The organism is Secundilactobacillus paracollinoides (assembly GCF_001702155.1).
GTDB classification, from domain to species: domain Bacteria; phylum Bacillota; class Bacilli; order Lactobacillales; family Lactobacillaceae; genus Secundilactobacillus; species Secundilactobacillus paracollinoides.
In genome coordinates, this window is sequence record NZ_CP014912.1 from 1 (window position 1) to 57,671 (window position 57,671).

Below are 57,671 nucleotides of genomic sequence, written 5' to 3' on the forward strand. Positions count from 1 at the left end.
CAAATACTTAAATAAATCATCAGTACTAGAATCATTCGCCAATTCATACCAAACATGATGCATCGGTATGACATGGGAATCAAACATGTTTATAAACTTACTATTTTATGTCGAATAATATGGCAAAACGGTTCTCTGAGCATAGATCTAATGAATGTATATTAAATAAACGCAATGTTTATTATAAGTTTCAATCCGACAACCATTGAAATGCAGATATTCAGTTAGACTTAATTTATACTAGTGAAGTATATCCTACGGTTCATTGTAAAATACTCGTTCTTATCCGACCAAAATCAACTGAAACAATGTACTAATTCGAGATTTTATCGTTTTCAAAATTCTTAACTTTGAACCTTTACCCAGAAAGGATAGTGTAGGATGATACATGGTAACTTTTTATTCCAATGGAGGTACCAGTGTAATACCACTGTATGACTCATTTAGACTTTAAATCCGGAACTTTAAATCATGGATAAAAGTGTGGCTACATAATCACCTTGCTTCAAGTGATGGTGAACCATTGTGATGAGATCTATCTGATTTGTCAATTATTAACTGAACATCATGTAATAAGTTTACACTTGTCAAAATGGCCTCCCCTTGGCCTAGCCTCTGAACACTTTCTCTGCCTTTCTCATCCAAAAAATTGTTTATTGCATATATTTCATTCGGCTGAGTTAGTCTATGAATCAGTAAAGTGCCCATTTGACCAAGTAAAACTGTTGAAACATCATTAGGACTTTGCGTTGTTAATAAAAGATAAATGCCTTTTTTTCTCCCCTCTCTTGCTAAAGTAATGAGGCCTTGGTAATTCTCATTCCCATCATCGGTTTCTTTTTCTGTATATCTATGAACTTCGTCAATAAATATTAAAAATGCTCTGTTTTCTTCTGATTTATTTTCAAAAAGATAATTACTGATTAAATCAACAACCATTCCACCAGTACTATCATTCGACCCAATTTCTGAAGTATCAATTCTAAGACTATGAATATTATCATTCAAAAATTGTTGTAACGAGTCAATCAAAGAATACGGCAGTGTGCCTAAAAACAATTCCTGTAATTTTGTTGTTTCTAATTTTTGATGTAATCTATCAGCCAACAGTCTAATATTTTTCAACCTAAAATCGTCAACTTTTAGAATTCCTCTGCCATTTTCCACAGCAGCTTCTTCCGGTAATTGCTTTTCTAATAGGCCCAAATCAAAACTTGTATCTTTTCTCGTTAGTGAAGCAATGTCTTTTTGAACCAAACTAATATTTTTATTTGTCTTTACATATTCATACGCATGACAATTTTTCTCTTGAAACCTTAATGCTTCAATAGCATTCATAAGAGCAGGCGCCTGAATTCCAGGGCTTGCGCTTAATAGTTCTACCCACTGTGTAATCGACAGACTACCCGAGGCAATATTTGTATCAACTCCGAGCATTCTATTTGTAACTTCAGAATCAAATGAATCAGCATATTCCCCAGTAGGGTCTATTATCAAAATTTTAATATGTGCCTTCAACATTTTATCTAAAATTGACAAAGCTGAAGTACTTTTGCCGCTACCTGTTGTTCCGATAATCATCATATGCCTACTAAAAAGTGTTACCGGTTTAAATGCAAGGCGGATACTTTTGTCTACTCCAAGAGAAGAAAATGCTTGTAGTGGAAATTCATCAATGTTTTTCGTAACCTCTAAAGATGCATAATACTTTTGAATGATTTTTTCGGGTGCAACATAAACTTTATCGTGAACACCGGCATTAATAAAATTAGTAGCATCAAAGTTCTCAGTATCAGGATTTAATAAAGCTAAAGTTTCCACAATGATTTCAGGGAATATTTTTGAATACATTCCTTGTTTCATTAATGTGTGGATACTATCCGTATCTCGAATAGCATTTTGTTTAACTCTTGCAATTAGAACACCTTTCACATTGTTAATGAGCACTAAGAAATTTATGGTCGAAGGAGTCAAATTTTCACCATTTAAAATCCGAGAATTTAATGTTGAAAGATTTTCAGCTTGAACTTTAACAATACTTTTTGAAACCTCAGAAACTGTCCCAAGATAATAATTTTCTTTACTAAGACTATGTTTTGATGAAGAAGTTCCCAAATCCCAAAACACTTGATCAATGTTCATTCAAATCACCACCTAAATAAAAGGGCAATTCGTTTATAGTTGCCTTTAAAAACGCAACAGAATAACCAGCATTCATAAGATTTTCTAGTTCTTTCCAACCATTACTTATTTGATTCGATATATTGAAATCTGTAACCAAAACTGACAGACCTTCATTATGACTAACAGCATGATGTACCATTTGGGAAATATGATTATCCCCAAAACTAAACCCATTAGTTATTAGTAGGGTATTGGGACGATTAATTAATTCTTGAAACTTAGAAAATAAATCAAAGAATGGTTCTGTATACGATTGCATATACTTATTTGAACTTGGAAATATAAGATTAGGTTGGTTGATTTTGTCCTGTTTGTTGCGACGATAAATTCTTCCATTAATTGGCTTGGTCCATGTTAGTGAGCCATGTAGCTTTATTAAATTTATTACTTGCTTTTTATAAACAAGCTCATCGGTTGTTAAGTTTGGAATATCACGCACTAAATTCCATTCAAAATCATCTGCATCAAAGAAAGGATTTAAATCATGAGAAAAACCATCGATTACTGAATATCCCAATTTTTCCGCGGCATCCTCAAAAAGAGTATCATAGTTTGTCGTTACTACGGTTAATTTATTTGGCGCTACGACTTTATTTGCCAACATATTAATAACTCTATTATGAAATAATAATCGTTCATCATATGAATAACTGGTCTCTTCCTCAATTACTTTATATATCTGGTCTAATGTTTTCAAATATTTATTTTTTGAGCGACCTATAAATGGTTGAGCAGACTCTGCTTTAGAAATAAAGTCCTCTAAATCAAATTGATTCTCATCAGGGTTCGTGTATTCATATTTACAAAGACTCGCCATTGTATCAAGACTCAAAAATTTCTTATTCTCAAGCCTATCTTTTATACTCGCTTTCAAGTCCTTCATCGATTTACCTACACTTCTATCATCTTGATAACCAGTAATAGAAGCACCCGCCCCAGCTAGAAAGACTATTTGAGTATAATTTCTAGCAAGATACAATTTAACAACATTTAATATCATATCCTTAAATGTGTTTATATCTGCCTCATCACCATGCTCATTCGTGATTTGTCTTCCATTTTTAAGAAAAGCGTCTTTTTCGTTTCCCGTTTTCTTCTCAAATAGCATGCCTGGATACTTAAAAAAGCTTTCAGAATTCAGATTAGTGGCAAACACAGAATCATTTTCGTTTTTATTCATATTTCGCCTCATCATTAAAAAGATAAATTAATTTGCTGTTAATTACGTTTATAATTATACTACTTTAAGATGTAAATACGTGTTCATTGTAAGCAGTAGATAACTGACCGTATTGAATACTGCGATTTCATCACAAATATAAAAAGAAGCCTGGTATGTCTCGTTCTTTGAGACATACCAGGCTTCTTACTATGATGCGTTCTTGTCTTCGTTCTTATCAGGAATTAGTACTCCAGCTTGCGCTCTTTTGACTGCCTCAAGATCGGATTCTTTGAAATTCCATGGTAAATAAGCTGCTAACTGTTCCTTTTTTGGGAAAGTTGGTAGTTGCGCAACTCCGAGTAGAATATATTCGATATATTTCGTCGGATCAATGTGATTGGCCTTGGCACTCTCGACAATTGTCATCCAAATTGCTGTTGATCTAGCACCTTCTGGGCTAGTACTGAACAGCCAGTTCTTTCGACCAATCACTAAACTCTTCATCGTTCGTTCAGCGGTGTTGTTGCTCCAGTCCATGGTTCCATCGTTCACGATTCGGCTCAGATACATGCGTTGATCAGCCGCGTAAGTCACGGCTTTACCTAGTCGGGACTTAGCTAGCCCGTCATAGTGATCGACCCACTGCCAGAACTGTTTTAAAAGCGGTCTTATTTTACTACGCCGACGTCGCTGGCGTACTCGTGGAGAAAAGTGTTGCCAGGTCTTTTCGAGTCGAAACATGCTGTTGATCAATCGCAAGGGTGTTTCAACGTACTGTTTATCGGCATCAAACGCATCTTTGAACTTTCGCCGGACGTGCGCCCAACAGCCGACGCGCTTGATTGCCTGATCACCAAGCAGATTATAGCCCGCATATCCGTCGCATTGTAACACGCCTTGATACGTGCTATAGAGTTGTTTCTGCGCGAATGAACCAGCTCTGGTCTGGCTATAAGCATAGTACACAATCCGATTGGTTAGCTTCAAAGGGATGGTCGCGACCCACATGTAAGATCTTGACTTTGCTGCCCGACCAGGCTCGTTAATAACTTGGATTGGTGTTTCATCACCTTGAAGGTGATGACGGGCAATTAATTCTCGGTGGATCAGACCATACAATGGTTCTATCAGTTGGCTAGTTTTGATGATCCAATTAGCTAAGGTCCCCTCTGAAACATTAAAGCCGCCCTGTTTAAGGGCTCTTTGTTGTCGATACAAGGGCAGATCTAACAGAAACTTGTCACTGATCACATGCGCTGCCAGCGATGCTGACAATGGACTATGGGCTAATAAACCATGCGGCGCCTGGCTCTGAAACATATAAGTAAGGCCAGTTTGTCTTTCACATTCACTGCAGGTGCCAGTTTCTATGTAGATTCTTTTAACGTACAGGCGTCCCGGTTCGTAACAGACTTCTTGGCGGACAAATTTTTTGCCGACGATGAGCCAGTCAGAGTGTCCGTGAGGACACTGACTGGCATCGAATGGAATTAAAACGTCCTGAACCGGCATGTCAGGACTGATTGTTTGTTTGCGTGTCTTCTTTTTCGACCTGATCTTGGTTATTACTTGGTAGGTCTCTTCGCTTTGGTTCCCAGTTTGCTCTGGTTCGGTAAAAACACCACTTTGTCCGAATAATGACAATTGATCAGAATTAATTCTTTCAGAGCTTTGGCCATAGATCTTTTTGGTTAAAAATGCCACCTGTTCTTCCAGAAGTAGAATCGTCTGTTTTAGTTCGTGCACTTCTTGTTTTAGCTCAGTGTTCTGTCGAATTAGTTCGGCTTCAATATTTTTTACGTGCTTAGCCATCGCATTCACTCCTTTCCGTATATAAGAGTTGTTGAAATGAGTTTACCACTCGCTAAACGGGTTTAAAAGCTATTTTTTGTGACCCGGTGGGGTCACTTGATGAATGGTCGACTCCAGCGACCACCCGCTCAGGAGACGAAGTAACTGTTTGGGATTTAGCTTACGAATTGCAGCTTGATCAACTGGCCATTGGAGTCGACCATTCTCAATTCGTTTGTATAATAACAGGAATCCGTCACCATCCCAGTACAGTGCTTTGAATCGGTCTTTACGACTCCCGCAGAACAAATATAACGCGCTGTTATATGGGTCCAAATCAAATTGATCTTGAACCACCCCAGCTAGACCATCAATTCCTTTTCTTAAATCTGTTTTTCCGCAGACCAGAAAGATCTGATGAAGCTTATTTTGGTCGATTATCATCGCTAAACACCGCCTTTAGGAATGCATCTAAAATATAACCATTAATGTGATTGTAGATAATGACAGATTTGTTGGTGCCGACTTTGATGTGCATTGCTTTCGTCGTAACCGTTGGTTGCGACTGTGGCGTTTGACCCATGCGAATTTGAACAATATCAGGTTTTTCAGTCATAAAAAATTACCTCACCAATTTTATTTGATGAGGTAATCGTAAATCATTTTAGAGTTGATTTGAATACGGTCGGTTATCTACTGCTTACTGTTCATTAGCCAAAACACATACAAATGTAAGAAAATAGCGGCTAACAATCAAATAAGATTCAAATTATTATTACTTCTTCTCCTCATCCTTCAACCGCTCAGCCAAGTCCAAAATATACTGTTTCAATTCATCCTTAATCTCTGGATGCGTCAGCCCATATTCCACGTTAGTGGTCACATAGCCCAACTTATTCCCAACGTCGAACCGGTCACCCTTAAACTCATGGGCAAACACCCGCTGCGTTTGGTTTAACGTATCAATGGCATCCGTTAACTGAATCTCGCCACCCTTACCCGGCTTCTGGTTTTCCAAAACGCCAAAGATCTCAGGGGTCAATAAGTAACGACCAATGATAGCCAAATCACTAGGTGCTTTATCCACCGCTGGCTTTTCAACGAACTTGCGAACGTTGTACAAACCATCAGAAACTTCACTCTCAGGATCAATCACACCGTAAGCGGACACATCTTCATGAGGCACCTTCTTAACGGCCAAAATGGACGCGTGAGTGTTCTCATACTGGTCAATCAACTGTTTAGTCAATGGTACCTGATCACTCATTAAATCGTCACCTAACATGACGACAAATGGTTCATCAGCAATAAACGACTTAGCCATGCGCACAGCATCGCCTAACCCATTAGGATATGGCTGCCGAACGAAGAATAAGTTAACGCCAATATCCGTGGTATCATTAACCAGCTTCAATAAGCCGTCCTTACCCTTCATCTTCAAGTTCTGTTCCAGTTCAGGTGCTGAATCAAAGTGATCTTCAATGGATCGCTTTTGTTTACCTTCAACAATTAAAATATCAGTGATACCACTTGCTTTGGCTTCCTCGACGATAAACTGAATTGTGGGTTTATCAACGATTGGGAGCATTTCTTTTGCTAGTGCCTTGGTTGCTGGTAGAAACCGTGTACCCAATCCAGCTGCAGGAATTACGGCTTTGCGTACTTTCATTTTTAAAAATCCCTTCTAAACGAATTATCACAACTACTAGTGATGATCTTTCAAAATTGCTTTTGCTTCATGTATTAATTTTACTCTAAAAACAACTAACAGCAACGCATAAAGCAATATTCCTAAGATAACTTCAACAATTAACATCAGCCATGTACTTGGCAAATGCTGGTCCAATTGCCAAACAACGACAAACATCAACACACCTGCAAGTAGATACTTAAAAGTATCTGTAAACAGTGCTTTAAAATCAACTTGTTTTTTAATCGCGACTAGTTGAGACAAAGTAACTGAAGCCTCTGATAACACTGTTGCCATTGAGGCCCCAATTGCTCCCCACAGTATGATTAATGGAATGTTCATAATTAAATTAACTATTGCGCCAACAATGACCGACGTCGTATAAGCCTTGGTTTGTTTCGTTGGAAGTAAATACTGTGTTCCAATAGCGTTACTCCAGGCTATTAACAAAATAACAATAGCTTCTATCGTCATTATCGGTGTTACACTAAGAAATCTTGCCGTAAAAAATAATGGTACGAATTTATGCGCAACTGCCATTAAACCAAAAGTCATTGGCACAGACATTGCAGTTACAAAAGAAAAGCTCTTAGATAAATAGCGCTTAGTCTTCTCGTGTTCCCCATTTGCGAACGCATTGGCTACATGAGGTAACATAACTGTCCCTGTAGCTGTCACGATAGCTAGTACCATCTTCACCATTTTATCAGACTGATCAAAATACCCTGCTGCCTGCACAGATGTCATTGACCCTAACATTGTTTTGTTCAATACGAGGTAGATTTGAGTAGCAATCTGAGGTACAAAGAGTACCAGAGAAGGCCAAAAATGTTTAAATATATGCATCCCTTTAATAACTGGACGACCAATATATCGTCTCAAACTAGGGAATAGTGTAATGTTTCCAATAAGCAACGATAACGAAAGAATCAATATATATGTTGTAAGATCACTATAGGATTTTACAAACGTAAAAATACTAATTAATGTGATGATTTTGACGATGAAGTTTCTTAACACTGTAACTGCAAAATTCTCGACGCCCATAAAGAACCAAGAAATGTCAAAAGCAGCCGCTACGAGAGAAACTGATTGTGCCAGGTAATATACATGGTATTGATGTGTAAACATCAAAAATATCAAAAAAGCAACATAGGCCAAAATAACTGTTAAGACACGCATAGAAAAAATTTCATAAAAAGTTCGCGTGAGCTTACACTTGTCATCCCTAACAAAGGCCACCTGTCGATTTCCATATAGATTGACGCCAACACTACCAAACAGAATGAAATATTGAATAATCGAGTTTGTATAGGAATTAATCCCTACACCAGTCGGTCCCAATACTCGAGACAGATAGGGTGTTGTTATCAATGGTACCAATAAAATAAATACCTGATAAAAAGCATTATAGAGATAATTCTTGATAACTCTCATAGAAAACTACTCTCCGAATTCTTTCTTAACTAGCTTCAAAGCTGCCATGATCGTCTGATCCATATTGTAGTAACGATACTGACCTAAACGACCACCAAAAATCACGTTAGGCACAGTCTTTGCAAGCTCATGGTATTGTTTATACATTGAATTATTTTGAGAATTATTTATTGGATAGTATGGTTCATCACCCCTATGCCAATCCATCGGGTACTCTCTGGTGATAACAGTTTTACCTTTATCACCCTTACCAAACTCAAAATGTTTGTGTTCGATAATCCGAGTATAAGGTGTTTCTGCATCTGTATAGTTAACAACAGCGTTACCTTGGAAATTATCAATATCCAACGTCTCAGTTTCAAATTTCAAGCTTCTATAAGCCAATTCACCAAGCTGATAGTCAAAAAATTGATCAATCATTCCCGTAAAAACAATTTTAGAAAACCTTTGAAGATACTCACCTTTTTTATCAAAAAAGTCAGTGTTGGTCTTAACTTCAATGTTTTTGTCATCAAGCATTTTTTCAATAATCTGAGTGTAGCCACCAATCGGAATACCCTGATAATCATCATCAAAGTAATTATTATCATACGTGAAACGGACCGGTAATCTTCGGATTATAAATGCTGGAAGCTCAGTCGCTTTTTGACCCCATTGCTTTTCGGTATAACCCTTAATGAGTTTCTCATATATATCTCTACCAACTAATGATATAGCTTGTTCTTCCAAATTCTCAGATTTTTTTCCATTCATTTCGAGTCGTTGTTCAGCGATTTTGTTTTTTGCCTCTGCAGGCGTTATCACATTCCACATTTGGTTAAAAGTATTCATGTTAAATGGCATATTGAATGTTTCATCGTAAAACTTTGCAATTGGACTATTTGTAAATCGATTAAAATTTGCAAAAGAATTAACATAGTCCCAAATATGCTTGTCACTTGTATGGAAAATATGAGCTCCATATTTATGAACTTGAACGCCACACTTTTTATAAGTATAAATATTTCCAGCAATTGCACTTCGGCGATCGATCACAATTACGTTATTTCCCCTTATTGCTGCCTCATGTGCAAAGGTGGCACCAAATAAACCAGCACCTACAACTAAGAAAGTCTTCATGTCATCATTCCTCAAATCATAAATTTTATTAATTAAACTAGCCGATTTATAAAAGATAAAGTATTAATTTCATTAACATGTAAAGATCTGGGTTCGCAAAGCTAACGGACGAAACTACTATCCCATTTTTGTCTTATTGTTTTTAAATTCTAATGTGGTTGAAATATAATTGAATCAATTAAGAAACGACAACCAATCTGTAATTCTCATCCCTACTTTATTGTTAATTAAATTGTTAACCAGTAATTAAAACCCTTGTTAAAACACTATTTTTTTTTGAGTGCTCTTCTTACATTCTCCATTGCCGTTTTTATATAATAGCCACTTCTCATTTGTAGACTTATTCTTTTGACATTCTTTTTCAACTCATGATAGTCTTGCTGGGTAATTTGATTCATCATACTATCAATGTCGTCCAGCTTAGAAATCACAAATCCTACTTTATTACTAACCACAAAATCGCTAAGAGCTGCGTCTTTCCATACAATTACGGGTAAGCCGGAACTTAAGTACAAAGAAGCCTTGTGAGGATTGTTGTACATCGTATACTCTGCTAGATTATTGTCGTTTAAGTCCCCATCCCAAACTAAACCAAACGCTGCTTTAAAGTGCATTGGCACCTCTTCAGGTGAATACTGCCCATCATAACGAATATTTTGGGGATAGTGAGAAAGAGGATTGGGACCAAGCAATTGTATTTTTGTTTTTATGTTGATTTGCTTTAAAAATGCAGATTTCCATAGATTACCAGCAAAAACAAGTCCATCTTCTACTGAATAATTTGGATTTTGATTATTTGAATTTTCATAGTCAAAAATCCCCAAAGATACCATAGGTACTCTAATCCCATTATCTTCCAACCATTTTTTCATATGATTATTGTGTACAACTAGGCAATCAAATTCGTTTAAATATTTTATTTCAGCCGAAACCTTTTTTTTATTATGCTTACCAAACCTCAGGCTATCTACATCATGGACGATTACGACAGTTTTAACATTCTCTTTTTTCTTGACAGACTTGAGCATTACTTTTTCACAAATTCTACTATACATAGGATATTGAAATACAATCATTGTATCTCTCAAGCCCTTAATTTTTTTTGCCAAGAAATCGCTAAGAATAAGAACCGTTTATATTTCTGTGGATAAAAATCATAGTCAATAGTTTTATAGCCTACTTCTTCTAAAAAATGAACAATATCTTTTTTAGGCTTCACAAGTGCGCTATTCTCGCTCTTCATTTGAAAATCTAGTATATATCCTTTCAAAGGAAACACTCCTGACTCTATTTGTATTTTGAATAATTGTGTCTTCTTTCTTCAGACAAACAAAGTAGTTTTTATTTGCTGTAATTTGAAAGTTCATAGTTTAGTCGACATTACACTTTTAAAATTTATTTTTGAAAATACTATAAACAAAAACTCAGAATAAAATACTAGCCACTTATTTATAAAGTGTCCATCCGTATTTACTGCAAATCCCTCAGCTTAAAATTTCTCCTCTCATTCTCAGATTAATTGGCCACTGATTCGTAAAAAAGCTCTACCAATTTATAAATAAATTTATGATTATACCTGTTTTCACCTTAATATGGCTTTTTGAATAGTCTGCCAATTCTATTGTTATCATGGGTTCAATTGCGCAAAGCATGATCATTTAAAACGAAGTCTACAATTCTTTATTTTTTCTCTTGGGAGAAATTTTCTCCACCCTAACTCGTAGAGCAAAGAAGATTTTTTTTATATTTAACGGGTACAATATCAGTGTACTAATTAACGCAATTGCCGCCTTAAAGGAATGATTATTTTTGAATGTTCGGGAACAATCTTCATATTTATTTGATCCAGTATTATAAGCATGTCTAAAAAGAGAACTTCTAAGGGGAAATTTATTATATTTCATCCCTATTTCTTTAGGATTCACCAACTTATCGTATTTTTCTAACGTATTACATTTTAAAATACCCTGCCTAACAATTGAAGCACTAACATCCATCAGAAGTTTATTCGAAGAAGTAACCCCGCTGTCCCGTATTCTATAATCCAAAAGAATTTTTTTGGTTACATATCCTGTAAAGCCGGACAATAGTAATCTTGACCATAAATCATAATCCTCACAAGATGGAATTTGTCTATAGCCGTCCAAAAAATCAAGACTTGATTTCCTTATTAAAGTTGAAGAGTGAATAATGAAATTATTAGTTCTTATTTGCTGGGCTGAACTTATATCCCCTTCAATAGGCATTATCCTTTTTCCAACAGTTATATTCTTAGTATCAATTTCTCTAGCCGAAGTTCCAACAAAGTCATATCCACGTCGTATGATATCCATTTCAACATCCAGTCTATGCAAGCAAGAAACGTCATCAGCATCCATTCTCGCAATGAATCTCCCTCTTGCAACCTTCAGACCATTATTGAGGCTTGAAACAAGACCACTATTTCTATTATTTTTAATTAATATCACTCGGTCATCTGTCAATGACAATTTTTTTAAATAGCGCTGCACATCAACCCTAGACGGACTATCATTTACAATGATAAATTCTAAATCAGTAAATTTTTGCATTAATATAGAATTTACCGCTTCGTTAATTGAGCTAATTGTCTCATTATACACTGACATTATTACGCTAATTGTAGGCTTATTCATCAACACTTGTACCTCTGTCCAAACTGTCTAATGCTTGGATCATTCGCAATAAGTAGTTTTGAGGACTAAATTTCATTGCGGTTTTTTGTAACTCATAAGGCTCATTAATTAATTCGATGTCACCTATTTTACTTATTTTTTTTACTAATTCATTCACACTGCCGAGTTTGTACAAATAACCATTATATTTATCAACAACAATATCCTCTGGTCCGGTTGAGCAATTCGAGCTAATTACGGGTATTCCATGCGCTAAAGCCTCAATCAATACAGTTGGTAATCCCTCATACTTTGATGTTAGTATTAGAGCGTCAGTTTTTTTGATTAGTTTCCAGATATCCGTTTGAAATCCCATCCACTTTATACAAGCACTTATGCCTATTGAATTAGCATATCTAGATAACTTGGCTTTATCTTCGCCTTCTCCAAAAATTTTTAGCTCAAAAGCTTCATTGATTTTTGAGAGTGCAGTAAATAATTCTGATAAATTTTTTTGCTTATCATAGTCAAATCTGCCAATATAAACCAACTCTAATTTGTTAGTTTTTTTGTGAGGCGTTGGAAAGCTTATATCACCATTAACTGGTATAGGATTAAATATCGTGAAAATTTTTATCTTATTATTCACTTTTTCTTTCATTTCAGCTGTAATTCCAGAACTAATAGAAAAAAAAGCATCCTGCGAATTTGCCTCAAACTTTGAAAAAGGTTTTTCAGAAATCGAAAAATGATACCATCCAACAACCTTATATCCTAAATTCAAAATTTTTTTCAACCAATAAAACATTGACCAAATAATCGGTGAGGTCGAAATAATTATTTTGGGATTTTTAATTGCAATTTGAAAAATCCAATATGGCAAACGAAAAAGATATTCAATTTTTTTGAATTTTTTTGGCAGCAAAAGATTTTTGATACAGAAGTCGCTTTCTTGTAACCAATCCTTAGTTTCAGTTCCCCCAAGAACAAAAAGTTTAAAACTATATTTGTTTTCAGGTCGAATAGACTTAAATATATTTTTAATTATTGTTTCCGTTCCGCCTTTTCCTGATAAAAAAGGCGTTATAATAAAAACTTCTGACATTATTTTCCTCACTTAGATAAATTACTATGAGTATTACTTTTTATAATCACTGCGGGATTTCCGGCTACTACAGAATTCTTTGGGATGTCTTTTGTAACAACTGAACCAGCAGCAACAACCACATTCTCCGCAATTTGCACTCCCTTTAACACTACACTGTTTGCACCAATCCAGACATTATTACCAATTGTAACGTTTCGAGTTATAAACCCCCTGTTACCTAAATAAAAATTATGGTCGTGATCTACAATAACTACGTTATTAGCAATCAAACATTTATTACCTATCACAATGCTTTTTAATGATGTTATACTTACATTGCGATTTATAAATGTATCATTGCCAATTACTATTTTCTCTCCATCTATACTTTCTAAATGAGTAAAGCCTCTTGAGCTACATCTCTTCCCAATACAAATTGTGCTTTCATGGTCACAAACTATATCCAATTTACCTCTCCATCTATTTTGAGGGGCTTTGATTTTAATACTTGCAGATAGTCTAATCCTAACTTTTAAAAATTTTATAAAAGTATACATACATCTAAGGAAAACTTTTACAGCCATAAATCCCACCTCACAAATCTCAGTCTCTAGATTAAAAATAGCTATACATTCAGTTAATTACTTCTATTTATAGTAATTGTTTATCCCGGTGAATAGTCTATGAAATTTAGCTACATTTATATCTAAATCACTAATTCGTGGATTACCTTTTTAATGATTTCATTGTCAATTTTTTCATCAAACTTTCTGGAAAAAAAGTGACCACTCTGCTTTGCAAGTTTTATCTCATCGAAATCGGAAATTCTCCAAGTTTTAGGTGATCCATCCCACCAATTTATATATCGAGGATTTCCTTGAAACTCATCTGATATGTTATGAACTGGCTTTTCGTAATAAATTGGAAATTTGCTTTTCCCACGTATATTAATTAATGTGGGAATAAACAGTTCATCCACTAAAAATCCCTTATTAAAAATTTTAAATATTAGATTCTCTGAACAAACGATTTCTCTCGCCAATTCGTGACTTATAGAGCACCAATTAGATCCATAGCCAATTAAATCAATTGGTAACTTATCTTTTTGAATCAAACCTAGTTCAACTTTTTCTAGTTGTCTATAAATTCGAAGAAAAATATTATAATCACGAAAATGTTTAGTAAAACCTGAATTATTCATAGTTCATAAAAATCCCGTCAGTTTTCGTATTTTTTCGAAAACTGACGGGTATGTCTTTATCTTTTGCTGAAATACGATGTTTATCAGTTCTAGCTAGTGAGATCTTTCAACTAACTCAGAATTGCTTTGAACTTTTGGATACACTTGTCCCTTGGTTGTACAGATTTTTTTAATTTTGCCGGTTATTCAATAGCCTGGATACGCTGTAGAGCCTGGTAGAACAGCCGATGGTAAACATGATACGAGCTCAGCCGCAACTGAATGCGTCGGCCAGTATGCACAACACGTGCCGCAACTTTGAATAAACGGATCCGCAATGTGCTAACGCACAAGCCGGAATCATGTTTTGTCAGTGCTAGCTGCTTTAAAAAGTTGACAATATTGTAAGCCAGTACACTAACCATCATCCGGGCAGCATTGGCATTAAACGTTGGACTATCAGTCTTATCGAAAAAGAAACCTGTTTTAGCTTCTTTGATGTAATTTTCCATTTGGCCGCGTTTGTGATACAGTTCGAAGGCAGTTTCAGCCGTTAAATTAGTCAGATTAGTGACGATAAATTCATGTGAAAAGATCAGTTCACCAGCTACTCGAGTTGATTTAATATAAATCTGCCGTGGCTTAGGCCACGATGCTGATTGATAGATTTCAGAGTAGTAATGAGTCTCTTCCTCTTGCCACTGGGTTTGATCACTGATCTTGACGAACTTTTCAGCTAGATTCTGTAATTTTCGATTGCATTTGAGTCGAATAATGTAAAACACATCGTTGGCTTCACAGACATCGTAAACTTCTGGCGTGGCGAAGCCACTATCACCACGAACCAGAATGTCAGTCGTGGGCAGCTGAGTTTGATAATGCTTTAATAGTGGTGTTAAAAAAGCTTTTACATCTTTGCTGGTGTAGGCATTTCCAGGACGCAAGACAGCTTTCAATAAGTTACCATCTTGATCAGTTGCCAGTAATGGATGATATCCTTCAGTACCATAATGTGCGTTGTAGTTAGTGGCTTCCTGTTTGCCATAAGTGTCTGAGTGAGTCGAATCGATATCAATAATCGTGGCTGTCTGGTTGGTTAATAGTCGAACACGGTCGATCAAAGCCTCATTTAAAGTCTGTAATGTGCTAACACTATCTTTATCAAAGCATTGCCAAAAACGTGATATTGTTGCTTGTGAAGCCAAAGACGGTTTATCCAATAATAATTTAAAAAGCGGTTCTTTTTCTAAAGAAGTTGCCGCAGAATCTGCGCTATAACCAGCAATAATCTGAAGAATTAACTGTTTTAAGATACTAGAATTACTGTGTTGACAATATCGTCGCTGGTCATTGAACCTCAATAGTTTGTCGGCCAAGATGGTGAACTGGAATTTTGCCATCAGCTCTACACACAATGTTAGCCCGCCATCGGAAGATAATTGACCACCCGTATGCGATACTAAAATGTTTTTGTTGAAATTTAATGCCATTTCCTGTAAAGTTTTCAATATAGAGTCCTCTTCTCTCATGTGGTTTTGTTTAGCAATTTAACTATACCAGAGCTGGGGCTCTTTTTGTGTACTTAAAAGGTGAAAATACAAAATACCCATCAAACGCGTGATGCATGTGTTTGATGGGTATTTTGCATATCTTTGTGAATAAATCAGGGATGTACTGTTAATAAAAGCTTTTATAGCGTGCTACATAATCGACACGTTACCTTCATTCAGATCCACATCATGCAAATACGCAGTCTGATTATACACATCCAGAAACGCGCCGTCTGGTCGCAACGCCACAATGGACGTCGACAGATTTTTCAGTCCCAGCAGATGCTCATTTCCAGTCAGTTCCTTGATGCCAAGCTGAGAAATGCCGCCATGGGAAAACACCAGCGCGGTGTCATCGGGGCCAAGCTGCTCCCCAATCTCGCGAATGGCTTGCGCAAACCGTGCCCGCGCGGCCGCAAAATTTTCCACACCGATGGCATCTAATTCAGGAGTATTAACTCGTTGTGACAACTTACGAAACAACGCGGGCTGTTCCGCGACCAATTCATCCTTGGACTTGCCTTCCCAGTCACCAAACGTCAATTCCGCCAGGCCAGCATTGGTCTGCAGGGTTGGTACCGGCTGCGTGAAGTTGTCCGTCACCAGTTGCGCGGTGTGAATCGCCCGCTTAATTGGACTCGCAAAGACCACCTGGTAGCGATACTGATCTAAATACGCCGCTGCCTGCTGATACGGGGTCAGGTCATCCGTCAACAAGTCACTATCCGCATACCGCCCCTGAAGTCGGTGTTCCAAATTCCACTGTGTTTTGCCGTGACGCACAATAAAGATCCGTTTCATGACACCCTCCGTTTGACTACTGTTTAAACTTTACCGACCGTATCAGCCCGCAGTCCGCGACGCAGCGTTGCCACCGAAGTTACTTCATCGTGCGCGATGTTACCAAGGTTTACTTGTGGGCCATATTTCAAAATTAGCGCTGTTTGCTGCCCTTTAAGCGGTGCTTCGAAAATGATGTGGTCAATGCCGTCTGGTGTTAACGCATCCAGCTCGTCGGCCACGATGTTACCGTTGGCGTCATAGATACCAATGTTCTTGCCGGCTTCACGCGCTTCGATGATGACGTAATTGGAACCGTTTTTCAGGTCTTCGTTCATCAAAGCCACCCGTTCAGCAGGTGTCAGGTCGTGGTCAAGTTCCGGATTCTTCTTCCCGACTTCGGAGATCACGTAGAACCCAGCTTGCTTGGCTTTGACGATCAGTTCGCCACGCGTTCTTGAATCAACCGTTGTCGACCCATCACTGACTTCGATACCCTTGAAGCCAAGGTCCTTCGCCTCATCCAAGAAGGCGTCGTACTTACCGGCAGCTACTGAAACTTCCAGCAACGTCCCACCAGGATAAGGAATGATTCCCGCAGCGTCGTACTTGGCAGTCTTGGCCTTGATCAACTCGCGGTCCATCGTGGCAGCCGTGCCCCAGCCAAACTTCGCAAAGGTCATGTAGTCACCCGCAGTGGCAATCAGGTCGTCCACTTCGTTTAAACCCAGCCCCTTGTCCAGAACCATCGTCTTGCCGAGTGTTTGGGATTTATTTTCCAGAAATTCAAATGCTTTCATGTCTGTAGCCTCCGTTAGTGTCGTTTTTGTGCATCGTCCAAGCTTAATGACGCTAGATTAACTGGGCCTTAAAACGCTCATTCGTATGTTCTAGTGTAAAACAGTATTGGAATTATGTTCAAGGTTATTATGGGTGAATTTTTTGTTGGGTGATAGAAAATGTAAATCACCTAATGCACCTGTGTTTTGTCTGAATCAGATCTATCAGTGATTGTTCTTATTATGCATAATTAATATGTACAAGCTCAGAGGTCTACCGCTCATACACCAAATACACCGTCGCCGCCGACGTATCGCTGCCATCCACAGCGGTCATCCGAACATGCGTCAACTTATACCCCGCATACCGATACCCGCCAGCAATACCCTTCACCGAAACAATATTAGCGCGTGTCGTCTGACCTAGCGATTCCTTCAATTGTAGCGTCTTACCATCCACTTGCCAGGTGCCCGAATCCGGATCACTCGAGTAATCTGCAGCCGTCTGTGTGAATTCTCCGTTCTTATTAAAAACCAGCTTACTAGCGCCACTATTGTGCTTTTCAATGGCGGACGGCAGCTCATTGGCGGGCGTCCCCACTAGAAAGTACCAGGGATTATGACGCACAGGTTGCCGCTTCGGCGTGCGATGGTAAAGGTGCACCCCAATACCTAGTATGACCACAACGATAATGACCCAAGTCAGGGCCTGAATGCGCCGATCACTGCGATACCGTTTTAAAAATAGTTGCCGTCCTGTTTCAAGTCGTTTCCCCACGTTCATCCTGCTACCTCCAGCCACCGATACGGTCACCCACTACCTGTTGTGGTCGTCTCTTTTTAAAAGCAGTATATCATAGAAGTGTTTTAACTGACCGATCAGGATCTGACCTCTGCTTAAAGACCATCAAACACAGTGTTAACCCTACCCCAAAATACGTATCATACTACTCGATAATCATCCTATATATACGTGTGGAATATCCATCTCACAAACCACCAAATTCAACTTATTTGCTGGTAATCCACGTGAACACTTGTGTTCAGCAAAGTCGCGACCCCCAACCCATAGATGTCAATCCCCAATATCAAGTAGCGACAGATTACCCCTGGTGTCCCAACTTCAAATTTTGGAATATCCTTAAATTCCCGTCCTATCGCCGTTTTGTGTGATTAGCCGGAGACCTGTCTAGCTACTATATATTGAAATTCCGTCTAAATGAAGATACTATATATAGTATTCACTACAGATTTTTGGAGGTACATATCGTATGCAAATGCTTAAACATGAAATCCTGGTTCAGTTGTCAGATGACTTCATTGAATCAGTAAAAAAAACTGTGACACCTCACTGGGGCCCCTTAGGCTGGGTCACCTACAAGCGGACATACGCCCGTTATCTCGACGATAAACAAAGGACTGAGAACTGGGACGAGACCGTTAAGCGCGTGGTTGAAGGAAACATCAACCTTGACCCGCGGTTACACCAGGACGACCTGGATCCTCAAGTCTACGAAGAACTGACTAACGAAGCGCAAGAATTGTTTAAACTCATTTACGGGCTTTCTGCGACACCATCTGGCCGGAACCTGTGGATCTCAGGGACCGACTACCAGAAGCGTAACGGTGACTCCCTCAACAACTGCTGGTTCATCGGCGTGCGCCCACAACCATACGGCGACAGCCACATTGTGCCCGACTACCTTGATCATGATCAGGACGCGGTTTCAATGCCATATTCCTTCATGTTTGACCAACTCATGAAGGGCGGCGGTGTCGGCTTCTCCGTTGTTCAGGACAACGTAAAGCAGATTCCAGCCGTTGATCAGGCCATCAACATGACCATTTTGGTGTCACGGGACAGCGCCTCACACGATGAGTCAATCAAACTTGGCGCCGTTGACAAGGAAGACTGGCTCGCAAGTCACAGCCTCACGGACGGCCGCTACTACAAGCTGCCTGACACTCGCGAAGGCTGGATCCTCGCCAACGCCAACATGATCGACCTGCACTTCTTTGGGACCAACGCTGACCACGAAAAGAACCTGATTCTAGACGTCAGCGACATCCGACCAAAGGGTGCGAAAATTCACGGTTTCGGCGGGACTGCTTCCGGCCCAATGCCACTGATTGAAATGTTAACGGACATCAATGCCATCTTGAACGACCACGCTGGCCGTAAGCTGTCCTCCGTTGATTGTACCGACCTTGGAAACTTGATTGGGAAAACGGTCGTGGCTGGGAACGTTCGTCGTTCAGCTGAATTAGCCTTGGGCTCTGCTGACGACGATGCGTTCATCACGATGAAGCAGGATCAAGATAAGCTTTACCACCACCGTTGGGCATCCAACAACAGTGTTGCCGTGGACAGTTCTAAGACTGATTACGACGCCATTGCTGATTCCATTACCCACAACGGTGAACCTGGTATCGTGAACCTGGAGCTCTCAAAGAACTTCGGTCGAGCTATCGATGGTCGTCAAGAAGCCATTGATGGCAACGTTGAAGGCACTAACCCCTGTGGTGAAATTTCACTCGCAAACGGTGAACCTTGCAACCTGTTTGAAGTCTTCCCACCAGTTGCTGTTGCACAAGGCTGGGATTTAAAAGAAGCCTTTGCGTTGGGAACACGTTTCTCAAAGCGGGTCACCTTCAGCCCATACGATTGGGAAGTTTCGCGTAACGTCATCGAAAAGAACCGTCGTATCGGGATCTCAATGTCCGGGATTCAAGACTGGATCTTAAAGGAATTCGGCCACCGTGTTGTGACTGGCTTCAAGGACGCTACTGACCCTGTGACTGGCGAAACGATCAAGCAACCCGTATACGACCAGGCCGCTATTGACCGCGTTGACGGGCTGTACAAGGCCGTTGTTGCTGCTGACAAGGACTACTCAGAAACCCTTGACTGTGCCCCATCGATCAAGCACACGACCGTAAAGCCATCAGGGACTGTTGCAAAGTTGGCTGGTGTGTCTGAAGGGATGCACTTCCACTACTCTAACTACCTGATTCAACGGATTCGGTTCCAAGACTCTGACCCGTTGTTGCCAGCGTTGAAAGCTTGCGGCTATTTCATGGAACCAGACGTTTACACCAAGAACACCGTTTGTGTGGAATTCCCAGTTCGGGCAGCCCACGCCGACAGTAGTGAATTCGCCTCAGCTGGTAACGTTTCGATGGCTGAACAGTTCGCAACTCAGGCCTTCTTGCAGACGTACTGGTCAGATAATGCGGTCAGTTGTACCGTGACGTTCCAACCAGAAGAAGCAACCCAAATCAGCCCATTGATGCGCCAATACCGCTTCGTAACGAAGTCAACGTCCCTCTTGCCATACGCGGGCGACGCCTTCCAGCAAGCACCTAAGGAACCCATCGCAAAGGATGTCTACGAAGAAAAGCTAACAGAGATCCACGGCGACGTGGCAACGGTCTTCGCAGAACAGAATGGCAACCATGATCAAAAAGATGTTGAATTGGTCGGCCAAACGGATTGTGAGGGTGGGGCTTGCCCAATTAGGTAGAGTGTGGAGCAAGGCGTTTTGAGGGCGGACCGTAAGCTAACTCTGGCAGAAATGCCCGAACTTGGCATTTGTGCCAGAGTTGGCTTACGCAGTAGCCCTCAGCCTTGCGGAACACGTTTCGGCTATGTAAAAGTCAACAGCCGTAGCCAACACTACTCATCACAAAAAGTACCATCCCAAAGTAACCAAACTGCAAACCAAAAAAGGTCTGAAATCCAGTATTTCAGACCTTTTCTACTAAACTAACCCAACAAAACAGGAGGCAACACCATGGTAAAAATCTACACCAAAGTCGGCGACCAAGGCTACACCAAGCAAGTATCCGGCAAAATGATTCCCAAATACGATCTACAAATTCAAGCACTAGGCGCCATTGACGAACTTGATTCATGGTTAGGCTACGTCATCGCTACCCTCTCCCCAAAGGCTGAGGAAATGAAGCCGGAACTGATGGACATCCAACGCAACTTGTATGAACTCCAAGCCGACATCATCGTCAAGCGTCACCATAACATTACGTTAGAGCTAGTCGCCCACTTTGAAGAAGAGATCGACAAACTCAACGACAAGCTGCCCGTCATCAAGGCTTTCATTTTACCTGGTGGGACGCAAACGGGTTCCAGCTTGCAGTACGCTCGTGCCCTAGCGCGAAAAGCAGAACGACAAACGGTCGAACTCAGCAATAAGCAACAGGAACTCGACGCCCCAATTTTGAAATACTTGAACCGGTTATCCGATTATCTGTTCATTTTGGCCCGGTATGCCAACTTCCTTGAAGGCTACGACGAAAACCGCAGTAAAGCTTAGATTCTAAGAGTGCTATCAATAGACAAAGAAACCCGCTGATCATGTGCAATGACCGCGGGTTTCTTTGTCTAAAACAGGAACAGCAGACACTATTTGAAAGATGTCCAAAATAGTGCTAACATTAATTTAAAAGATATACGTATAACCATAATGTTTTATAGTAGTATTCAGCCTATTTAACCCGTCAATTCTTAGAAAGAAGTCTTGATATGATGATTCGATTTTTCGGCCAACCCCAATTCACTGCTACTGATCACACGATCAAGGGTTATGAACTCTTTCTCCGGGAAAGTGTGGATCATAAGTGGGTCTTTCCGGATGACTTCAAAGCCTTCACAGCATACGAAACGGCAAACCTCTTGGTGCAGACCATCCGGCCAATGCCAAAAACGGTCACCTCAGTAGCATTTAACCTGGACCCTGACCAATTTGTCGACCCAGCCTATCAAACGTATCTGCCGAAGGTTCAGGAGCTGATTGCGCCGGTACGGCTGTTCGTTGAACTGACGGAACATCCGTGTGCGCCAAAGATTGCGAACGCTAAACTGGTCGAAGCAGCGGAAGGGTTTAAGGCCAATCACCTCTACGTTGTCTTGGATGACGTTGGCACCGGCAATAACACCCCACCGTTTGCAGAATTATTAGACAACAACCTTGCTGAATACAAGTTTGCGATGCAGAACTTTCGCGAATCGCACGACCCCCATGAGATCACCAAGAAGCTAGCTTACTGGCACAAGATGGCTGATGATGAGCATAAGTGGTTTGTGATCGAGGGCTTTGAGACGAAGGACGAATTAAAGCTGTTGAAGGACTATCCAGCTGATCTGATTCAGGGGTACTATCTGGACCGACCGGGGTTGTTGCCAGCGGATGATCAGGTTATTTTGCCGCATCATCGGGCGTCGTAATGAAAATTAAAAACACGTAAAAGCGCCGTGACAAGCTGTCATGGCGCTTTTGCGTACAGTAGAATATTTAATCGGTACTAGTTTTCTTCTTTAAAACAGTTTCCCACTTTGGAAAGGCTCGGCGATACCAACCGTGAATCATCGAAAAGGCCTGCTGACCGGTTAAGGTACCCAGCATCAAAAAGCTCGGCAGAAATTGAATTAAATATCGACTCCGACCACCCTCAAATAACAGTAAATATACCATGCCGCCAATGATGGCTAGCCGGCATATTTGGCTGAATTTACGTTTATCACGCCATCCAAACGCCACCATCGTCAACAATAAGACCCAGGTAACTTGCGCAAAAAACCGAAAATCGCCGAGACGTGACCCATACAGATACACAAACGAGCGCAACGTGCCAGCAAATCCCTTTTCGTTTGGCACCGGATCAGCATTAATAAAGTGCCCTTCTTTGATCCACGCAAAAGTCCCGTCAGCAGTATCGTTTCGCTGCTTTTTAACCAAAAACTTGGCGTACCCAAGAACGCCCTTTGCCTTCAATCGTTTGATCAGAACCTTTTTTGAATAGTCCGAGCGCGCTTTAACAGTTGGTAGTTCTGCCATTTTTAGCGCATCCTTTGGATTATAACCGCCGTCACCTGAAACACCCATGCCCATAAAATGAATCGCCGGAATTTCACGATTTTTCTGCAATACGATATATGACTGTTCATTATTTAGTTTATTAAACGTCCAATAGCTGCCACCGGTAACACCAAGAAACAAAATGAGCAAAGCAAATCCGCGCCAGACCTCGTTTGGCGTCAAGACGTGTTTTCGCGGATGAAACATGTACAGCAATTCGACGATTACAATAGCAATAACGCCCACGATAGCAGACGGTTTCATCATATAAGCCAACACTGCGTTAAGACCAAACAGGATGGCGCCTAAACTGCGATACGTCCAATCAAACGACGCTTTATTGAGCATCGCAAAACCCAAAAAATAACCAGAAACAAACGGGAGCACCCAAGCATCCGTATAGGGCACGATGATCATTGGAAACAGTAACAGCCACATCGCGTGAATATAGAGAGCCGTCGTGGTTTGTTTTTTGTCGATCACATAAATGGTCACAATATTCAAAAGAGCCGAAATATCTACTAAAATGAGCGTTACTAGATCAAAAAGAAGCCAGGATGTCGACCCTACCGCCTGGGCAATTGCGTGTTGCGCTAATAGTAGCGGCATGTTGTTATAGTTCAAACTAAAATAGGCGACGATATCAGGAGTTTTCGTATCCGTCAGAGCTTGGTGAACAGCCCCCACGTCAAACCCAATTACCGGATGAACGCTAAGCACAAAAACGACCTGCCAAATCACAACCGCAACAAAAAAGAGTGCTGCAGTCACTCGCGCATGCCGCACCAACACCGTCCATAACAGACGTTGAAAGTTTGGGTAGGTCTGATAGCAAATAACGATGCCGCCAAAAACAATTAAGACGCCCGTTGTAAACAAAGTTGTGCCAGCACCCGTTATTTTATTATCACCTAAGATAAGGTTCGGTGATGTCACCGCAAACAGCAGTGTCGCAAAGATAAAAATCAAAAATATACTCTGCAAACATCGGTTTCCAAATCGGAATAGTTTGGCCAATATGCCACTCCCTTACTCGTCGTCTCGAACGGATATACAGTATGCCCGGGTAGGTGATTCACTGACCTCAATTCGGATCAGTTTCGCCTGTTCCTCACGCAAGGCTGGCGATATCAAGTCAAATAACCATACCGTGACATTTTCAACTGTTGGATTAATGTCTTTAAAATACGGCAACGTGTTTAAAAACTTCCCAGCAAAACTATTGAGGATGTCCTTGATCGTGTTTTCCAAATCATTAAAGATGATCATGTGATCGTTCAAACTGTGGATTTCACAGACGATCTCCCACGTATGATTATGTTCTTTACCCTCGCCATCTTCCCACCGCATCGCGTGGCTGGCATTCACATATGACTTAATCTTGTAGGTATGATACTGTCGTTCTTCTCCCATAATTACTTCCCCCGTTTACGAGTAAAATCGCTCTTGATAACCGATTTTATCTGCCTCGTTTCCTGACTAAACCGTGTTGAATTCCAGGTTGATTTTGCGTCAACCATACTATTTAAAATCCCGATATAGCGGATCCACGAACAAATGAAGTTATAAATTGGCAACGTAAACGCCACCCACCACTGTCTGACATAGTAGTGGCGCTCTTCACTTGAGCCCCTTAACAATTGGACCACACAAACGTAATTTAACAGACTGACCAATGCATATAGCAGATAAATGATAACGTAGGACATCCCCATCATAATGGGTGAATACCGTAAAAATAACAGTGCGATACTAGCAAACATCCAGATCATTCTTGGAAAAAGGAAAGTGTGATCCATCATCATCCGCCGTACCAAAAAGTTTTTAAAGAAATCAGACATGGTTGTTTTATCCGCATACTCATGCGTGACTTCCATTTCACCCTTTTGCCACCGTTGCCGTTGAATATAGAGACTATCCAAACTATCAATTGGTTCAATATAGAAAATGGCTTCGGCACAAATCGCCACTTTTCGATGCAGCTTATCCCGAATTTGAAACGTCATATCTGTATCTTCGCCTATGGTGCCCGTGTTGTAGAGAAAGGTGTTCAACAGGGCTTCCTTGCGAAACGCAGAAAAGGCACCAGACATGGTAAACAACTGATTTTGTTGTGATTCAATACTGCGTCCTGATAAAAATGCCTGCGCATATTCAAAGTACTCGTTGTGTTGTAAAAAACTTTTACCCGGATGACGCCAATTGTCGATCATCCGGTGCTGCGGCAAAATAGTGCCCGTTAGTGCAGCCATCTCAAAATCATTTTCAAATCGCAGTACCATGTTCATTAAGGCATTCTTTTCGAGAATACCATCACTATCAATGTTGATCACATAGGTCCCAATCGCGTTATATATGGCCGAATTTAACGCTTTGGCCTTCCCCTGCTCAGTATGAAGCAACTGCATATTCATATCAGCAAACCGATTTTGAGCTCGGGTAAACACTTCAAAACTATCATCCGTGCTTTGGTTGTCAGCTAAAATGACCTGAACCAACTCGTGCGGATACGTTGACTCTCGAATGGATTGAATACAGGCAAACAAAGTATCTTCAGAATTGTATACAGGCACCACAACAGAAATAAACGGCATCTTATCAGGCATCGCTAATTTTTTCGGCCGAAACGTTTTGAAAAAGAGCCGAATTCCCTGGACAAACGCTGGTAAAATTTCAACCACAACAGGAATTAATGCCCAGGTCAGCCAAAAGCCCATTTTAAAAACCGTTTGCTGTAACCAATACATCATGGGCTAGTCTCCTTTCCGAAAACTAAGCCGCTTACGCCACCGATCGCGCCACTTAATAAAGTTGCGGTACAGACTGTGTGAAACTTGCGTGTAAGTAAACACGTTATAGTACATCGCAATGACCAGTGTGTAGAACACAAGCCGGCCAATGATGGTATGCGCTAAATAATATTGCCCGCCACCCATAAAATGAACGATCGTCACCACTACGGTCAATCTGATCACATTGGCACCGTAGATCCATAACGTCACAACGACACCAAAGAAGACACGTTCCACACTGTTGTACATTGGGGAAAAGGCAACCATCCCAATATACGCTGTCGTTTCAATAATGCCAGAACACTCATAATCAATACTCATCATGACCGGTTGTGTTGGGTTATTGATGGCCACCAACCCATAACGGTTCATGACGTCACACATCCCAGTCACGTCGCCGACCCATTTCACGCCATTGATCACTGCGTGGGTGAAAAACCATATCCAGTACGGATCACTCAACGATATAAGGATAAAAAAGAGCCCGGCACTCCCCACAATAAAATGAAATGCCGAGAGACCTGCTCTTTTTAATATCGATAAGGCATACAGCCAAACGACAATACCAATAATTAAATAGATGCTCATTTATTACCCCGCCGCTTTTTATTCTTTCCGCGTGCATTTTTGACAAGTGCCGCGCCAGCGATGACGAAGCCAGATGCGACTATTACGGCTGGGCCAGTGCTCCCACCAGTATCCTTGACAGTCCCCTGCCAACCATTCGAATTGGTTAACGTAATCGAACTTGCTGACGAATCAGATGTTCCGCCCAATGCTGAGAATGGAATGGCACATTCGAGCTGCCAAGTAGTGTTCGTGGTTGTCCCACTGCCCGAAGTTTCTTGAAGGTTCTTTAAACCGACGTAGGCTGTCCCGCTGGTTGTATTATCACTACCACCAGATGAAGGGTTCCAGATATCTACCGAAACTGCCTGCGAGTCGCCAGCTTTTGACAAGTTAGCCGAGCCAAAGGTAATATAATATGTTTGGTCGCCGACTTTTAACTCATAGCCATTACCCTGAAAATTATTACTTGATTGTGACAATTTGGGTGTTGATTCAACATAGAAGTAAACGTTCTTGTCATCCGACAGCAGGCTCACTTCAACACTATTATCATTATCGATATTGATATCGGTAGGGTTCTTATCAGCCCAGTCGGCATACTGGCCGTCGATCGTAATTCCTAAATTGCCACTGATGTTGTTGTTATTCGCCTGTGATGAACTTTGTGAAGTAGCACTATCAGAGCTCGACATGGCTTCTTGCGCGTCAGTCTGTGAGGAACTACTGTCACTTTCTGATGATGCTTCTTTCAGTGTTGTCGCCACCGGCGTTCCAGCCAAACTTGGACCCGTCAAACTCACGTCACCTAAAACGGACAAACTTTTGCCGACACCATTGGATAAGCCAGCGTCTTTCAAGTTAACGGTCGCATCTAAAACCGTTGCTGATTGACTAATTGTGGCAGTCCCGACCACCGTCCCTGTCGAATTATCTAAAACGTTGACTGTACCGTCCTTATAAGCACTTAATTTAAAGACCTTATTCACTTTTGAAAAGCCACTACCATATGAAGCTGAGAACGTCTTAAATATTTCTGTAGTTGATTTTTCTGTTTCAAGATAGACATACAGATTGGTCCCATCATTGCTTGCCCCAAGTCTTGCTGGTTTAGCTTGGAGCAATTCAGTGGTATTGGCATCTGTCCAAGAAGGTTCACTGGCGTTTGCCGCTTTTGTATACAGCGGACTTGCTAAAATAGATAACACTCCCATACACGTGAGCGCAGCTAACATTATTTTTTTCTTCATAGTCATTCCCCTAACTATTCAGCGCGACGTGACACCCGAAATCGTCGTTCATTATAAATTAAATGATGAACGCCATTACGCATTTACTCTACATATTATTATACGCTTATACACTAACGTTTGTTAAGTCTTAATCAACACATTACAGTTTATTTGTATTATATTTTGATAACATCGTGTGCATTTCAATTGCTACAATATGACTTATATTATCGGAAGATTCCAGCCATTGCAAAACAAAAATTGTTAAATTGTTGCTTTATTTGCATAGACTTGGTAAATGCGGGGTAGATGTGGTTGTTTTCAGCACAATTTTGAGATAGAGCAAGGTAGTACTAAATTTAGTGTTCTAGTTTATCTAGCCTAAACGTGTAAAAAAAGGCCGCTCCCGGCCATATAAGGCCCCCTAAACCAAAATCCAAAATCGGAATTTTAGTTTAGGGGGCCTTATATTCTGGGAGCAAGTTCGCCTTTTTTTACACTCTCACAAAAAACACCCACCAGGCCTTACTGGGGAATCCCTGGTGAGTGTTCCTTTTATCGATAGTAATCTCAGCCATGTCCAGCCGCAGTCAGCATACGCTGACACCAGCTGAAACCTGGCTCACATCGGCGGCCAGATGATGACTGAGTGAGACATGGACCCTCCGTGGTGGCCGGTCGACCGGCAAACATGCCAGTTAACCGGTTTTTAATATTGCGTCATCGTTACTCGGCACGGTGGAGAGTGCACAACCTACGATGACGGCAGTGCCCGTATCAAGCAGCGCGCTACAACAATGAAAAGCACCTGCTGCGGGTGATGACCGGCAGAAAAATCCTGTTCTGCACAGGCATTTTGAACCCGCAATAACGACGACACAAACCCAACGAACGATCCGTGATCACAGAAGACCAGGAAATGATTACCCATCTGCCTACTCCTAGACAGTAAGATGCTGAACGGAATACGATCGGAGTGGGCGTACCCCGCCCGGTAAGTCTCTTAGCCTTCCTAACCACCAATGTCAATTTCGTAATCGGTGATTAGTGATCATAGTAATCCCCCCTTATCATTTCAAAACAAGTGTCCTGAAAAAATAAGCTTACTATCTGTATTCATAAGTTTACCTAAATTAAAAACGGCCTTCAAAGATTATCACTTTCCGAATGCTAAAACGGGTATTGGCGGGGACAGGTTATCGCACTAGTGAAGTGGGTTATCCTCAATTGTTCTTATTATTTTGACACATCTGTTCAAAAAACAACTTAGGATTGATAATTGTTGCGCGTATGCCTGCTGCATCACTGTTATCGCGGTGTGTGCTACTATTAAAGGCCGAATTTGAGCACAAGGTTCAATGTCAGAAACAGACTGTCTTTTATCACTCAGAAGTGATAAAAACGTGAAGATCTATTCTTTGCCGGCTGGATGTCTACATTAAAAATCTAAGTTATTTTTCATGAAAGCGATTCTTTTAACACGCTAACGCTCTCATTTTCAGAAACTTTAACAAATTGATGCTAACCCCTTATCAAGCGGGCCGTTTTCTGATATAGTAGGGCCTATTGTCTTTTGAGGATCGGCTCAAAGCTGTGGCGAGTTCGCCCACGGCTTTTTTCTACGGTCTTTGTTGAAAACTTATTGCGTTTGTTTACATTTTTTACAGTGTTTTGATTACTTGTTCTATATTTACATTGCTGATGCGTGCGCTTGATGGGTGGATTGACCCTTCTTGGGCACCGCTGTTTTCGTTTATATTGTCGAAACGTGCTCCGGGAGGCAGAGGACTCCTGCGTAAGCAACTCTGGCAAAAATGCCAAGTTCAGGCATTTCTGCCAGAGTTACTTACGCTCCGCCCTCTAACCGCCTCCCTCCGCACTCTATGAAAGGAGCCCCACTTGCGCGATCTTACCCAAGGAAACCCACTTAAGCTTATTTTGATTTTTACCCTGCCATTATTCATTGGTAATCTTTTTCAACAACTCTATAATTTCTCAGATGTCCTCATTGTGGGTCAGACCCTTGGTGTTAAGCCACTCGCAGCGGTTGGCTCCACCAGCAGCCTTAACTTTTTGATTATTGGCTTTGCGAACGGCCTCACTGCTGGCTTTGCAATCGTCACCGCCCAACGCTGGGGTGCTCGGGATCTACCCGGGGTTCGCAAGAGTTTTGCGACCAGTATCGTGTTCAGCATCGTCGTCACGATCGTCTTAACAGCGCTAAGCCTGCTCTTTTTGGACCCCGTCATGCATACGATGAGCATTCCAGCCGACATTTATGGCAACGCAAAATTGTTTATCTCGATTATTTTTGCCGGCATCTTCTCTTTCGTGCTCTTCAACATGCTCTCTAACGAATTGCGGGCACTTGGGGATTCACGGACACCGCTGTTCTTCTTGATCATTGGGACCGTGTTAAACGTGATCCTGGAATTGTTGTTCATCCTTGTGTTCCACTGGGGCGTTGCCGGCTCCGGCCTCGCAACTGTGACGTCACAGCTTGTCTCAAGCCTGTTATGTATCGTCTACATCATCAAACGGGTTCCGATCCTGCACGTTGAATGGTCTGATTTCAAGGCTGTGCCTGCTGAGTTTGCCAACCATGCACGTTACGGGTTGCCCATGGCATTCCAGACATCGATCATCGCCGTTGGCTCCCTGTTCCTGCAATCCGCACTGAACAGTCTTGGCACCGACGCCGTGGCGGCCACAACTTCAGCGTCCAAGATCGACCAGCTCGCAACCTTACCCATGATGTCGTTTGGCATTACCATGGCCACTTACACGGCCCAAAACCTTGGTGCTGCCCAATTTGAACGGATCATCAAGGGCGTCAAGCAAGCCCTGATGGCCTCCGTCAGTTTCAGTATTCTTGTCGGCGTGCTCATCATTCTTTACGGGCAACGGATGGTGATGCTGTTCATTGGCAACCAGGACGCTCACGCACTGACACTGAGCCAGACCTACTTTAACATTGTTGGGGTCTCCTACTGGATTCTGGCGATTCTGTTCATCGTGCGTTACACCCTACAGGGACTCGGTCAAAGCCTCATGCCGACCCTCGCTGGGGTTGCAGAACTCTGCATGCGCTCGTTTGCGGCCTTCATTTTGGTCCACTACTTCCAGTACGCCGGCGCCTGTTTTGCCAGCCCGCTAGCATGGCTAGGGTCGACGCTGGTATTGATTACCTCCTACGTGACCGCGATGCACACGCTGCACAATATGCAACGGATGCAAGAGCAAGTTACCGGTAACAATGACCCGCAATTTACCGAATCGTTCATCCGTCGTGTTGAGCAAACCTTTAAAGTGACGGTCAATAAAGCAACGTTGGCACGGTTAAAACATACTGAACCAGCACCAAAACCGTTAGATAACGAAGCTTAACGATTAAGCCTCTCACCGCCCGTCCATGACGACGCGGTGAGAGGTTTTTTGTCTCCGATGTGTCTATACCAATCCGCTGGTCACAACCTTAATGATGACCCAAACCTTCTAAGAAAACCGCCACAACACAATTTTAAAAGACTGTTTCACATTGTTCATAATGTTGATAATATATACCATTAACTATTTACGCATGCAACAATAACTGCTAGAATACTCACATAGAGGTTACCCAAAAACCTCTAAGTACGTCTAGCGAGATCTTTCCATGAGGGATCTCTCCTTATTCCCATCAACGTTATTCCCCTAAATAACGCTGACCAAAGCAAATGGCCCGACAGTTTATGACGCTGTGTGGGTCATTTTTAGAGTGTGGAGGGAGGGCGCTCAAAGGGTGGAGCCTAAGTGACTTTGTCCGTAAAAGCCCGGGCTTGGCTTTTACGGACGAAGTCGCTTAGGTGCAACCCTTTGAGCGCCCTCCCGAAACACGTTTCGGCAATATAACTGAGACCCACATCGCAATTAAATCGTTGAAAATAAGAATCACTAACTTCTCACACAAAAACACCAGCGGAGGAATAATTTGCAGCCCTCACCACCACCAACCCCCACCAAACCTAAGGCTTAACATAAGCAAACCCCTCATCCTGCCGTTTCACCAACTCATAAACACCAACCGGCACCACCACGATACCGTGCTGAATCGTCGATGGATCGACCTGATGACCGGCCATCGCTTTTGCACAAGCCACAACCTTGACGCCCGCATTGATCATTGGTGCCAGATCAACGCCTGAAGCTGTTTCCACACTGATAATTGCCTTACCGTTGACCAAGATCTCAACGGCCCCGGTCTTACCCTGTTTGTCCATTTCCTGCAAGTAATTTGCAACGTTGCTCAAAACGGCCGACCATTTTTCTGGTTCATTAATATGAAAGATCACGTTCATGTCTATCTCACCTTCCGTGTTGCTGTTACCAGCACCTTATGACGCGCAGTTCTATCGCGCTATCCTCTTTAATAGTACCCGAAGTTACCCGGTTTGTGCAATCGCTTTCTTATTAGAATCTGAACATTCACTATGGTGATACGAAAGGAGAACCTGTTAATGGATCTCGGACAAAGACTGCTCCAAGAACGCCAAACAAAATTTTCTCATGGCTTATACCATCACACTCAAGTGTTACCAGCCTACCAAAATACACGAATAGATGGTAACCATTTATCCCTAGCACAAGTCAGCGCGCTTTTTGAGACCCGCGCTATTTTCAGTGACGACCGGCATCCCGTCTACGTTGATGATGTGTTTGAAGTCAGCAATCATTTCAAACTTTTCGATTACCTACTAGATACTTTCAACCAACCGCTGTCTAACACCACTTTTAAGGCCTGGCATCAGATACTCAAACGCGGCACCTGTCAGGCCGATGATTGGCGGTATAACGTTGGCGGCTTTAAACGATTTCCAAACAGAATTGGGCCAATAGTATTCGTCTCACCTGAACAAGCGCCAGCGCAATTAGCGACCTTGTTAAGCGCCTGGGAAAACGACCCAGATTTCTCACTTCAGGGTCTGGCAACGCTTCACGCCGAATTTGAAAACATCCACCCGTTCAGTGATGGCAATGGTATCATCGGGCGCTTGCTAGTCATTAAGGAGGCGCTTCGTTTTGACCAGTCCCCATTGAGTATTCAACCCACTCATCAAAGAAGGTACATCCAGGGGTTACGGCGGTTCACAACTGATCCGAAATATTTGATTGCCCTATTCAAAAGCGAACAGGCGGTTTACCAAAAACAAATCTCGTTTTTTTACCCATCTGGGCTGGATTAGGCCGCCTGCCTTTCAGCCGAATCGTCCACCGTTTTGAGCTTTATTGTTAATTAAGTCAGATTTCAAAGCACCGCGCACCATAAATAAACCGTTTTCAAGTACACTGTAAGAAAACCACAACGGGCGGTGATTCCTATGAGTCAAACACGAAAAATGGGCTTTGCCTCAGTCTTTCTTCTCGGCATCAATAGCATCATTGGATCGGGTATCTTTCTGTTGCCCGGCGAATTATACAAAGCCGTTGGGCGCTTCAGCCCCTATTTAATCTTGCTAGCAGCAGCCTCTTCCATCCCGATCATCCTGTGTTACGCCAAAATGGCGGCGACCTACACCGAAACAGGTGGCGCCTGGTTCTACGCCTATGAAGCCTTTGGGCGTTATCCCGGGTTTCAAATTGGCATCTTCAGCTGGTTGCTAGGCGTGATTACGTTAGCGGCCGAAATTGCCGCGTTTATCAACATTGCGTCGGTTCTGTGGCCCGTCCTTAAAACACCAAGCGCGTATATGATCACCAGTATTGTGCTGATTTTATTGCTGTTACTGATCAATCTCATTGGCGAAAAAGCGACTCAACTGGCGGACAATATCTCGTCTGCGATGAAGATCCTCATGCTGGCACTCTTCATTGGCGTGGGTCTCGTGGTCCTTCACTTTAGCGGCCAATCGGGCAGTGTTGCACCCAGTGGGACCGACGTCAACGGCGGATTTAGCACCGCCTTTTACATGTTTTCCGGGTTTGCCTTCTTACCAACTGTCGCGAGTGACATGCAAAACCCCGGGCGGGACATTCCACGGGCGCTCCTTGCCGTTATTTTAACGGTTGCCGGCATCTACTTTCTCGTGCAGTGGCTAACGATCTCACAGTTGGGTGCCGGGGTCATGAACCAGGCCTCACCCGTTGTCGCAGCGTTTGAACAACTAGTTGGCCCGCTTGGCAAGCAGATCATGACGCTGGGCGTGATGGTCTCCATCCTAGGTGTCACCATTTCAACCTCGTTTAACACGCCCTTCGTAGCCTCCTCACTCGCCTCAGAAGAACACCTGCTACCCGCCTTTTTCGGCAAACAAACTAAGAGCGGTACGCCTTGGGTTGCTGTTTTGATCACCCACATCGTTGCGGTCCTCCTCTTGCTGTCCCGTGACTACCTTTTTCTGGTATCCTGCGTGGTGATGGTGTCGCTGATTCAGTACGTGACAACCTCCGCCGCGGCGTTTAAATATCAAAAACCACAGTCAAAATACACGCTACCGGGTGGCAAAATGATTCCCGTCATTTCGCTGATTGTCTGTGTCTACTTATTCGCTGGCTTGAAACTGAACGCGATCCTGCTCGGCGTTGGGATCTTTATTCTAAGTATCCTACTGTATTGGGCCGACAAACGCTACGGGACGCCTCGTGAGTTAAACCACACCACTAAATAACCTACAAAAAATGTCACCGTAAAAGGGGCTTTTCATTGTTGGGTGAATCAAATATTGCTGACATGCCGCTTCGTTCCACCGTTCGGCCCTGCAGGCTGAAGTGGGGTCGTTCTGGGGAGTTATTGAATGTCTTGGCAGAAATTCAAGGATCTTCTACGTCTCCCTTGGTCGTAACCGGCTACAGGACAGCCGCTAACGACCACCAACACCACAGCTTGCAATGCCGAACGGTTCCACTACGCTAAAATTCTGGCGTAGTCGTCAAAGTTAATAAGTCTTCAAAAGTAGCATCACAAAACCTCTATATTAATCGTTACTAGTGACTAATACGTCATGAGAAGCATTGCTATTAATAGCCTTATAAGCAGTCGAGGGCGGATTCTCTGCGAACTAGTTTTAACGCAATTGTGATGCTTAACTAGTGGTAAAAAGTAAGTTCAACGTTAGTGGAATGCAGCAATTTGGCACGGAGCTGTGGTGTCGACATCAGTTGGCGACAGTACTTTGGTCGGTTACTGATGTGCGAGACGACTGAGATCCACTCGAGAGCTGCGCAGCAGAAATCGAGTTAGCTCAGTCGCGAGCCACCACAGCGGAGTGCCAAATTGCGGAATGCAACGGACTATCACCTAACATTTAAAAGGCCCCCGTAAAAACAATGCGGTGGCGTTTTTCGTAGTTTCTATCGTGGTCCTTAACCCTGATACCCAACAATTTTTTGCGGTGAAGCGTTTCCAACTCGCAGTACCGCCAATTTCAACTTTTGAATTCATGACAGAAGTTGTACCATTGAAAGTGGACTGCTAATCAGCACGACACTAAAAACGAAAGAAGCGAACCCCTTGTCTAGACGCAATATTCTCATCGTTACCTGCGCCCTGCTCCTGTCAAACGCCATGAGTGGGCTGGATAACACGATTATTAACACCGCACTTCCTGCTATTATATCTGACCTTCACGGGATCGAGCTCATGGGCTGGATCGTCGCGGTCTTCCTACTGGGAACGGCCGTCAGTACCCCGCTTTGGAGTAAACTCGGTGAACACGTGGGCAACAAAACGGCCTACCAGTTTGCCGCAATGTTCTTCGTGGTGGGCTCCCTGCTTGAAGGCCTTGCGCCAAACATCTGGTTTTTAATTATTGCGAGAACCATCGCCGGAATCGGAAACGGCGGTGTGGTGTCTCTGCCATATATCATTTACGCCCACATGTACGAGAACCCCCGCAAACGGATGCAGGTCCTCGGCTTCGTTTCAGCCAGTTACAGTATCGCCACCATCGTGGGGCCGCTGGTCGGCGGATACATCGTCGACGCCTTCAGCTGGCACTGGGTCTTCTATATCAACGTCCCAATCGGCATTATTTCCGCATTGTTGGTCCAGCTGTACTACAAGACCAATCCCAAATACATCCGCAAGTCGCCCGTCGACTACCTCGGCGCGGTACTGATGACCGTGGGCTTGATCAGCTTATTAGCCGGCATCGAACTGATCGGTGACGGCAGTCCGGTTGTGATTGCCGGATTGCTGATTGTTGCTGTCATCCTATTTGCTGCGCTGATGCATGTTGAAACGCACGTCAGCGAACCGATCATCCCCAGCAGCCTGTTTCGCAACCGGCCGCTGGTCATCGATTTTGTCCTGTTTGCGCTCATCTGGGGGGCCTTCATTGGATTTCTGATCTATAGTCCCATGTGGGCCCAGGGTCTGCTTGGTACCTCGGCACTGATTGGGGGCGCGACCCAGATTCCAGGATCGGTCACCGACCTCATCGGTTCAAACTCAGTTGCCCCGCTCCGGCGTCATTTAACACCCCAGCGCGTCGTGGCGTTAAGTATCGTGGCGTTAACCATGACCTTTGTCTTGATGTTGCTGTTTGGCATCCACACACCATACTGTGTCATCCTGCTGGCCGCAGCGTTTGAGGGCTTCGGAAACGGCGCCTGCTTCAACGAGTTGCAGGTAAAAGTCCAGCAAGATGCTGACCCGCACGACGTCCCGATTGCGACCTCCTTTAGTTTCCTCATCCGCATGCTCAGCCAGACGCTCACCGCAGCTGTTTTTGGCATCATCATGAACAACGCGCTCCGCAGAGGTGTAGCGCAATCCGGCGGGACCATCACCATGAAGATGATGAACAAACTCTCCGATGCCACTAATCTCAGTGCGTTGCCGGCAAAACTGCTGCCTCAAATGCGTCAGATTCTATACAACGGTCTGCATAACATTATGCTGGTCGCCTTGATTTTGATGCTGCTGTCATTGGCCTTAAACATCTGGGCACTTAAACTCGAACACGAAAAATACGCCCGTTTGCGCAAGGTCAATGCGCAACAGGTGCATTCTTAACAGAAAATTCAAAAGAACCGACAGCCCAATCCGAGTGATTGCGCTGCCGGTTCTTTTTTAAATTCAGTATTTATGCTGGTGTTTTCCAAATTATGGTGCAGAACGCCGTTAAATACTAATCGGATCCCACAACTACTTCAAATGGTTCTTCAACATATACGCCTCATACTCATGTTGAACGATCTGGTCAGTACTGCCTTCATCCGACGTCGTAAACACCCGTCTCAGGTGACTGACCTGGGTTTGAGACGCGGCATCAACGCCGCTCTCAAACGTTTGGACGACCATCACATCCTGGCGGCCGAACTGCGTGAACACACTCGCAATCGTTCCCAGGGCTGGCAACGTTGCCGTTTTCTTGCCCGTTGTGGCATTCTTCGTGTACATCCCCATCCGCCAATAAAAGATCTTTTCGGTATTGAGATGTTGCTGCCCGTTATCGTCAACGTTGATGTGCAACGCCCCGATAATTTGGGTTGGCATCACTTGTTTTGGTGTTGCTTTTTTCTTCTCTCTCATTTAACGCTCCATCATTTTAATCCTGACCACAACCAAAAAATGCCTGATTAAATTGGTTGCTTCCTCATACTGCGACAAATAACCAATGACATGCTCCATATTCCTAAAATGATGAACAGCCAGATATTATCTTACCATGACTTTGCGGTTTTTGTTATAAATTCCGCAACTCTTTAAGTAAATTGTCCTTAATTTTCAGTCAATTTTTTCTTATGATGACGTTGGTGTGGCGCCATGCTCGGCGTGAATCGTCGCCATTGCCGAAATAACAGTGTTTCTCAGAATTTCATCCGTAATGAACGGTTGCCGCTTCAAAATCTTAAAGCACTGGTCGTGAACCCGACCCAGCAAAAGGCGCATCGACCGGTGCTGCGTATGGCCGTTATGCATGAACCGGTAGTCAAACGTCAGCCAGCTTGGAAAGAATCGGCTGTCAAATGACGGTACCCGCGCGGAATGCATAATGTCCATAATACCGGCTTCGTTCAGTCGCAGTTCGATACGCGACACGCCCGTTCCTGTTTTCTCGTGCAGCAGCGCCATTTCCGTCGTGTTTAAAAATCCGTGGCCGCGCTGGTCATGCATGCGCTCGACGCTCTTCATATACAAGTAATAGGACGCGCGATTGCCCGATTCAACAATGATGGCGTCATTAGTCTGCCGCACTTTTTCCTCGTGGTCTTCGGTGCTCTTGGTAAAGAGCTTAAGCTGCTCAGCATCCGCTAAAAAATCGTAGTTAAAGTCAACCCGGTGCAACCGCACGTGGGTCAGTAAAGGAAGGACCATTTCGTTCACAAACATATACAGCGGCTCATATTTTCGTTGGTCGATATCGGCCACAAAATGGCAGGGGTTAAACGTCAACGAGACCAGAAAGTGCGTGTCGTCTTCCGGCTTCATCGCCACTTTAAGCGACTGCGACATATGAAACCACCGCGGCTTTTCTAGCTTATCCAGCATGATGGGTGACTGATAGAACCGCGGCGCATCATCCACATCAAACCCAGCATCTTTCATCAACCGAAAAACATTCTGTGGTTTAAACGTGCAGGACCACGCCTTACGCGCCATTTTGTCGCCGCCAGGCACCACGGCCGTTTCACAAAAATTAGAACCGAACGCCTGCATCAGCCCCATCAACTGGGTCACGTGGATCAATTCAAGATCCCCTTGCAAGATGATCTGGTCATTAAACACCGTTGGGACAAATGTTTTACTGATACCACGACGATACGTTGCCAGAAGTTCCTGCCAATAGACGGCGACCTGACGCGAGATCGTCATATCCAACTGTGGTGCCCCAACCTGTGTCAGTCGGTTAAGATCCTCTGTAACCCATCGCGAAGATGCGCTAACCCCTCGTCCATTCAGTTTGCCCCCTTTTCGATTTAGATTTGCTGGTACGCTGGTTGATCATGCCTATGTACGTAAACACTTCTTGTCACTCATTATACATGTAACCGTGGTCATTATACCGCTTATCGCTCATTAATTTAAAGACTCAGGTTATTTTTTCACAAATTTTCTTAATCATTACAGATTTTCAGTACTTTTGCAACAATTTTGCCTACTCTGTGTTCGAATTTTTAGGGAGTACCCCGCTGACCCGTTATATAATATCGACTATACATGTCGTTTTTAACCAAGCAATTCCACTTGTTTATTTAGGGGATACATTAAGGGGTCAATCGTTATATGGATATTCGAACCAAAAAGACGCGAGCGCTCATCGCAAATACTTTTCTGACGTTACTGAAAGAAAAGCCGATCGACCACATCTCCGTGGCTGAACTGACAACCCAGGCACATATCAATCGCAGTACGTTCTACCGCCACTACACCGATATCTATAACCTCAGGGACACCATCACCACAGCATTCAGCGACGAGATCGTCACGCATTTTGACGAGCATCTGCCTGAAATGGAACACGGTGAATATCGCGGCTGGATCACGGAGTTGCTGGACTACTTGGCTGTTCATAAGGACGCCATCATTTTAACCAACAAAAGTACGGATGACCCAACGATGATCAACCGGCTACGCACCATTTTCATCGATAAGATCTTCCACTACCAAAATATCAAAGTCACCAGATTTTCAAGAATCATCGCAACGGACTACTGTGTGTCAGGCACACTGAGTTTAGTGTACGACTGGATCACTGGGAAATTGGATGTGAGTGAGGATCAGTTAGTTGAGGATATTGATAAGTTTATTGGGGATGTGCAGAAATAGAGTGTGGAGGAAAACGGTAGGAAGCGGAGTGTAAGCCAACTCTGGCCAAAAAGTCCGGGCCTGACTTTTTGGCCAGAGTTGGCTTACATGCAGCTTTCTGTTTTCCGAAACACGTTTCGGCAATGTAAACTACCCCCAACGTCGCAAGGATTCCTCACTGCTAACAAAACCACAACACTACCTGTATAAACGCCCAACACAAAAAAGCACCACACCAACGGCGGATTGCTGTTAGCGTGGTGTTTTTTAAACCCCTATTCCAAAAACGAATAAGCACCATAGCAAACTGCTCATCCCTTAAGATACAGAGTGGTCTGCTATGGTGCTTCTTGATTACGTTGCTCTAAATGTTACTACTTTCTAGGCGTCATAGCCGAAACGTGTTCCAGGAAGCAGAGGGCTACTGCGTAAGCTGGCTCTGGCACAAATGCCAAGTTCAGGCATTTCCGCCAGAGTCAACTTACGCTCCGCCCTCTAACCGCTTCCTTCCACACTCCTATACAACACAAGCGTCCATATCGCCGTTTTAAGCGACTTTCCCGCTCTTACCGGTATTATTATGCAACACTAAAACGTGCTCTGATGTCCATTTTCGACCCCCTAGACGGTTTTAAACAGACATCCTTATCTTTTTATGTAGAGTGTTCACCAATCCGCGGCCTCCAAACCGTATGAATTGCTAAACACTACTCCTATGGTGAAACGTACTAGCTGCGAGCCAGTGCTTCGAGCTGGGCCGAAACTGTTGGGTAAGCTAATTCAGCAACTAAATCAGTTAACTCAGCTTCAGTCAGCGTAACCCGGTCAAAGACCCAGTCGCGCATTAGGCCAGCCACCCCATAAACAACGGCTGTCACTTGCGCTTCGTTGCGATCATCCGTATCGACACCTGAAAGGGTATCGGATTGCATGATCCGGTCTTGAACTAAGTCAAAGAAGAACTGATTGCCGTCATCAGTTGACAGCAAATACTGCAGCCGTTCGCGATTATCATTTAGGTAATCGATCATTTCCATGGTCGCTACCTTAAAGGCACCCATTGTCAGGTTTGGTCCTTCAAATGAAAGTTGGCCATCAAGGTCACCCTTGACCTGAGTCATAATTTTACGCTTCAGGTCGTACACATCATGATAATGTGCGTAGAACGTACTCCGGTTCACCCCAGCCAAAGACGTTACTTCGCAAACGGTAATCTTGCCGATTGATTTCTCGTTCAGCAATTTCAGAAACGCACCTTCAATAGCAGCTTGCGTTCTTTCTATACGCTTGTCCATCTTGCCACCTCCTCGTTAGTATGACAATTCTGAAACAATATCCAGCACTTACTGGACATTTGTAATCTTATATTAACAAAAAGTAAATGTCAAAAGAAAGTTACCAATGTTGCATTTTAAACACGTGTTCAATATCTCAATTCCATATTTATCAGCCGATTATTTGAGGAAGTTATAACGGGTTTATAACCCGACACAATGGTATAATGTGCGCAATGCCGAGGGAGCAGACCAACGGGGAATAAAGGGGTGTCATTTACCATGGTAATAGATCGTCGAACGATTCGTACCCAAGCTGCGATCGAAACGGGCTTTATTGAGGTGCTCAGTCAAAAACCGCTCAACAAAATTACGGTTTTGGAATTAACGGAGCAGATCAATATTGGTCGGGGAACTTTTTATAGTCACTACAAGGATTTATTCGACCTGTACAACAGGATTATGCAAGAAACGACCAGAACCCTAAGCCGGTTATTTGATGAAAATTATCCGGATCCGGGAACTGACAGTTATGAATTCTTTGCTAATCAGATGATCACCTACGTCGACGAGCATCGCAAACTGTTTACCAGTCTGATGCACAATGACTTGGGTGGCAAATTTGCGATTCAACTCAAGGAAATGCTAATGCGAAAAGTCGAGGAGCACCAAAACATCACAGGAACAGATACCCGGGAACACGGCCGCGTATCCTTCACCTGCTCAGGTGTGATCGGTCTGATGGTCGACTGGCTGGATGATAAGCTAGCAATTTCGGCGGATGATTTAAGCGATTTGGTGGCGGAGTTGATTGTGAATATGTATGCCTAGAGCGTGGAAGAAGGCGGTTAGAGGGCGGAGCGTAAGCTGACTCTGGCAGAAATGCCTGCACTTGGCATTTGTGCCAGAGTCCGTTACATGGCCGCCCCTTGCCTTCTGGAACGCGTTTCAGCTTGAGGACAGTAGAAGACAGTAGCTTCTACCACTCTGTGACGTTAACCCACCCACTAAATTCGTGGATGTAAAAACAACAGCGCAGACGAACCTCAAAAGCTTTCCCAACCATAGCGCAGTAACCGCGTCAACTCTATCGCGCTATCGTGGAAAAAGGTAGACATCAAAACACATTCAACACTGTCGAACGTCGCAAATTGTAATTATCACATCCATAAGCATCACATATATCATTGCGTTGCATAATAGAAAAGACAGTTTCTTATTCAGTGAAGGCTGAATTGGGAACTGTCTTTTTTGGGGTTTACAGATATTGATTGTATGGGTGAGATTTCTAATGTTACGTTGTTGGTTTATTAACGTCGGCGTAACCGAGTAACTCATTATCTGTTTGCTAGAGGCCCTCTTTACACTTGTTCCTCGCTGTCCTCGAGACTAAATCGGCTACAAGAGGCAGGGGGCTACTGCACAAGGGACTTCGGCCAAAAAAGGCAGGGCCGGCCTTTTTCCTTACTCTTCTAAAAGCCCTCTTTATACTTGTTCCTCGCTGTCCTCGAGACTAAATCGGCTACAAGAGGCAGGGGGCTACTGTGTAAGGGAGTCTGGTCTAAAAGGCAGACCCGACCTTTTAGACCAGACTCCCTTACACTCCGCCCCCTAAGCGCCTCTTTCCGCACTCTTCGAAAAAAAAGCCCTCCACCCGGGTAGCAACCCCGGGGGCGGACTCTCAAACGGTTGGCGGATAATCGGGCCGCCAGTGATTCATTGCACCACTATTGCTAGTGGTTGCTTATATTATATAACGGGTTGGGGCTGACGCAAAGGAAACTGCTTAGTGCCCTACCTGCCGATCAGATGTGTCATGTCACTCACGAGCAATTGTCTCACTGGCAGGTCAAGACCCGCTAGATAGACACTCAAGAAAATGGCCAACAAGGCCGCTACTGCAACTAACGCCCACATGGTTTTTACTAACATCTGACCGACACCTTTCTCTTATCCGCTGATCAGGCAGGATCCGGGTCGACGTACCAGCCGTTATCTAACAGCTGGTGGTAGTGGCGCCCGACCGGCACCCATAGTTTTGCCTTTAGAATGGACTTGCACTCGTCCCAAAATAGGACGTCGTTGCGTTCATCCAGTGACAGATTCAACTTGATGTATTCCCCCTCTTCGGTTTGCGCGATGATGAAGGGGTAAAAGATTTTAACAAGCTGTGCTGCGATAATGTTTTTAATGGTTGTGTTTTGATCGATTAACATAGAAATCACTCCTTTTTGAAGTGACTTAATCATATCGAATTCGTGGAGGCGAAAACAGTACCAAAAAAAGAATTTATTCTGAGTTTTTTTCAGATTACGCAGTGGGCTGCTCAGCCGTGAACTGTTTGTGAGCTAATCGGAACGAGTGGTCACATGCCGCGGCAACGCTGGTTTCATGGGTCACGATGATGACGCACTTGTTTTCCTCGTGAGCCAGTTTCTGAAAGAGGTCAACAACGTCTTTCGTGTTGGCTTCGTCCAAATTACCAGTCGGTTCGTCAGCGACAACGAGATCCGCGTCACAGGCCATGGCCCGCGCAATGGCGACTCGTTGCTGCTGCCCACCTGATAGATGGGTGACATTTTGACCCATCTGATCCTCCGCTAATCCAAGTTTTCCTAGCAGTTGTTTTGCGTAGGCTTTATCACCCTGGTGCTTGGAGTTCGTAATGGCCATGGCGGTCATCACGTTATTGACCGGTGACATGTAATTAAACAGGTTATACGCCTGGAAAACGATGGAGACGCTGTGTTTTCTGTAATTGGTCAGGCCCATCTTGCGGATGTCCTTGCCATTGAGCTCGATGCGCCCAGCTTTAGGCGTATCCAGACCAGCGACTAACGAGAGGAAGGTCGTTTTCCCGGATCCGGACTCACCAACGACTGCGTAGGATTGACCCGCTTCAAAGTTTAAATTAACGTTTGAAAACAGTGCATCATCTGGGTGGCTATACCAATAGCCTAAATCAATAATATCTAACATTTAAACCCTTCCTTTCATTAATCCAAGAGGATCTTTTTCGGCTGCAATCGTAAAATGTTGCCGGCTGCCAGCATCACTGACAATAGTGTGATCACAAGGCCCATCGCACCGAGTTTAACAAGTTGCACAGCGGACAATTTCACTTCAAGATTTGTCTTCTTAAGTGAGGCCGAGCGCGCACCCATCATTGATCGGTTACCCATTTGACCACCCATTCTGCCAGATGGCGCCTGCCCGGTGCCCTTCATCCCGCTCGGTGCTTGTGTCCCTGAGCTAGAACTGGTCGAGAGGCTGGACGTCTGCTGACTCACGAGCTGATTGCCCAGCTTGTTGCCGATAAACTGTCCGCCGATGCCCGCAATCACGAGGCTGACGACCATGACAATGCCCATTTCAACAAAGAACTGACCAATAACCTTGCCGCGTGACTCGCCAAGGGCTAGCAGGACACCAATTTCATGCCGGCGTTCGCGAATCTGCAACATGATGATCAACGCAAGAATAATCGTGCCGGCAATCGCAACCAGCCAGACGATCTTGTTGGCAAAGGATTCAACGCTGGCCATCGACGCCTTCACACTCTGGTAACTAGCATCATCCGTGCTCAAACTGTACTTGCTGGTATTGATAAGTTTCTTCCCGGCGGTCTTCACGCTGCTGACCTTGCTTGGGTTCGACACATTAAATGTCACTGAGTCGGCGGTATTCTTATACTTAGTACCCTTCACGGTGTTTGCGAACGTGTACGATGTGTAAATGGTATTCGATGGGTCGCTCGCACCAAAGCCCATCGACGTCGAGGCACTGGACTTCGCCTTGTAGATGCCGACGATCTTCAAGGTGTACGTCTTCTTACTGCTGGTCGTCTTCACCTTGATGGTGTCGCCCGTTTTCAGCCCATCTGCCTTAGCGAGTTCTGACTCGATCACAGTATTATTGGTGCCCGTATCAGCCGTTGTCAGATTGCGACCGGACGTGATCTTATCGGTGCCATCTGAGAAATTGCTGGCCGACGCGGTGCTGGTTACCCCATCAATGGTGATGTCACCAGTACTCGTTGATGAGCCGAACCCGCGACCGCCCATTTGCGACGAGGCAGTGCTCGTGCTGACCGTATCGAAGCCGTCAGCGTTAACGGAGGTCGTTGAGGTGGCGTTGTAACTGGAAACGTTATTGAGCTTCGCAATCTTCTTAGCGTCACTCAATTTGACTGGCGAAGTCGTCAGTGTCGGTCGACTGCTGGAGCTGGAAGACCGGCTCTCTTGCATCTTCTTAAAAGCGGCGGCGCGATTGGCGGACAGTGTCACGGTTGCCCCGACACTTGCCTTGGCTTGCTGGGTCGCCTTATCGGCTGCGCTGTGAATCAGCAGCCCCGCAAACACAAATAACATAATGGCTGACATGACGATCAGCATTAACAGGGAGCGCCCTTTTTTGGCGAGCAAACTCAGCCAGGCGCGTTTGAAAAAGTTCATACTTATGAGCTCCTTTGACATGTTTTTTCGAATCCATAATAGCTGGTCGTGTGCACCACCCTGAAACTGGATGTGGTACAACTGAACATGTCATTTTTATACGCTGACTGACTTAAAGATAACTTAAAGCAGCGGTTAGGTATGGCTGATATATTGGCCGGCCGTGTAAACCTTAAGATGCCGAGTTTGACAAATGACCGGATGCGTAACGATGCGCCCCATTCTGAGTCAGTCGTCTTAATTTTGGTTAAATCCCGCGAAAGGTAATTAAGAATACGATAAGCGGTGACTTAAGCTTATTTGTATGTCGCAAATGCTTCTCCAGATTTGAAGTTGTATCGTACAATCGCTACGCAAAGCACAAAAAAAGGATGGCGTCCGAGATGCTACGTCATCTTTTTTGAGTATTTATTTGAAGTAGGCTGTGTAAAACAAGTACAGCCCCAATAACATGGCCGCAATCGAAATCACCGTTCGCGTGAGTTTAACCGGCACATGTCTGACCGCAATCGGTCCCATGTAGCCGCCAATAAACATGCCCACCGCTAGCGGAACCGCCAAGAGCCAGTAGACCTTGGTCGTGAACGCATAAATGATCAACGACAATATATTGGTCATAAACGAGGTAAAGTTCTTGATCGCATTGCTGACAACAAACGGTGTGGTTAAAGTCACCGTTAAAATGGACAGTAAAAAGATCCCGGCCGCAGCACCAAAATATCCAATGTAGATACCGACCAGAAAGATGGCGCCATTTTTCAATCCGCGTTTGACTACCCCATCGGGCTGCCGATTCTTGGGTGACACAGTATGTTGACCCGCTACCAGCATGGCCACCCCAGCGCCGAAGATCATAAACGGCACGACCTTCTCAAAACTGGACGACGGGGCGTATGCCAAAATCAAACACCCAATGATGCCACCAGCCATCGCAACTAGCGCAACGTGCCACATGATCCGCCGATGACCATGGAGCTCCTTACCTGACGCCATCGTAGACCCTAACCCGGTGAAAATTAACGCCGCGGTATTGGTCACGTTCGCGCTGACCGGTGGTACACCAATGCTGAGTAGTACTGGATAAGAAATAAGTGAGGCGAGACCCGCAACGGCGCTGATAAAGCCGGCAATCGTTCCCGCAATCAGTAAGTAACCTGCAATTAACACTGCATGCACAGTGAGTTCCTCTTTTCTCTATAACTTGTTCTCACATTACAGTATACCTTATCCGCAGCAATGACTCATTCGATAATCATTAGAATTAAGTAGACGAAAAACCACCGCATTATTTTTCATGTGCGATGGTTTTTTTATTCCTAATCCGTTTCCGCCGCTTCATCCCGTGCCCCTTCAGGCACCAGACCCTGCAGCAAAAACTCAACGATTTCATTCGTGGTGGTCTCAACATCCAACGGCTTATTGCTCATCACAATATTAGGGATCAGGTATCCCAGCAGGACCCCTGAAATCGTCCGGATGATGCGCATGGCATCCCAGTCGACCAGTTCGCCACGTGCTTGGTAGCAGGAGAAGACCTGGTTAACGGACGTTTCAATGACCAGGACCAACCGTGATGTCAGACCCTCCAGCATGCTTGGATTCTTCACGATTTCTTGGATGAAGATCCGCATTTCCTGGCGGTTCTCCATAATGTACTTGATTCGGTCGCGAACGGCGTAACGTAGTAACACGCTAAAATGTTCTTCCGGCTGACCACTGAGATCTTTTAAGAAATCAAAGATCACTTGTGGCAGGATATCGTTCACGAAAGGATCCAGCACCGCCTTTAACAGCGCATCCTTGGTCTTAAAGTGCTTGAAGACAGTGCCTTCAGCACAACCGGCAAGCTTAGCGATGTCTTGGGTACTGGTATTTTCATACCCCTTTTCGGCAAATAAAATTAAACTAGCTTTTAAAACGCTCTGTTGTTTGATGGACAATGATGAGTTGTCAATGTTGGCATCAAACAAGGTTTTCACACCTGTGTGGTCCATGGTACGCACCCCGATTTTAATTGTGTTCGTTTAGGATTGGACAACTGCAGCAGCCTGACCCTTTGCGGTTGGCGTTGCGTGGGTTTGAGAATCCTGCTGAGCAGCGGCCTTCTTGGCCTGTTCCTCAGCAAGGTTCTTGTTGGCGGTCGCCATTATCAACCGAATCCGGTTCAGCTGGTTCACAACTGAAGTACCGGGATCGTAGTCAATGGCGGTGATGTTTGAGCCTGGGAACTGGCGCCGCAACTCTTTGAGCATCCCCTTACCAACGATGTGGTTTGGCAGGCAGCCAAATGGTTGCATACAAATGATGTTTGGCACACCACTCTTCAACAGTTCGATCATTTCACCGGTCAGGAACCAGCCTTCACCTGTTTGGTTTCCCAGTGACAGGATCTGGCTCGCATCGTTGGCCACTTTTTCAATAGCTTCAATGCCGTGGAACCGCTTGGATGCCTTCAAGGCTTTTTGCATTGGCTGTTCAGCCCACTTGATGACGTCCAGCGCAAATTTCGCAAACCACTTGGCCTTAATGGATGAGCCCAAATGCTGATACTTGTAAATTTGGTTGTACAGTGAGTAGTTCATAAAGCCGACAATGTCAGGAACAACAGCTTCGGCACCCTCATTTTCCAAGAGGTGAACCACGTCGTTATTAGCGATTGGGGAGTACTTCACCAGAATTTCACCAACCAGGCCGACCTTTGGCTTCACAACGTCGCGTTGCGGTACCGTATCAAAGTCCTTTACAATCTGGTTGACGTTCTTCTTGAATTCCTTGAAACTCCCCTTTTCGATGGATGGTTGAACCAGCTTAAGCCAGTCTTCGTGCATCTTATCGATCATGCCCGGTTCCGTTTCGTAAGGCCGCGTGTGATAGGTGACCTGTTCGAATAAATCACCGTACAGGAAGGCAATGGCAACCCGACGCAACAGTGGCAGCGTGAACTTGAAGCCGGAGGTCGATTCGACCCCTTGGTTCCCCAATGACAGCGAAACGACAGGGACTTTTTGGAACCCAGCGTCCTTCAAGGCTTTTCTGATCAGCGGAATGTAGTTCGTTGCCCGACAACCGCCACCAGTTTGGGTCATCATAACAGCGGTCTTGTTTAGATCATACTTGCCTGATTGCAAGGCTTCGATCATTTGACCAATGGAAATGATGGCTGGATAGCAGGCGTCGTTGTTGACAAACTTTTGACCAACATCAACGGACTTGGTATCGTGCATCGGCAGGTTGACCACGTTATAACCGGAGGCCTTCAAGGCAACGTCGACCAGCCCGTGTTGGTGAACTGGTGACATCATTGGCAGCAACAGGGTATAGCCCTCTTTTTGCATTTCTGGGGTAAACTCAACTGGCTTGTCATCCTCATGCAGCTTCACTGGCAGGATCTTTCTGGTCTGACGTTCCTTAACGGCGGCCTTCAATGACCGAAGCCGAATGCGAACGGCACCCATGTTAGTCCCTTCATCGATCTTCAATGAGGTGTAGAGTCGGTTGTGTTGACTCAAAATTTCTTCAACTTGGTCAGAATCAATGGCGTCGATCCCGCAACCAAAGGAGTTCAGTTGAACGAATTCCAATTGCGGCATCTTGGCAACCACCCGAGCGGCCGCAAACAACCGTGAGTGATACATCCACTGGTTCACGACACGCAGCCCCTTGACGTCACCCAAATGGGCAACAGAGTCTTCAGTCAGGACGTGGAAGCCTTCAGCTGTCATCAGTTGTGAGATTCCGTGGTTCACTTGAGGATCCAAGTGATAGGGCCGGCCAGCAAGCACGATGCCGTGTTCGCCAGTGTCGCGTAACATGGCCAGCGTATCTTCGCCGCGGTCACGAATTTGTTGCTTAAAGTGTTCGAGTTCCTTGTAACCTGCGTCCAGAGCGTCGGCAATTTCAGCCTTGCTGATGCCCCAGTCCTTAAACGATTCGTAAAGGTTTTCAGTCGTGGACTTCTTGTCGGCAAGGTTCAGGTATGGCGAGATCAGGTTGACCTTGCCGCTGGTGATCTCATCGACGTTGTTGCGGATAACGTTTGGATATGATTGCACGATCGGGCAGTTAAAGTGGTTGGCTGAATCCTTGTTTTCTTCCATTTCGTACACAACGGCTGGGTAGAAGATCTGCTTGTAGCCGCGGTCGATCAGGGCTTGGATGTGGCCGTGCACTTGTTTTGCGGGGTAGCAGACCGTATCACTCGGAATGGTCTCCATCCCTTTTTCGTACTGTTTTTGGGTCCCCTTGTGCGACAATTCGGCCCGAATCTTTAACTTCCGGAAGAACGTCTGCCACAACGGGTAGTTTTCATACATATTTAGAACACGTGGAATACCGAGTTTACCACGAGTGGCGAGCTTGGTCCGCAGTGGCCGGTAGCTGAATAATAGCTTGTACTTTTCAGCGACCAGGTTGACCTTACCGTTATCCTTAGGCATCCGGTAACCCAAACCGCGGGCTTCCCCACGTTCACACCGGTTCCCAGTCACGAATTTCCGGCCGTCATTAAAAATGGTAATGGTCAGCGGACAGTTGTTTTCACAGCCGCCACAGTGCATGTATTCCTTCTTAAAGGACAGGTTGTCCATTTCTTCAGGCTTCAGCAACGTGGTCTCGTCGCCTGTGCTGTAGTTTTCTTCGGCAATTAAAGCAGCCCCGTACGCGCCCATCAGACCAGCAATGTTTGGTCGAACGACCTGGGTGCCAGCAATTTTTTCAAAGGCCCGCAAAACGGCTTCGTTGTAGAAGGTCCCACCCTGACAAACGATATGGTGGCCCATGTCTTCCACGCGGCGCATTTTAATGACCTTAAACAGGGCATTCTTGATGATGGAAACCGACAGACCAGCAGCGATATCACCGATCGTGGCGCCTTCCTTTTGAACCTGCTTGACCTTCGAGTTCATGAAGACGGTACACCGTGAGCCCAAATCAGAGGGGTTCTTGGCTAGCAAGGCCGCCTGGGCGAAATCACGAATGTTGTACTTCAAGGATGTTGCGAAGGTTTCGAGGAATGACCCGCAACCTGATGAACAAGCCTCGTTCAGTTTAATGGTTGAGAGCGCGTCGTTTTTAATGGTCATGGCTTTCATGTCCTGACCACCAATATCGAGAATAAAGTCCACTTCTGGATCAAAGTAGTGGGCAGCGCGGTAATGGGCCACCGTTTCCACTTCACCGACATCGACTTGGAGGGCGTTCTTGATCAAATGCTCGCCGTAACCAGTGACGGCCGTTTTCCCAATCGTGATTCCCTCGGGCATTTTACTGTCCATGTCACGCAGGATCTGCTTCGTTTTTTCCAGCGGATCACCGTCGTTGCTGTCGTAGTAGGTGTAAAGGAGTTTGTTGTCATCAGAGATCAGCGCCACCTTAGTGGTCGTTGATCCGGCATCAATACCGAGAAAGGCTGTACCGCGGTATGACTCGAGGTCGCGGGTCTCAACCTTAGCTTCAGCGTGACGCTTACGAAATTCCTGCAGCTCGTTGTCATCATTGAATAGTGGTTCCAGTGAAGAACTCGGGTGCATCCCGGAGTCGTCACCGTTTTCCAATTTGTCGATCAGCTCATCCAAGTTCGTTTGTGGTTGGTCCACAGCGTAGAGACAAGCGCCCTTCGCAACGAAGAGTTGGGGGTCTTCTGGGAAGATGACCTGTTCAGGTTTTAATTTCAACGTATCGATGAACCGCACACGCAGTTGATCCATAAAGTACAGTGGCCCACCTAAGAACGCCACGTTACCCTTGATCTTATGCCCAGCAGCTAAGCCGGAGATGGTTTGGTTAACCACGGCTTGGAAAATGCTGGCGGCGATGTCTTCCTTACGGGCACCATCGTTGATCAAGGGTTGGACGTCGGTCTTAGCGAACACGCCACAGCGGCTGGCAATCGGGTAAATCGTTTCCGAGTTTTTGGCCAATTCGTTTAACCCGTTGGCATCCGTCTTCAGCAACGTTGCCATCTGGTCGATAAAGGCCCCGGTCCCACCGGCACAGCTCCCGTTCATCCGTTGTTCCAACGAAGCGCCAAAGAACGTGATCTTGGCGTCTTCACCACCAAGCTCGATGGCGACATTGGTTTCCGGAATCAGGGTTTCGACAGTCTTTGTGCAGGCAATCACTTCCTGCACGAATTTCAGTTCAAGTAAGTTTGCCAGACCGATCCCACCAGACCCGGTAATCGTAAACGAAATCGGTGTCTGAGAATCAATCTCAGCAATTGCTTCCTTCATAATCTTTTCAGTAGCGGCCTTCACGTCAGAATAGTGACGTTCGTACCGGGCAAAATGGGTTTTGTGCTGGTCATCCATGATGACTAATTTAACAGTGGTCGATCCCACGTCGATCCCACCATAGTAATGTTGTGCTGTCATTCGATTCACCTCTTAAGTCAAATATCTCATTTGGTTACATCTCAAGCTGTGCCCTGCAATGCTACGGTTCATTCCAAATCATGCAACGCGATTTCTCCCCCGCGCAGCAACATCACAACCAGCCATTACGTTGTTATCTTTAGCTAGTGTAGTGAGCACTCACTTTGTAGTGTAACAGGGATGGTTTGGCTTTGATATAGCATGTGAAAACATTCCCTTTATATCAGAATGGTATTCTGATGATATAACAACAGACGTTATATTTCATAACTGAAATGAGTTGGAATTATCGTTGTAGTGAATATTTCTGGTGAAATAGTGCTGAATTTAGGGTAAATCCGGTAATCATTGGGTGGATTTTCATTGTTTTTGTCAAGTGATTAAAAAACGACTCGCGCAGAAATTATTTTTGCGCGGGTCGCTCATTTTTTGAGATTTATAGGAAGATGATAGTGTAGTGGGTTGTCACTTTAGTGTAATTGCTAATCGTGGTTTGGTGATTTTTCCTCCCGCTCAAAATGTTATACTTTTTAGTTCTTTCAGAGGTAATATGACCACAATGACTTCATTTCCGGCATCGAAAGTACTTTGATCAAAATAGTTGCTCATCAGAAGAAACGAAAAAAAGCGTTCTACCCGGTTAAGTAGAGCGCCTTTTTTTAATACCTATTTCTGCTTAATCCTCATCATGCTTGCGTTTCCGCTTAAAGCCAAACAATCCAGCAAGGGTGGCCAGAATACCCAACCCTGCAACTTCAGCTGCTTCAGATGATTGATTAGTTTCATTCGTCTGTGGTAACTGATTATTTGTCGTTTGCCCGTCAGCGTTTAACCCTGCAGTCGTGTCAGTATTACCAGAAACGTTGGTGTCGCCATTGGTATCAGTCGTAGTGTTAGACCCGTTGCCATCAGCACTAGCCGCATTTGTACTGGTTGTGAGGTCAGTCGCCTGACCTGCTTGACCAGTCGTGCCAGCCTGTCCGGCGGTGCCACTCGTGCCATTACCGGACTGGTTATCCGTCTTAGAAACTGCCGAAACGTGACCCGTTTGCTTCTTACCAGTTGTGCCAGTGTTACCAGCCGTGGTTGTCGTCACGTCTGACCCACTACCTGAGCCGCCTTTGCCAGAGGTTGCGTCCGACCCAGAATTAGTCGAACCACTCCCTGTGTTCCCAGTGTCAGTGCCGGTCGAACCAGAACCTGTTCCCGTAGCATCGGACCCTGAACCAGTTGAGCCACTATCAGTTCCAGTACTGCCACCCGTAGTTGGCGCATTTTGGGTGTAGTAGTAAACGATATCCGCATTCGTGACACCGTAGTAAGTGCCGTCAGCGTTTGTCGGCGTGCTTGTCAACGTGTAACCGCTGACTGTGGCTGCACTGCTGGTGTAAGCCGTGCCATATGCACCACTCAGCGTCGTATCAGGTGAAACGGGTGTTGTCGTGCCCGCAATGTAGTAGTGAACGGTGACACTTTCGGTATCGGGCGCATAAACATACGTCACGTCAGGTGTCCCTTCACTGTAGGTCCCGTCAGCGTTCGTTGGCGTTGCTGTCAACGTGTAGCCGGTAACCGTTGCCGGTTGCGTCGTGTAAGCCGTCCCGTAAGCGCCTTGTTCAGTGGTATCAGCGCTTAAGGTTTCGCCGTTCGCATCGACATAGTGAACAGTGACCGTTTCAGTATTAGCGGTATAAACGTAGGTAACATCCGGCGTTGTCACAGTATAGGTCCCGTCAGCGTTGGTTGGTGTCGTTGACAGTGTGTACCCCGTAATGGTCTTCGGTGCAGTGGTATAGCTGCCGCCAAAGCTCCCGTTCTTCGTGGTATCCGTACTGATCGTGTTGCCATCAGCATCGACGTAGTGGACCGTCACCGTTTCTGGATCCGCCGTGTAGACGTAGACAACATCAGGATTCGTGACGTCGTATGTCCCACTGGTCTTCTCAGTCATGCTGTTAAGCGTATAACCAGTAAGCGTTTTGGCAGTTGCCGCATAGTCCGTGCCATAATTGCCAGATAGCGTCGTTGAATCAGAAATGGTATTGCCGTTCGTATCTTCATAGCGAACAGTTACCGTCTCCGGATCAGCGGTGTACACGTAAACCACGTCTGGGTTCGTCACACCAAATGTGCCGCTCGTCTTTTCAGTGTAACTATTGAGTGTGTAGCCGGTAATATCCTTTGGCGTGGCTGCATAATCAGTGCCAAAATTGCCATCTAACGTGGTTGGCGCTGAGATCACATTCCCAGTCGTGTCTTCATACCGAACCGTGACAGATTCTGGGTCAGCGGTATAGGTGTAAACTACGTCCTCGTTCGCCACCCCATACGTGCCGGTCGTCGTGGCACTTGGGCTGGACAACGTGTACCCCGTGATCGTCTTGGCAGCGGTCGTGTAGGTCTCATTGAAGTTGCCATCAAGAGTGGTTGGATCAGAAATGGTATTGCCCTCTGAATCTTCATAGCGAACAATCACTGCTTCTGGATCTGCGGTGTACACATAGACCACATCTGGATTCGTGACAGTATATGTCCCACTGGTTTTCTCAGTCATACTATTGAGGGTATAACCGGTAAGCGTCTTAGGTGTGGCGGCATAGCCCGTCCCATAATTACCAGTTAGGGTGGTTGCGTTTGAAATGGAATTGCCGTTCGTATCTTCATAGCGAACAGTTACCGTTTCAGGATCGGCGGTGTACACATAGACCACATCAGGGTTCGTGACATCAAAAGTGCCGCTTGTCTTCTCAGTGTAGCTATTCAGTGTGTACCCAGCGATGGTCGCTGGTGTTGCCGCATAATCCGTCCCGTAAGCACCCGTTAAGGTTGTTGGGTCAGAAATTGTCTTACCAGTCGTATCCTCATACCGGACCGTCACGGTTTCTGAATCGGCGGTATAGGTGTAAACGACATCCGCGTTCGATACGCCGTATGTTCCGGTCGCATTGGTTGGCGTCGACGTCAACGTGTAGCCGGCAATGGTCTTCGCTTGTGACTCGTACGAAGTGGCATAGTCACCCGTCAGGACTTCAGAATTAGCAATTGATTGCCCATCCGTATTTTGATAAACCACGGTGACCGTTTCAGGATCTGCGGTGTAAGTGTATACCACATCCGGTGTATCCACAGTGTAAGTCCCAGTTGTGTTGTCCGTTGAACTTGCCAACGTGTACCCTTCAATTGTCTTAGGTTCAGTTGTGTAGCTCCCGTTATAGACCCCTTCAACGGTTGTCGGATCAATAATGGACTGACCGTTACTATCTTCATACCGAACAGTCAACGTCTCTGGGTCTGCCGTGTAAACGTAAACCACGTCGGGGTTCGTTACACAAAAGCTACCACTTGTCTTTTCGGTATAACTGTTCAACGTATAGCCGGAAACAGTAGCCGCTTCAGCCGAATATGATTCATTATAATTTCCGTCTAAGGTCGTTGATGGCCAAATGGTCTTGCCCGTTGTGTCTTCATACCGAACAATGACAGTTTCTGGATCAGCACTGTAAACATAAACCACTTCGGTATCGGTCAACCCATAAGTCCCAGTGGCGTTCGTTGGCGTCGTGGTGAGCGTATAGCCCTCAATCGTGGCCGGCGCCGTGGTGTAGGCACTGTTGTAAGCCCCGCTCTGAGTGGTACTTGCCTGAATGGACTGGTTGTTTTGGTCAACATATGAAATCGTCACCGTTTCAGTATTCGCTGTGTAAACGTAAACCACTTCAGGATTGGTCACGTCATAAGTGCCTGTGGCGTTCGCAGGTGTCGTCGTCAGCGTATAGCCATCGATCGGGAGCGGCGCCATTTCGTAGTCACTCTTATACGCCCCGCTCTGAGTGGTACTTGGGTGAATGGTCTGGTTGTTTTGATCAACGTAGGAAACCGTAACCGTTTCGGTATCCGCTGTGTAGACATACGTCACAGCAGCGTTTGTCACGTCCAGCGTGCCCATGGCGTTGCTTGGTGTCGTGGTCAACGTGTACCCTTCAACCGTTGCTGGATTTGTTTCATAGGGACTGCCGTAGTTCCCGGAAACCGTCTGATCAGGACTAATGGTCGTGTTGTTACTATCAACATAGTGCACAGTAACTGTTTCAGTGTCCGGACTGTAAACATAGGTCACATCAGCGTTATCAACTTGGTACGTTCCAGCGGCATTGGTTGGCGTGGTTGAGACGTGGTAGCCCGTAACCGTCGCAGGAGTTGTGGTATATGGTGTATTGTATGCGCCGGTCGACGTGGTATCGTCCGAAAGTGATACGCCATCCGCATCAACATAGTGCACAGTAACCGTTTCAGTATTTGCCGTGTACGTGTAAATGATGGCTGGCGTGTCCGTCGTAAAGATACCGGTTGCGTTGCTTGGTGTCGTCGCAACTGTGTACCCATCAAACGTTGGCGCTGAAGTCTCGTACGATTCGCCATATTTACCTGTTGCGGCACTATCGGGTTCAATCGAATCCGTCGTCCCCGCCAGATAATAATGAATCGTCGCTGTTTCATCATTGGCCGTGTAGTAGTAGATCACGTCAGCATTGTTCGTGCTCAACGTCCCAGTCGCATTGGCCGGTGTTGCAACCAGCGAGTAGCCAGTGACCGGTTCAGCCGAAGTGGTATATGGTGACCCATAATCACCACTCACCGTTTGGGAAGCGGCCAATGATTGAGTGGTCCCATCAACGTAGTAGTATACGTTAAAGGTTTCAGTGTCAGCCGTGTACGTTACGGTCGTTGTCTGATCAGTCGGCGCAGTGGTCGAAGTCGTCGCCGTAAACGCTAGCCACGCTTGCTGTATACCCGGTCACGTCAGGCGTCGCAATAGCGTTAATGTCGCTATCAGCAACCCAAGTGGTCGTGCCAGTCGTCGCATCCGTTGTGCCAGTCCAAGTGACCTGTTCACTCTGGGCAGCCGGTGTTGCATCACCCGCGCCGGAATAGTTGACTGTGTATGTCACATCAGTCGTTTGTGTGCTGTACCGCGGGCCAGTAACAACGTAGTAGGTTGAACCAACCACGCTGGTATCATCCGACCCCAGATTTTCAACCATGGTAATAGCTGTTGGGTCGGTGATCAAGGTTCCCGACGACACATCGTAGATTCCGAGCAGCACGCTGTTGGCATCATCTGGCATTGCCTGACCGACAGTCGCACCGGTAATGTCAGCGACTTTAGTGCCGCTGTAAACCGTCCCAGTCACATTGGTATAGCTGCCAAGTTCAGTCCCCTGAACGTAGTTGCCATCGGCGTCTTCCGTGGCTGAATACCAAGTATCAGTCAATGTATGAACCGCCTGCAAGGTCATCGTTTTATCCGTTGTCGTACCCAGTGCAACGGCATTCCCAGCAGCCAGTGTCCCACTACTGTAGGACTGAACAGCCGTCGTATATTGCCATGACTTCCCAGTTGTGATACCTGTTAATTGGTCTGAGTTGATCGTCAGGTTATACGAAACTGTGGTCGTTGCTTTGGATGCTAATGGGATGTTGGAAACTGAGAAACTGTCCGCAGTCGTTGGATCCGTAACCACAGCCCCATCCTTGTAGTACGTGACGGTCGCGCCGGTCACCGTGGCGCCAGTACTGGTCGTGACGGTGACTGGCCCAGTCAATAAGATCGACTGGGTATTTGTCGTTGGGTCAATCAGGCTGACGGTTGTGTTGCTGTCCGTCAACGCTGTGGTGGTCCCGTTATACAGAATCGTTTTCCCAGTGGCACTGTCTGTTGAAACGTTGATCGTCCCAGTCGAGACCTGAGCGGCTGAATCAGCAGAACCCTGAATGGAATCGTTGGTGTTAAAAGTTGCACTGGCGATGACTGTCCCCAAGATTTGATCAGAAGTGTTCGTGACGTTGTACAGGTTCCCCGCGTTCAGATCAGCGGTGACGCTGCCGAGTGTCGTCAACTGGTCGAACTTGGTGCCATTTGATGCCGTCCCTGATAATGTGGCACTCGGTTGCACAAAGATGGTGTTACTTGAGGCAATTGCCGCGCCA

Annotated in this window: 45 protein-coding genes (1 of these 45 running past the window's edge); 9 read left to right on the forward strand and 36 right to left on the reverse strand. The window is 44.8% G+C overall.

Translation table 11 applies throughout. From position 1 onward, the window contains the following. Positions 1–495 precede the first annotated feature (495 nt). From AYR61_RS00005 to AYR61_RS00090, 18 genes are all read right to left on the reverse strand, one after another. Complete coding sequence (locus tag AYR61_RS00005) at positions 496–2,142, reverse strand: ATP-binding protein (protein ID WP_065900750.1); 1,647 nt, start codon at positions 2,140–2,142, stop codon at positions 496–498. Then, positions 2,132–3,364, reverse strand: a complete 1,233-nt coding sequence (locus AYR61_RS00010; protein ID WP_191982260.1) for an SIR2 family protein — start codon at positions 3,362–3,364, stop codon at positions 2,132–2,134. The genes AYR61_RS00005 and AYR61_RS00010 overlap by 11 nt, the downstream gene beginning before the upstream one ends. A 189-nt stretch (positions 3,365–3,553) precedes the next feature. Continuing rightward, complete coding sequence (tnpC, locus tag AYR61_RS00015; protein WP_225356492.1) at positions 3,554–5,158, reverse strand: IS66 family transposase; 1,605 nt, start codon at positions 5,156–5,158, stop codon at positions 3,554–3,556. A 69-nt stretch (positions 5,159–5,227) separates the two neighbouring features. Then, entirely contained in the window at positions 5,228–5,581 is a 354-nt protein-coding gene (gene tnpB / locus AYR61_RS00020) for an IS66 family insertion sequence element accessory protein TnpB (protein ID WP_054712984.1), read from the reverse strand. After that, entirely contained in the window at positions 5,562–5,753 is a 192-nt protein-coding gene (locus tag AYR61_RS00025; RefSeq protein WP_054712986.1) for a hypothetical protein, read from the reverse strand. The genes tnpB and AYR61_RS00025 overlap by 20 nt, the downstream gene beginning before the upstream one ends. A gap of 159 nt (positions 5,754–5,912) precedes the next feature. Continuing rightward, on the reverse strand, positions 5,913–6,806 hold the full coding sequence (gene galU, locus AYR61_RS00030) for a UTP--glucose-1-phosphate uridylyltransferase GalU (protein ID WP_054712959.1): 894 nt from the start codon (positions 6,804–6,806) through the stop codon (positions 5,913–5,915). A gap of 36 nt (positions 6,807–6,842) precedes the next feature. Continuing rightward, positions 6,843–8,264 (reverse strand): flippase, encoded by a 1,422-nt coding sequence (locus AYR61_RS00035; RefSeq protein ID WP_065900753.1) that lies wholly within the window; start codon positions 8,262–8,264, stop codon positions 6,843–6,845. A 6-nt stretch (positions 8,265–8,270) separates the two neighbouring features. Next, a complete protein-coding gene (gene glf / locus AYR61_RS00040) occupies positions 8,271–9,383 on the reverse strand; it encodes a UDP-galactopyranose mutase (protein ID WP_065900756.1) in 1,113 nt (370 codons plus the stop codon). A gap of 266 nt (positions 9,384–9,649) precedes the next feature. Continuing rightward, positions 9,650–10,492 (reverse strand): beta-1,6-galactofuranosyltransferase, encoded by an 843-nt coding sequence (locus tag AYR61_RS00045; RefSeq protein WP_191982261.1) that lies wholly within the window; start codon positions 10,490–10,492, stop codon positions 9,650–9,652. Further along, on the reverse strand, positions 10,468–10,653 hold the full coding sequence (locus tag AYR61_RS00050; RefSeq protein WP_065900760.1) for a hypothetical protein: 186 nt from the start codon (positions 10,651–10,653) through the stop codon (positions 10,468–10,470). Before AYR61_RS00050 ends, AYR61_RS00045 begins: the two co-directional genes overlap by 25 nt. Positions 10,654–11,053: 400 nt before the next feature. Next, positions 11,054–12,010 (reverse strand): glycosyltransferase, encoded by a 957-nt coding sequence (locus tag AYR61_RS00055; RefSeq protein WP_191982262.1) that lies wholly within the window; start codon positions 12,008–12,010, stop codon positions 11,054–11,056. A 19-nt stretch (positions 12,011–12,029) separates the two neighbouring features. Beyond that, positions 12,030–13,121, reverse strand: coding sequence for a glycosyltransferase (locus tag AYR61_RS00060; protein WP_065900764.1), 1,092 nt, complete (start codon positions 13,119–13,121; stop codon positions 12,030–12,032). 8 nt (positions 13,122–13,129) lie between these two features. Then, on the reverse strand, positions 13,130–13,687 hold the full coding sequence (locus AYR61_RS15760; protein ID WP_065900766.1) for an acyltransferase: 558 nt from the start codon (positions 13,685–13,687) through the stop codon (positions 13,130–13,132). Positions 13,688–13,809: 122 nt separating this feature from the next. Continuing rightward, positions 13,810–14,304, reverse strand: a complete 495-nt coding sequence (locus AYR61_RS00070) for a beta-1,6-N-acetylglucosaminyltransferase (protein WP_065900769.1) — start codon at positions 14,302–14,304, stop codon at positions 13,810–13,812. Between the two features lie 182 nt (positions 14,305–14,486). Further along, the gene (locus AYR61_RS00075) at positions 14,487–15,791 is read right to left on the reverse strand and encodes an IS1380 family transposase (RefSeq protein ID WP_065900772.1); all 1,305 of its coding nucleotides are present in this window, start codon (positions 15,789–15,791) and stop codon (positions 14,487–14,489) included. A gap of 192 nt (positions 15,792–15,983) precedes the next feature. Further along, positions 15,984–16,634 (reverse strand): histidine phosphatase family protein, encoded by a 651-nt coding sequence (locus AYR61_RS00080; RefSeq protein WP_054709225.1) that lies wholly within the window; start codon positions 16,632–16,634, stop codon positions 15,984–15,986. Between the two features lie 23 nt (positions 16,635–16,657). After that, the gene (locus AYR61_RS00085; RefSeq protein ID WP_065900775.1) at positions 16,658–17,413 is read right to left on the reverse strand and encodes a phosphosulfolactate synthase; all 756 of its coding nucleotides are present in this window, start codon (positions 17,411–17,413) and stop codon (positions 16,658–16,660) included. A 253-nt stretch (positions 17,414–17,666) separates the two neighbouring features. Then, positions 17,667–18,176 (reverse strand): lipocalin-like domain-containing protein, encoded by a 510-nt coding sequence (locus tag AYR61_RS00090; protein ID WP_054709232.1) that lies wholly within the window; start codon positions 18,174–18,176, stop codon positions 17,667–17,669. A gap of 487 nt (positions 18,177–18,663) precedes the next feature. Here AYR61_RS00090 and nrdJ point away from each other — a divergent pair, with 487 nt between their 5' ends. The 3 genes from nrdJ (at position 18,664) to AYR61_RS00105 (ending at position 22,634) form a co-directional block, all read left to right on the forward strand. Further along, positions 18,664–20,916 carry a ribonucleoside-triphosphate reductase, adenosylcobalamin-dependent gene (gene nrdJ / locus AYR61_RS00095; protein WP_065900778.1) on the forward strand — a complete coding sequence of 751 codons (2,253 nt, stop codon included), beginning with the start codon at positions 18,664–18,666 and terminating at the stop codon, positions 20,914–20,916. A gap of 270 nt (positions 20,917–21,186) precedes the next feature. Beyond that, on the forward strand, positions 21,187–21,723 hold the full coding sequence (locus AYR61_RS00100) for a cob(I)yrinic acid a,c-diamide adenosyltransferase (RefSeq protein ID WP_054709234.1): 537 nt from the start codon (positions 21,187–21,189) through the stop codon (positions 21,721–21,723). Between the two features lie 209 nt (positions 21,724–21,932). Further along, positions 21,933–22,634: an EAL domain-containing protein gene (locus AYR61_RS00105; RefSeq protein WP_083215429.1), complete on the forward strand. Its 702-nt coding sequence runs from the start codon at positions 21,933–21,935 to the stop codon at positions 22,632–22,634. A 67-nt stretch (positions 22,635–22,701) separates the two neighbouring features. Here AYR61_RS00105 and AYR61_RS00110 read toward each other — a convergent pair whose 3' ends face one another. Genes AYR61_RS00110 through AYR61_RS00130 form a run of 5 tightly spaced genes read right to left on the reverse strand, consistent with a single transcriptional unit; the run spans position 22,702 to position 27,838 of the window. Beyond that, entirely contained in the window at positions 22,702–24,282 is a 1,581-nt protein-coding gene (locus AYR61_RS00110) for a TIGR03766 family XrtG-associated glycosyltransferase (RefSeq protein WP_083215430.1), read from the reverse strand. Positions 24,283–24,294: 12 nt separating this feature from the next. Further along, complete coding sequence (locus AYR61_RS00115) at positions 24,295–24,678, reverse strand: 6-carboxytetrahydropterin synthase (protein ID WP_056987913.1); 384 nt, start codon at positions 24,676–24,678, stop codon at positions 24,295–24,297. 2 nt (positions 24,679–24,680) lie between these two features. Continuing rightward, a complete protein-coding gene (locus tag AYR61_RS00120) occupies positions 24,681–26,015 on the reverse strand; it encodes a TIGR03111 family XrtG-associated glycosyltransferase (protein ID WP_056987912.1) in 1,335 nt (444 codons plus the stop codon). A 3-nt stretch (positions 26,016–26,018) separates the two neighbouring features. Beyond that, complete coding sequence (xrtG, locus tag AYR61_RS00125) at positions 26,019–26,645, reverse strand: exosortase family protein XrtG (RefSeq protein WP_065900784.1); 627 nt, start codon at positions 26,643–26,645, stop codon at positions 26,019–26,021. Next, complete coding sequence (locus AYR61_RS00130; protein WP_191982264.1) at positions 26,642–27,838, reverse strand: Firmicu-CTERM sorting domain-containing protein; 1,197 nt, start codon at positions 27,836–27,838, stop codon at positions 26,642–26,644. Before AYR61_RS00130 ends, xrtG begins: the two co-directional genes overlap by 4 nt. Before the next feature lie 1,917 nt (positions 27,839–29,755). On the opposite strand from AYR61_RS00130, the gene AYR61_RS00135 reads away from it, so the two are divergent. Continuing rightward, entirely contained in the window at positions 29,756–31,243 is a 1,488-nt protein-coding gene (locus AYR61_RS00135) for an MATE family efflux transporter (RefSeq protein ID WP_083215431.1), read from the forward strand. Positions 31,244–31,860: 617 nt separating this feature from the next. On the opposite strand, the gene AYR61_RS00140 is transcribed toward AYR61_RS00135, so the two are convergent. Continuing rightward, positions 31,861–32,193 (reverse strand): DsrE family protein, encoded by a 333-nt coding sequence (locus tag AYR61_RS00140; RefSeq protein ID WP_054709239.1) that lies wholly within the window; start codon positions 32,191–32,193, stop codon positions 31,861–31,863. A gap of 159 nt (positions 32,194–32,352) precedes the next feature. Between AYR61_RS00140 and AYR61_RS00145 the strand changes: the two genes are divergently transcribed. From AYR61_RS00145 to AYR61_RS00155, 3 genes are all read left to right on the forward strand, one after another. Beyond that, complete coding sequence (locus tag AYR61_RS00145) at positions 32,353–33,078, forward strand: Fic family protein (protein ID WP_065900786.1); 726 nt, start codon at positions 32,353–32,355, stop codon at positions 33,076–33,078. Between the two features lie 135 nt (positions 33,079–33,213). Continuing rightward, complete coding sequence (locus tag AYR61_RS00150; RefSeq protein ID WP_056987909.1) at positions 33,214–34,500, forward strand: APC family permease; 1,287 nt, start codon at positions 33,214–33,216, stop codon at positions 34,498–34,500. 842 nt (positions 34,501–35,342) lie between these two features. Further along, the gene (locus AYR61_RS00155) at positions 35,343–36,848 is read left to right on the forward strand and encodes an MFS transporter (RefSeq protein WP_083215433.1); all 1,506 of its coding nucleotides are present in this window, start codon (positions 35,343–35,345) and stop codon (positions 36,846–36,848) included. 132 nt (positions 36,849–36,980) lie between these two features. Here the strand turns inward: AYR61_RS00155 and AYR61_RS00160 are convergent, their stop codons facing one another. Beyond that, on the reverse strand, positions 36,981–37,367 hold the full coding sequence (locus AYR61_RS00160) for a DUF5839 family protein (RefSeq protein WP_065900789.1): 387 nt from the start codon (positions 37,365–37,367) through the stop codon (positions 36,981–36,983). Positions 37,368–37,577: 210 nt separating this feature from the next. Next, complete coding sequence (locus AYR61_RS00165; protein ID WP_065900792.1) at positions 37,578–38,657, reverse strand: hypothetical protein; 1,080 nt, start codon at positions 38,655–38,657, stop codon at positions 37,578–37,580. 405 nt (positions 38,658–39,062) lie between these two features. Here AYR61_RS00165 and AYR61_RS00170 point away from each other — a divergent pair, with 405 nt between their 5' ends. Then, positions 39,063–39,605: a TetR/AcrR family transcriptional regulator gene (locus AYR61_RS00170; protein WP_054709252.1), complete on the forward strand. Its 543-nt coding sequence runs from the start codon at positions 39,063–39,065 to the stop codon at positions 39,603–39,605. A gap of 707 nt (positions 39,606–40,312) precedes the next feature. Here AYR61_RS00170 and AYR61_RS00175 read toward each other — a convergent pair. Beyond that, positions 40,313–40,879 (reverse strand): TetR/AcrR family transcriptional regulator, encoded by a 567-nt coding sequence (locus tag AYR61_RS00175; RefSeq protein ID WP_065900795.1) that lies wholly within the window; start codon positions 40,877–40,879, stop codon positions 40,313–40,315. A gap of 261 nt (positions 40,880–41,140) precedes the next feature. Between AYR61_RS00175 and AYR61_RS00180 the strand changes: the two genes are divergently transcribed. Continuing rightward, positions 41,141–41,689, forward strand: a complete 549-nt coding sequence (locus AYR61_RS00180; protein WP_056987907.1) for a TetR/AcrR family transcriptional regulator — start codon at positions 41,141–41,143, stop codon at positions 41,687–41,689. Positions 41,690–42,652: 963 nt separating this feature from the next. On the opposite strand, the gene AYR61_RS15080 is transcribed toward AYR61_RS00180, so the two are convergent. From AYR61_RS15080 to AYR61_RS00220, 9 genes are all read right to left on the reverse strand, one after another. After that, positions 42,653–42,790: a hypothetical protein gene (locus AYR61_RS15080; protein WP_156319270.1), complete on the reverse strand. Its 138-nt coding sequence runs from the start codon at positions 42,788–42,790 to the stop codon at positions 42,653–42,655. A 29-nt stretch (positions 42,791–42,819) separates the two neighbouring features. Beyond that, the gene (locus tag AYR61_RS00185; protein WP_054709264.1) at positions 42,820–43,074 is read right to left on the reverse strand and encodes a hypothetical protein; all 255 of its coding nucleotides are present in this window, start codon (positions 43,072–43,074) and stop codon (positions 42,820–42,822) included. Positions 43,075–43,168: 94 nt separating this feature from the next. After that, positions 43,169–43,837: an ABC transporter ATP-binding protein gene (locus AYR61_RS00190; RefSeq protein ID WP_065900800.1), complete on the reverse strand. Its 669-nt coding sequence runs from the start codon at positions 43,835–43,837 to the stop codon at positions 43,169–43,171. A 17-nt stretch (positions 43,838–43,854) separates the two neighbouring features. After that, the gene (locus AYR61_RS00195) at positions 43,855–45,312 is read right to left on the reverse strand and encodes an ABC transporter permease (protein WP_065900807.1); all 1,458 of its coding nucleotides are present in this window, start codon (positions 45,310–45,312) and stop codon (positions 43,855–43,857) included. A gap of 408 nt (positions 45,313–45,720) precedes the next feature. Next, the gene (locus AYR61_RS00200) at positions 45,721–46,488 is read right to left on the reverse strand and encodes a sulfite exporter TauE/SafE family protein (protein ID WP_054709270.1); all 768 of its coding nucleotides are present in this window, start codon (positions 46,486–46,488) and stop codon (positions 45,721–45,723) included. Between the two features lie 140 nt (positions 46,489–46,628). Continuing rightward, on the reverse strand, positions 46,629–47,306 hold the full coding sequence (locus AYR61_RS00205; RefSeq protein ID WP_065900809.1) for a TetR/AcrR family transcriptional regulator: 678 nt from the start codon (positions 47,304–47,306) through the stop codon (positions 46,629–46,631). A gap of 30 nt (positions 47,307–47,336) precedes the next feature. Next, positions 47,337–51,683: a 2-hydroxyacyl-CoA dehydratase gene (locus AYR61_RS00210; protein WP_083220010.1), complete on the reverse strand. Its 4,347-nt coding sequence runs from the start codon at positions 51,681–51,683 to the stop codon at positions 47,337–47,339. A 676-nt stretch (positions 51,684–52,359) separates the two neighbouring features. Next, complete coding sequence (locus AYR61_RS00215; protein WP_225356548.1) at positions 52,360–56,472, reverse strand: MucBP domain-containing protein; 4,113 nt, start codon at positions 56,470–56,472, stop codon at positions 52,360–52,362. Next, positions 56,417–57,671 carry the 3' portion of a beta strand repeat-containing protein gene (locus tag AYR61_RS00220; RefSeq protein ID WP_056987904.1) on the reverse strand. Its footprint extends 824 nt past the window's final position, so only the last 1,255 of its 2,079 coding nucleotides appear in the window; its start codon lies beyond the right edge, outside the window — the gene reads right to left on this strand; it ends in the stop codon at positions 56,417–56,419. The genes AYR61_RS00215 and AYR61_RS00220 overlap by 56 nt, the downstream gene beginning before the upstream one ends.

Bases quoted from the DNA above. Each gene is read 5' to 3' on its own strand.
- AYR61_RS00035 (WP_065900753.1), bottom strand. From the start codon at position 8,264: ATGAGAGTTATCAAGAATTATCTCTATAATGCTTTTTATCAGGTATTT.
- AYR61_RS00175 (WP_065900795.1), bottom strand. From the start codon at position 40,879: ATGGACAAGCGTATAGAAAGAACGCAAGCTGCTATTGAAGGTGCGTTT.
- galU (WP_054712959.1), bottom strand. From the start codon at position 6,806: ATGAAAGTACGCAAAGCCGTAATTCCTGCAGCTGGATTGGGTACACGG.
- AYR61_RS00085 (WP_065900775.1), bottom strand. From the start codon at position 17,413: ATGAAAGCATTTGAATTTCTGGAAAATAAATCCCAAACACTCGGCAAG.
- AYR61_RS00205 (WP_065900809.1), bottom strand. From the start codon at position 47,306: ATGGACCACACAGGTGTGAAAACCTTGTTTGATGCCAACATTGACAAC.
- AYR61_RS00150 (WP_056987909.1), top strand. From the start codon at position 33,214: ATGAGTCAAACACGAAAAATGGGCTTTGCCTCAGTCTTTCTTCTCGGC.
- AYR61_RS00180 (WP_056987907.1), top strand. From the start codon at position 41,141: ATGGTAATAGATCGTCGAACGATTCGTACCCAAGCTGCGATCGAAACG.
- AYR61_RS00105 (WP_083215429.1), top strand. From the start codon at position 21,933: ATGATGATTCGATTTTTCGGCCAACCCCAATTCACTGCTACTGATCAC.
- AYR61_RS00130 (WP_191982264.1), bottom strand. From the start codon at position 27,838: ATGGGAGTGTTATCTATTTTAGCAAGTCCGCTGTATACAAAAGCGGCA.
- AYR61_RS00160 (WP_065900789.1), bottom strand. From the start codon at position 37,367: ATGAGAGAGAAGAAAAAAGCAACACCAAAACAAGTGATGCCAACCCAA.
- AYR61_RS00090 (WP_054709232.1), bottom strand. From the start codon at position 18,176: ATGAACGTGGGGAAACGACTTGAAACAGGACGGCAACTATTTTTAAAA.
- AYR61_RS00080 (WP_054709225.1), bottom strand. From the start codon at position 16,634: ATGAAACGGATCTTTATTGTGCGTCACGGCAAAACACAGTGGAATTTG.
- AYR61_RS00145 (WP_065900786.1), top strand. From the start codon at position 32,353: ATGGATCTCGGACAAAGACTGCTCCAAGAACGCCAAACAAAATTTTCT.
- AYR61_RS15080 (WP_156319270.1), bottom strand. From the start codon at position 42,790: ATGTTAGTAAAAACCATGTGGGCGTTAGTTGCAGTAGCGGCCTTGTTG.
- AYR61_RS00070 (WP_065900769.1), bottom strand. From the start codon at position 14,304: ATGAATAATTCAGGTTTTACTAAACATTTTCGTGATTATAATATTTTT.
- AYR61_RS00115 (WP_056987913.1), bottom strand. From the start codon at position 24,678: ATGGGAGAAGAACGACAGTATCATACCTACAAGATTAAGTCATATGTG.
- AYR61_RS15760 (WP_065900766.1), bottom strand. From the start codon at position 13,687: ATGGCTGTAAAAGTTTTCCTTAGATGTATGTATACTTTTATAAAATTT.
- AYR61_RS00195 (WP_065900807.1), bottom strand. From the start codon at position 45,312: ATGAACTTTTTCAAACGCGCCTGGCTGAGTTTGCTCGCCAAAAAAGGG.
- AYR61_RS00210 (WP_083220010.1), bottom strand. From the start codon at position 51,683: ATGACAGCACAACATTACTATGGTGGGATCGACGTGGGATCGACCACT.
- AYR61_RS00025 (WP_054712986.1), bottom strand. From the start codon at position 5,753: ATGACTGAAAAACCTGATATTGTTCAAATTCGCATGGGTCAAACGCCA.
- AYR61_RS00010 (WP_191982260.1), bottom strand. From the start codon at position 3,364: ATGAATAAAAACGAAAATGATTCTGTGTTTGCCACTAATCTGAATTCT.
- glf (WP_065900756.1), bottom strand. From the start codon at position 9,383: ATGAAGACTTTCTTAGTTGTAGGTGCTGGTTTATTTGGTGCCACCTTT.
- tnpB (WP_054712984.1), bottom strand. From the start codon at position 5,581: ATGATAATCGACCAAAATAAGCTTCATCAGATCTTTCTGGTCTGCGGA.
- tnpC (WP_225356492.1), bottom strand. From the start codon at position 5,158: ATGGCTAAGCACGTAAAAAATATTGAAGCCGAACTAATTCGACAGAAC.
- AYR61_RS00190 (WP_065900800.1), bottom strand. From the start codon at position 43,837: ATGTTAGATATTATTGATTTAGGCTATTGGTATAGCCACCCAGATGAT.
- AYR61_RS00100 (WP_054709234.1), top strand. From the start codon at position 21,187: ATGGTAAAAATCTACACCAAAGTCGGCGACCAAGGCTACACCAAGCAA.
- AYR61_RS00060 (WP_065900764.1), bottom strand. From the start codon at position 13,121: ATGTCAGAAGTTTTTATTATAACGCCTTTTTTATCAGGAAAAGGCGGA.
- AYR61_RS00140 (WP_054709239.1), bottom strand. From the start codon at position 32,193: ATGAACGTGATCTTTCATATTAATGAACCAGAAAAATGGTCGGCCGTT.
- AYR61_RS00185 (WP_054709264.1), bottom strand. From the start codon at position 43,074: ATGTTAATCGATCAAAACACAACCATTAAAAACATTATCGCAGCACAG.
- AYR61_RS00120 (WP_056987912.1), bottom strand. From the start codon at position 26,015: ATGATGTATTGGTTACAGCAAACGGTTTTTAAAATGGGCTTTTGGCTG.
- AYR61_RS00170 (WP_054709252.1), top strand. From the start codon at position 39,063: ATGGATATTCGAACCAAAAAGACGCGAGCGCTCATCGCAAATACTTTT.
- AYR61_RS00055 (WP_191982262.1), bottom strand. From the start codon at position 12,010: ATGTCAGTGTATAATGAGACAATTAGCTCAATTAACGAAGCGGTAAAT.
- nrdJ (WP_065900778.1), top strand. From the start codon at position 18,664: ATGCAAATGCTTAAACATGAAATCCTGGTTCAGTTGTCAGATGACTTC.
- xrtG (WP_065900784.1), bottom strand. From the start codon at position 26,645: ATGAGCATCTATTTAATTATTGGTATTGTCGTTTGGCTGTATGCCTTA.
- AYR61_RS00005 (WP_065900750.1), bottom strand. From the start codon at position 2,142: ATGAACATTGATCAAGTGTTTTGGGATTTGGGAACTTCTTCATCAAAA.